Origin of the sequence: Rhizobium sp. NZLR8, assembly GCF_019685025.1 — a bacterium.
Taxonomy (GTDB): Bacteria; Pseudomonadota; Alphaproteobacteria; order Rhizobiales; family Rhizobiaceae; genus Rhizobium.
Genome location: NZ_JABDVY010000001.1, coordinates 114,436 through 170,128, shown reverse-complemented (window position 1 = coordinate 170,128; position 55,693 = coordinate 114,436). Strand labels below are relative to the sequence as shown.

The window sequence follows — 55,693 nt, the reverse complement described above, 5'->3', positions numbered from 1 at the left end:
TCGCCGTGAAATTTCATGTCCACGACCTCGACGAGCAGCGTTTCGGCTCGCCGGACGAGGTGCGGCTGGCCATCCACGATCTGATGACCCGCCGTCATCCGAAGCCGCTTCATGCCTGAGGGCATGAGGCCGGCACTCGCATTCACGGCTTTTCCCGATGTTCGACCGGTCCCGCCATTCGGGGCCGGTCTTGTTTTTTGAGGGTAATTGCAGTCCTATCGGCGGCCTTTCCGCATAAGGATCCGCCGTTGCCCGATCTTCTCAACCTCATCACCGACATCGATGGCGTTTCCATCGGCCATGCGACCGACCTTGCGCTCGGTTCCGGCGTCACGGTTATCGTCTTCGACGCGCCGGCGGTCGCCTCCGGCACGGTGCTCGGCGGCGCGCCGGGCGGACGCGACACCGGCCTGCTCGATCCGTCGATGACCGTCAACGCCGTGGATGCCTTCGTGCTCTCCGGCGGATCGGCTTTCGGGCTGGATGCCGCCGGCGGCGTGCAGGCGGGATTGCGCGAACTCGGCCGCGGCTTTGCAGTCGGGCCGGTGCGTATACCGATCGTGCCGCAGGCGATCCTGATGGACCTCTTGAACGGCGGCGACAAGGATTGGGGGCTGCACTCGCCCTATCGCGATATGGGTTACGCCGCCTTGAAGGCGGCCGCCAAGGGCGCCTTTGCGCTCGGCACTACAGGCGCCGGCACGGGTGCGACGACGGCCACGTTCAAGGGCGGGCTCGGCTCGGCCAGCGCCGTCAGCAGCGCCGGCCACCGCGTCGCGGCTGTTGTCGCCGTCAATGCGCTCGGCTCGGCGACGATCGGCGACGGGCCGCATTTCTGGGCGGCACCCTTCGAAAAAGACGCAGAATTCGGCGGGCTCGGCATGCCAGATGCGGCCGATCACAGGATGCGGCTCAAGGGCATGAACGGGCCGGCGACGACGATCGGCGCGGTGGTGACCGACGCGCAGCTGACCAAGGCGGAGGCGCACCGGCTGTCGCTGGCCGGCCATGACGGGCTTGCTCGGGCGCTGCTGCCGGCACACCTGCCGCTCGACGGCGACACCGTCTTTGCCGCCTCGACCGCAAGGCATCGCAGAGACGACATGGCGAGCCTGATGGAACTTTGCCACCTTGCCACTATCGTCATGGCACGGGCGATCGCACGTGGCGTCTACGCCGCCACCGCGCTGCCGGCCGAGGGCGGGCAAATGGCTTGGCGCGACCGCTATCCTGACGGTCATTGATTGAATAGGGTCGCAACCCGGGCAGAATGGCGGAGAGACGTGAATGCAGATCCGGGCGCTGATGTATTTCGACGAGCTGGTCAGGACCAATTCTATGCGCCAGGCGGCCGAGAACCTCAACGTCGCGCCGACGGCGATCAGCCGGCAGATCGAGAACCTCGAACATCATTTCGGTGCGCCGCTCGTCGAACGCAGCGCCCGCGGCGTCAAGCTGACGGCCGCCGGCGAGCTGCTTGCTGCCCGCGCTGGCCGGACGCTGCGCGAACTCGATCACGTGCAGCAGCTGATCGAAGACCTGAAGGGCCTGCAGCGTGGCCGTGTCAGCATCTATGCCAACGGCGCCACCGTCGCCAATCTGCTGGCGCCGGCGCTGGCCGAATTCAGCCTGAAATATCCGCAGCTGCGTTTTAGCGTGATGATCACCAGCGCGCGGCAGGCGATCGATGCCGTCAACAGCGCCGAGGCGGATATCGCGGTGACGCTTTTTGCGCCGGTCCTGTCCGGCACCAAAGTGCGGCTGCGCTCCGAGATCGCCTATGATCTCATCGCCACGCCGCAGCATCCGGCGGCCGCGCATGCCGAAATCCCGCTGAGGACGCTCGCCGACTACGCGTTGGCACTGCCGGATCAATCCTTCGGCTTCCGCCAGGCCTTCGACACGCTGTTCGAGAAGGAGGGGTTGAGCCTCGATCCGGTCTTCGTCACCAGCTCGCTCGAAATGTTGAAGGAACTGGTGCTCAGCGGGGCCGCAGCCACGCTGTTGCCAGCACTTGCCGTCCGCCGTGAGATCGAAGCGGGCCAGCTTCTGGCCATTCCGCTTTCCGGCAAGACCGGCATCCGCACCCATGTCGATCTCTGCGTCGCGCCCGACCGGCAGCTGTCTTTCGCCGCGACGAAGCTGCTCGACTTCATCGAGAGGTTCATGCGCGAGCAAACGAACCGCCGAGCCGAGGCAAAAGTCTGACGCTTCCGGCTTGCCTTGACGGCCGATTTGCGGTGTAGCTTTTTCGGCTACACTGAGCACACAAAATCGTCATTGTGTGTGCACCGGGATAGTGCCACTCTTTTCGCAAAAGGGGCCTCCGCCAACTGAGCGTGGCCAGACAAGGGAACATGATGATCGAGCTTTCCTTTGCGCCGTCAGCGCGTTTCGTCCGACGGCTTTCCCTCGGTGCCGTCGTTTCGGCCGGCCTCGTGATGACGGCGATGACGCCGGCGGAAGCGGCAAAGACCACCCTCGCTCTCGGCATGAGCGTCGAGCCGACCGGCCTCGATCCGACGATCGCAGCACCGGTGGCGATCGGCCAGGTGACCTGGCAGAACGTGTTCGAGGGCCTGGTGACGATCGACCAGGCCGGCAAGATCCAGCCGCAGCTGGCAAAGAACTGGAAGGTCTCCGCCGATGGCCTCACCTATACGTTCAAGCTGCAGGCCGGCGTCAAATTCCATAACGGCGAGGCCTTCGATGCCGCCAGCGCCAAGTTCTCGCTCGACCGCGCCCGCGGCGCGGATTCGGTCAATCCGCAAAAGCGCTTCTTCGCCTCGATCGCCTCGATCGATACGCCCGATGCCGAAACCCTGGTGCTGCATCTCTCGGCGCCGACCGGCAGCCTGATCTACTGGCTCGGCTGGCCGGCATCGGTGATGGTCGCGCCCAAGACGGCGGCCGACGACAAGACGACGCCGGTGGGCACCGGCCCCTTCAAATTCGCCAGCTGGGCGAAGGGCGACAAGGTCGAACTGGAAAAGAATGCTGATTACTGGGACAAGGATGCGGCCGCCAAGCTCGACAAGGTGACTTTCCGCTTCATTGCCGATCCGCAGGCGCAGGCGGCTGCGCTGAAATCCGGCGATCTCGATGCCTTTCCGGAATTTGCCGCACCCGAACTGATGACTTCCTTCGACGGCGATGCGAGGCTGGTCACCAGCATCGGCAATACCGAGCTCAAGGTCGTCGCCGGTATGAACAATGCCAAGAAGCCGTTCGACGACAAGCGCGTGCGCCAGGCGCTGATGATGGCAATCGACCGCAAGACGGTGATCGACGGCGCGTGGTCCGGCCTCGGCACGCCGATCGGCAGCCACTACACGCCGAACGATCCGGGCTATCAGGACATGACAGGCGTGCTCCCCTATGACGTCGAGAAGGCAAAGGCGCTGCTTGCCGAAGCCGGCTATCCCAACGGCTTCAGCTTCACGATCAAATCGCCGCAGATGGCTTATGCGCCGCGCAGCGCTGAGGTGATGCAGGCGATGTTTGCCGAAATTGGCGTGACGATGACTATCGAGCCGACCGAGTTTCCAGCGAAATGGGTCCAGGACATCATGAAGGACCGCAACTTCGACATGACAATCGTCGCCCATGCCGAGCCGCTCGACATCGACATCTACGGGCGCGATCCCTATTATTTCAATTACAAGAACCCAGCCTTCAACGCGCTGATGCAGAAGGTCCAGGAGACGGCCGATCCCGCCGCGCAGAGTGCGATCTATGGCGAAGCACAGAAGATCCTCGCCGAGGACGTGCCGGCGCTCTACCTCTTCGTCATGCCGAAGCTCGGCGTCTGGGACAAGAAGTTGAAGGGGCTGTGGGAAAACGAACCGATCCCTTCCAACGTGTTGTCTGGGGTTTCCTGGAAAGAGTGAGGCGGTAGGTTTGTTAGGTGGGTGGTTGCGCCGGCTTTGGGGAGATCCGACATGCTTTTGGCCGATATAGCGCGCAGCCCTGCCCCTGCCTCACTAAGTCCATTCAGCCCGGGACGACATTGTTTAATTTCGCTGGCGGATGGCGCGGGGAGCCGCCGTGCCACCCCGGCAGCGTGGCCCACATGATCGCGCTCCTCGCCCGCCGTCTCACCGGTCTCCTCGTTACGCTTCTGATCGTCTCACTGCTGATCTTCGCCGTCATGGACCTGCTTCCCGGCGATCCCGCCTCGATCATGCTCGGCACCTCTGCAAGCCCGGAGACGCTGGCGGCGCTGCACCATGATCTCGGCCTCGACCAGCCGCTCATCCTGCGTTACGGGCAATGGCTTGCCGGTGTAGTGTCAGGCAATCTCGGTCAATCCTACACCTACGGCGTTCCGGTGGCGGGGCTGATCGTCGAGCGACTGGCGGTGACGCTGCCGCTGGCGCTGATGGCGGTCGTGCTTTCGGTGATGATCGCCGTGCCGCTCGGCGTGCTGGCCGCCTCGCGCCGCGGCGGCATCTTCGACATCATCGCAACGCTGTTTTCGCAGATCAGCATCGCGGTGCCCGCCTTCTGGGTGGCGCTGCTGCTGATCATCCTGTTTTCGACGATGCTCGGGCTGATGCCGGCGGGCGGCTTCCCGGGCTGGAGCGCCGGCGTTCTACCGGCGCTCCAGGCTCTGGTGATGCCGGCCGTCGCACTGGCTATGCCGCAGGCCGGCGTGTTGACGCGGGTGGCGCGTTCAGCGGTGCTCGACACGATGCACGAGGATTTTGCCCGCACCGCGGTGGCCAAAGGGCTTTCACGCAGCGCCGTGCTGTGGCGGCATATCGTGCCGAATGCGCTGATCCCGATCCTGACCATGATCGGGCTGCAGTTTACCTTTCTCATCGCCGGCGCGGTGCTGGTGGAAAACGTCTTTAACCTGCCCGGACTCGGGCGGCTCGCGCTTCAGGCGCTCTCCCAGCGCGACATCATCGTGATGCAGGATGTCGTGCTGTTCTTCGCAGCCCTCGTCATCGTGATGAATTTCATCGTCGACCTCTCCTATCTGGCGATCGATCCCAGGATGAGAAAGGCGGCATGAAGCATGGCTCCTGCTGTTCCTGCCGTCGCCAGCCGCGGCCGAGCCTTTATACTTAGCCGGCGAATGAACCTGATCTCGGGAGCGGCGATCATCGGTCTGCTGATGGCCGTTGCGCTGCTGTCGCTCGTCTGGACACCGCTGCCGCCAGCGAGGATGCAAATCATTCACAAACTGCAGCCGCCTCTTGCCTTCGGCGTGCTCGGCACGGATCAGTTCGGCCGCGACGTGCTTTCCATGCTGATGGCGGGCTGCTGGAATTCGCTGTCGATCGCCATCACCGCGGTTGCGATCGGCGGAACGATCGGCTCGATCGCCGGCATTTCGGCGGCGGCCATCCGCGGCCCTTTCGAAGCGCTGCTGATGCGCATCTGCGACGTCATCTTCGCGTTGCCGCCGATCCTGTCCGCCATGGTGCTTGGCGCCTTTCTCGGGCCTGGCCGTTTCACCGCGATTACCGCGATCGCGGTCTTCATGATTCCGGTCTTTGCACGCGTGACGCTTGCCACCTCGCTACAGGCATGGAGCCGGGATTATGTGACGGCGGCGCGCGCGATCGGCAATACGCGCCTGACGATTTCTCTCCGTCATGTGCTGCCGAATATAGCGAGCCAGATCATCGTGCACGGCGCAATCCAGCTCGGGCTGGCGATCCTCACCGAGGCGGGCCTCAGCTTCCTCGGGCTCGGAATGGCGCCGCCGGCGCCGACCTGGGGCCGGATGCTCGCCGATGCACAAACCTATCTGGCGTTGGCGCCCTGGCTGGCGATCCTGCCCGGCCTTGCCATCGCGCTTACCGTCTTCGGCTTCAACATGCTCGGCGACGGGTTGCGCGATCTTCTCGACCCGCGCGAGGCGAGCCGCTGATGTTCTTCCGAGACGAAACGCCCGAAAGACCATGCCATGACCGAAACCGACCTCACCATCCGCGAACTCAGGCAGCACTTCGCCGATAAAAGCCTCTCACCCCTCGAATACTGGCTCGCACTCGAAGATCATATCGCGGCCTGGGAGCCTTCGATTTCAGCACTCTACCTCTACGACCCGGAAGCAGCGCGCGCGCTGGCGAAGGCCTCGACGGAGCGCTGGGCGAAGGGCGAAACGCTGGGAGTCCTCGACGGCATCCCGGTGACGTTGAAGGAACTGATCGCCACGAAAGGCCAGCCGGTGCCGCTCGGCACGAAAGCAGTGGAACTCAAACCGGCTGATGCCGATGCGCCCGCCGCCGCGCGGCTTCGGGAAGACGGCGCGGTGATCTTCGCCAAGACCACCTGCCCCGATTACGGCATGCTTTCCTCCGGCCTTTCGAGCTTTCATCCTCTCAGCCGCAACCCCTGGAATACGACGCAAAATCCCGGCGGATCGAGTGCCGGGGCGGCCGCGGCCGCGGCGGCCGGATACGGACCGCTGCATATCGGCACGGATATTGGTGGCTCAGTGCGCCTTCCCGCCGGCTGGACCGGCATTTTCGGCTTCAAGCCGAGCCATGGGCGCATCCCGGTCGACCCCTATTATGTCGGGCGCTGCGCCGGGCCGATGGCGCGCACGGTCGAGGACGTGGCCTCCTCGATGGCGACGCTGTCGAAGCCGGACTGGCGCGACGGAACCAGCCTGCCGCCGAACGATTTCAACTGGATGGATCTCGACCTTGACGTGTCTGGCATGAGGATCGGGCTGATGCTCGATGCCGGCTGCGGGCTTGCAGTGGACGACGAGATCAAGGCCGCGGTCGAAGCGGCGGCGCGGCACTTCGAGGATGCCGGCGCGACCATCATCGCCGCCCAACCGGTGCTGACACGCGCGATGCTCGATGGGCTCGACGATTTCTGGCGCTCCCGCTTCTGGGGCGATATTGCGGAGCTCGACGAAGAGCGACGCAACGGCATCCTGCCCTATATAAGGGATTGGGCGAAGGGCGGTGCCGATATCGCAGGCGTCGATGCGGTCAAGGGTTTCAACCAGACGATCGAGATGCGCAAGAACTGCGGACGGCTGTTCAGCGAGGTCGACGCCGTGCTTTCGCCGACCAATCCGATCATCTCCTACCCGGCCGAATGGGCATCGCCGACCAACGATCCGGCCCTGCCCTTCGAGCATATCGGTTTTACGGTGCCCTGGAACATGTCGGAGCAGCCGGCCGCCTCGATCAATTGCGGTTTCTCCCGGTCGGGCATGCCGATCGGGCTGCAGATCGTCGGGCCGCGTTTTGACGACATGCGGGTGCTTCGGCTGTCGAAAACCTTCGAGGATTGGGCGGGCGGGGTGAGCGCCTGGCCGCGGCGACCGATCCGCTGATCAGCCGGTCGGGCGGCGGTAGCCGGTTGGCTGCTCGTAAAGCCAACCGATACGCTTTACGGCGGCCTCGAAATTCTCGCGCGCCACCGTCATGCTGTGGCCGTTGGCGTGGAGGATGGTTTCCGGATCCTCGAAGACGGCGACATGGCCCTTCCAGAAGACCAGGTCGCCGCGGCGGATTTCGGCGCGGTCGATCGGCTGGCCGAGGCCGGCCGCCTGCATGTCGGTATCGCGCGGCGCATCTCGGCCGCTCATCAGCATCGCCAGCTGGACGAGGCCGGAGCAATCGATGCCGAGGCCGGAGCGTCCGCCCCAGAGGTAGGGCGTTTCCAGAAAACGGGCCGTGATTTCGACATAGTCGGCGCCAGCGAGGGCGCCGATCGGCTGGAGGTGCTTGGCAAAAATCGCGGTTCCGTCATCGAGCACGACATAGTGATTGCCGCGCGCTTCCGCCTCGCCGGCGACATGGACGCGGCTTCCCATCGACAGGATGGCCTGGTGCGGCTTGCGCAATTCCGGCTCCGAATAAAGGAAGGTGCGCTGGACGGTGACGATGTGGGTGGGGGGCGGCCGGCCTTCCGACAGCGCGTCTGCAGAGAGATAACCGACGTAACCGTCCGAAGCGGCTTTCACCCAGCACCAGCCGCCGGCGCGATCGAACACCGTCACGTCCTCGCCAAGAAGCAGTTCGGTATCGATGCCACGCGCAAGGTCCGGTTCGGGGCGCAGGCCGACGACCGGAACGGCGACACGCGCCAGGGCGCCGTCCACGAAGCGCAAAGCCTCTACCTTGCCTTCGAGCCCCGCTTCGGCGAGATCGGGCCGATAGGCATGCAGCCGGCGGTCGAGCATCGTCATTGGCATTCCTTTCAAGTGGCCTTTCAAGTGGCCATTCAGATGGCCTCTCAGAGCGGCAGCCGGCGGGCCTGATCACGGACGAGGTCGCCAAGCTTTTCCAGGTACAGCGCGCCGCCGACGGTGCGCTTGATGATTACGCTGCGCCGGTCGGCATCGTCGCGCACACGATCGACCAGGCCCATTTCGCCCATCGTATCCAAGGCGCGGGTGATGACCGGCTTGGTGACGTCAAGGGTGGCGGCAAGCCCACGCACCGTATGCGGCGGCGGCACCAGATAAATATGCAGCAGGATCGCCATCTGGCGCAACGTCAAATCGCGGTCATCGTGACGGACCTGATCGAGCGCCACGCCATGCCAGAGCCCCAGCGCCTGCGAGGCGGTCAATTCGATCGGCACGGCCCCTCCGGAAGATCGTTACGCTAACGTTTCATTTTCCGGCAGTTGGCATCGACATGCAAGAGGCGGCAGGAATTGCCGCCCGGCACGGTGAATAAAATTTTAACGATCGGCAGCGACGTGCAGCGCATGAACAGGGTCACGCGATGCGCCTCCACTCCAGCTTGCCATGGCGTCAGCGCAGGCTCTCGCGGATATGATGGAAGAGCGCGCGGATTGCCTGTGCTTCACCACCGCCCGGCGAATGCGGCCGTTCGGACTGCGCCCAGCCGTAAATGTCAAAATGCGCCCAGCTCTTCGCCTTGCCGACGAAACGCTTGAGGAAGAGGGCCGCGGTGATCGCCCCCGCCATGCCGCCGGCCGGCGCATTGGTCAGATCGGCGAACTTGGTGCGGATATCCTTTTCGTAACCGGAATAGAGCGGCAGGCGCCAGATCGGATCGTCTGTTTCCAGGCTCGCTTCGGTCAGATCATGCGCCAGATTGGCGTCATCGGTGAAGAAGGGCGGGAGGTCAGGACCGAGGGCGACACGGGCAGCACCGGTCAGCGTCGCCATGTCGATCAAGAGCTCGGGCTCGTCCTCGTCGGCATAGGCGAGCGCATCGGCTAGGATCAGACGGCCTTCAGCATCGGTATTGTCGATCTGGACGGTCAGACCCTTGCGGCTCTTGTAGATGTCGCCGGGGCGGAAGGCATTGGACGAGATGGCGTTTTCGACGACCGGGACGATGACACGCAGGTCGACCTTCAGCTTGGCGTCCATGATCATTAGGGCAAGCCCCATGACATTCGCCGCGCCGCCCATATCCTTCTTCATCAGCAGCATGGAGGCGGCAGGCTTGATATCGAGACCGCCAGTATCGAAGCAGACGCCCTTGCCGACGAGTGTCACCTTGCGATGGCCCTTTTTGCCCCAGCGCAATTCGAGAAGGCGCGGTGCATCGGCGCTGGCGCGGCCGACGGTATGGACCAGCGGGAAGTTTTGCTCGAGCAGGTCGTCGCCTTTGATAACCGATATCTCTGCCTTGTAATGTGCGGCCAGGCCGCGGAAGGCCGCCTCGAGCTGTTCCGGCCCCATATCATTGGTCGGGGTATTGATGAGGTCGCGGGCGAGAAAGACGCCGGCGAGCTGGCGCTTGATGTCGGCACTGTCGGCATCGCGGGGGATCATCAGCGTCGCCGCCGGCGTTTTTTCGGACTTGTAGCGGTCGAAACGGTAGCTGCCGAGACCAAAGCCGAGAGCCAGGCGATTTGCCGTCAGCGGTGCAGTCTCGATGTGCCAGTCGCCGGCCGGCAGCGTCCGGGCGAGCCTGCCAGTAATATAAGGCTGCTCGGATGGATTGGTGCCGAGGCCAAAAAGCGCGCCGCCGAGATGGCCTTCGGCCGTCGGGATCAGCAGCACCGACCCGCTTTCGGCCTTGTAGCCCGCCCTGCGCGCCCAATCGAGCGCGATCGGATCGATCGTGCCGGTCTCGATATGGGCGGGGGTGACGGCAAAGATCGGCAGCGTCGAACCGCCCTTGGTGTTGAAAGGGGTCGCTCTCTCGATGAACTGATAGGGGGCCATGATTATCCTTCGGCGGTCGTAAGGAATCACTCCTTAACGGTCTGTTAGGGTTAACAGACTATTGCTGGAGCGAAGATTGCGTCAAACCTTTCCCTGTTCCGCTTCGAGGTCAGGCGCCGATTTCGGAATTCAGGAACGCGTCATGCCCGCCTCGCTTACATCCACATTCACGAATCGTATCCTGCAGGGCGCTGCGGCATCGCTCATCGTCCTGGCGGTTGCCGGCTGCTCGACGACCAAGGACCGGATGACGACAGGCTCGGTGCCGAAGCTCACCAAGCCGGTTGAAGAGATGGACGCGACCGAGCTGCGCTCGGCAACCGACCGGCTCGGTCAGGCCTATGAAAAGAACCCGCGCGATCCCGTCACCGGCGTCAGCTATGCCAACCTGCTGCGCATGAACGGCCGTGACACGCAAGCGCTCGCCGTCATGCAGCAGGTGGCGATCAGCAATCCCGCCGACCGCAACGTGCTGGCCGCCTACGGCAAGGCGCAGGCAGCGGCCGGCCAGTTCCAGCAGGCGCTCGATACGATCGGCCGCGCCCAGACACCCGACCGTCCGGACTGGAAGCTGATCTCGGCCGAAGGCGCGATCCTCGACCAGATGGGCCGGGCAAGCGACGCCAGGCAGCGCTACCGCGACGCGCTCGACATTCAGCCGAACGAGCCCTCCATCCTGTCCAACCTCGGCATGTCCTACGTGCTGACAGGCGATCTGCGCACGGCCGAAACCTATCTGCGCTCCGCCGCCAGCCAGCCGACCGCCGACAGTCGCGTCAGGCAGAACCTTGCCCTCGTCGTCGGCCTGCAGGGACATTTCCCCGAGGCCGAGCAGATCGCCCGGCGCGAACTTTCGCCGCAGCAGGCCGATGCCAATGTCGCCTATCTCAGAGGCATGCTCTCGCAGCAGAATTCCTGGCAGAAACTCGCCGCCAAGGACAAGACGCCGGGTGCCGCGGAGGCCAGCAATACCAACTAACAATGGTCTAGCGGACACTCAGGCCCGAAAGAATGAGACGAAGTCCGAGGCCGCCCATCACGGCACCGGCGGCCCGGTCTATCCAGCTCTTCGCAGCGAGATAGAGCCGCCGCGGATGGCGGGCCGAAAAGGCGAAGGCCACGATCGAATACCACCCCGCTTCCACCGCAAAGACGCCAAGCGGCAGCGCAACCATTAGATCGAGCGGCACCGTCCTCGGTAGAAGCGCGGCAAAGAGGCTGGCATAGACGATGATGGTCTTCGGGTTGCTGAGTTGGGTCAGCAGCGCGGTCGTGAAGCTCAGCATCGGCGCGCGTTGGCTATCGCCGGCGTCGGAAACCTCCAGCGGCTGGCCAGCACCTCTCCAGATATTGACGGCGATATAAATGAGATAGGCGCCGCCTGCGACCTTCAGCAAGACATAGAGCCATTCGAACTGAGACAGCAGCGCCGTCAGCCCGGCGAGTGCCAGCACGGCAAAAACGACGCCGCCGGCGCCCATGCCGAGTGCGGCCGCAAGACCATCCAGCCGTGACCGCGAAATGGCAATCCTGGAGACGACGACGAAGCTCGGGCCGGGGCTCATAGCGCCGACTGCCAGGGCTGCCATGATGCTGATGAAAACGCCTGCGGAAGACATCCGAAAACCCTCGTTTGAGATCGGAGGTTACCGCATAATTCCTCAAATCGGAATCGATTTAAGCGGCGGCAATCATCAGAACTTGTCTGAGACCTGAATGCCGGCCGGGCCAAGAATAACAGCGATCAGCACCGGCAGGAAGAACAGGATCATCGGCACCGTCAGTTTCGGCGGCAGGGCGGCCGCCTTCTTTTCGGCTTCGTTCATGCGCTCGTCGCGGCCTTCCTGGGCGAGGACACGCAGCGCCTGCGCGACCGGCGTGCCGTAGCGATCGGCCTGGATCAGCGCTTGAGTGACCGAGCGTACCAGCTCGATCTGGGTGCGCGTGGCAAGATTTTCGAGCGCCATGCGGCGATCCGGCAGGAAGGAGAGTTCAGCCGTGGTCAGCACCATCTCCTCGGCGAGCGCCGGCGACTGCTCGCCGAGTTCTTCCGACACGCGACGCATCGCGGCCTCGATCGAGATGCCGGATTCGACGCAGATCAGCATCAGGTCCAGCGCATCCGGCCAGGCACGTTTGATCGAGTGCTGGCGCTTGCCCATGCGGTTCGAGACATAGATGTTCGGCGCGTAGAAACCGACATAGCCGATGGCGATGACAGCGAACATGCGGATGGGCAGGCCCCTTTCGGCGAGATGGCCGAGACCGAAGACCCAGAAGACGGCAAGCGCCAGGAAGAGGAAGGGCAGCAGGAAACGCGCCACGAGGAAGGTATTCAGCGCATTCTCGGAGCGAAATCCGGCAGCACGCAGCTTGTTGACGGTATTCTCGTCGACGAGCGCCTTGCGCAGGTTGAAGCGTTCGACGATCTGGCGGACCGAACGATTGTTCTGGCTCCTGAGCGAGGCTTTGCCGGCGCCGGTTTCGGCGTTCATGCGGGCGCGTTCGCGAGCGCGGATCTGCTCGCGCTCGGTCGAGACGGCCTTCATACGCTTGTTGAGATCGCCGCGCTCGAAGAAGGGGATGGCGATCGTGTAAAACGTGGCGAAGACGGCGACCGCGACGAAGAGCGCGATCAGCATGCTCGGATTGGTCAGGGTTGCGGCAAGGTCCTGCGACATGGGGTGCGTCCTTCCGTCTAGATGTCAAAATTGACCATGTTGCGCATGACGAAGATGCCGATCGACATCCAGATCGCCGAGACACCCATGATGAAATGGCCGCGCGGATCGGTGAAAAGGATCATCATGTAGTTCGGCGACGTGAGATAGACGAGGGTCGCGACGATGAAGGGCAGAGCACCGATGATGACGGCCGACGCCTTGGCTTCCATCGAAAGCGCCGAGACCTTGGCCTTCATTTTCCTGCGCTCGCGTATCACCTTGGAAAGGTTGCCGATTGCTTCCGACAGATTGCCGCCAGCCTGCGACTGGATGGCGATGACGATGGCGAAGAAGCTGACTTCCTGGAGCGGCATTTGGGTCGTCATGCGGGCGCAGGCGTCGGGGATGCTGAGGCCCACCTGCTGCGCCTCGATCACGCGCCGGAACTCGCTCTTCACCGGCTCGGTACCTTCGGTGGCGATGAGACGGATCGCATCGTTGAGCGGCAGGCCCGATTTGATCGAGCGGGTGATGACGTCAAGCGCATTGGGGAGCTCGTTGAGGAACTTGTTCTGGCGGCGCTTGATCAGGAAACCGACGATCCAGCGCGGCAGGCCGAGACCGGCGACGACGGCAATACCGATTATCACCATCAACGATACACCGATGATGAAAGCCATGAGCAGCAGCACGCAGGCGAAGATGGCGCTGATGAGATAGAATTTCCCGACCGTGATCGTCAGGCCGGCCTGCACCAGCCGGGATTTCATCGTCAGGGTCTTCTTGGTCTTTTCGTGCTGGCGCTTTTCCAGATCCTTCAGATTGTCCTGCACCGATTTCCGGCGCTTCGACATTTCCTGCACCCGGTCGCGGGCGGCCTTGACCTTGACCCGGTCGCTTTCAGCCGATTTGACGCGGTTGATGCGGCTTGCCGATTTCTTGTCGGCCTCGATCCGGGAAAACATCAGGGCATAGGCGACCGCCGCCGCGGAGATGGCGGCGAGGACGACGATTGCCAGCACTATCGGATCGAACCCGAACATCTCGCCTAATCCTTCGTTTTCGCTTCCATCGCGTCAAGGGCAGCGGCAAGACGCTTTTCCTCGTTGAAGTAACGGGCGCGATCCCAGAAATGCGGCTTGCCGACGCCGGTCGACATGTGCCGGCCGATCAGGCGGCCGCCCGCATCCTCGCCTTCGATCTCGTAACGCATCAGGTCCTGGGTGATGATGACGTCGCCTTCCATGCCGATCACCTCGGTGATCTGGGTGATGCGGCGCGAACCGTCGCGAAGGCGCGCCGCCTGGATGATCACGTCCACCGAGCTGGAGATGATCTCACGCACCGTCTTTGCCGGCAGGGTGAAGCCCCCCATGGCGATCATCGATTCGATACGGCTCAGGCATTCGCGCGGCGTATTGGCGTGGATGGTGCCCATCGAGCCGTCGTGACCGGTGTTCATCGCCTGCAGCAAGTCGAAAACCTCAGGTCCGCGCACTTCGCCGACGATGATGCGCTCGGGACGCATACGCAGGCAGTTCTTGACGAGATCGCGCATGGTAATCTCGCCCTCGCCTTCGATATTCGGCGGGCGCGTTTCGAGACGTACGACATGCGGCTGCTGCAGCTGCAGTTCGGCGGTATCCTCGCAGGTGATGACGCGTTCATCCCTGTCGATATAGTTGGTGAGGCAGTTCAGCAGCGTCGTCTTGCCCGAGCCGGTACCGCCCGAAATGACGACGTTGCAGCGCACGCGCCCGATGATCTGCAACACGGTCGCGCCTTCCGCCGTGATCGCACCGAAACGGACGAGCTGATCGAGCGTCAGCTTGTCCTTCTTGAACTTGCGGATGGTGAGCGCCGGCCCGTCGATCGACAGCGGCGGCGCGATAACGTTGACACGCGAGCCATCGGGCAGGCGGGCATCGCAGATCGGGCTCGATTCGTCGACACGGCGGCCGACCTGGCTGACGATGCGCTGGCAGATCGAGAGAAGCTGCGCATTGTCGCGGAAGCGGATCTCCGATTCGATCGTCTTGCCGCCGACTTCGATGAACGTCTGGCCGGCGCCGTTGACCATGATATCGGCGATATCGTCGCGCGCCAGCAATGGCTCCAGCGGACCGTAGCCGAGAACGTCGTTGCAGATATCCTCGAGCAGCTCTTCCTGCTCGGAGATCGACATCGCATAGTTCTTGATGGTGATGATGTCGTTGACGATGTCGCGGATTTCCTCGCGCGCGCTTTCGCCGTCGAGCTTGGAAAGCTGCGAAAGATCGATCGTATCGATCAGCGCGGAAAACACCTGCGCCTTGGTGTCGTAATATTCATCGGTACGAACAGGGCGCTTGCGCTGCGGCGTCTGCATCGGCGGCGGCGTCACCTGCTGGCGTGCGGGCTCGCGAGCGGGTTCGACCAGAATCGAGGGGGAAGAGGCCGCAGGGGCAGCGGCCGGAGCCGGCGGCGGGGGAGCAATCGCCCCTCCAACCTTTCCGGAACCTTCGTTTCCGCGTTTTCCAAACATGCCGCTTAATCCAATCTGCTTGTTCTACTTGCTACTTGCGCTTCAGGAGGCCCAGCAGTCCGCCCTTCTTCGCCTTCTTGATCGCGACACGGCCGGTGACGATGTGCGATATCTGCGAAAAGGTTTCCGCCGTCGGCGACTTCGGGTCGACTTCCGAGATCATCCGGCCGCTATTGGCGGCATTGCCGAAAAGATGGATGTCGAAGGGAATGATGGCGATCGGATCGATCTCCAGCGGCTCACAGAAATCCGATGGTGAAATCTCCGGACGTTTCGGCATGCCGACCTGGTTGAGGATCAGATGCGGCGGCTTGTCGTTCGGCCGCATCTTGCGCAACGCGTCCAGCATGTTCTTGGCATTGCGCAGGTTGGCGAGATCGGGAACCGCTGTGATGACCACTTCGTCGACACTCGACAGCACCGAGCGTGTCCATTCCGACCATGTATGCGGAACGTCGAGCACGGTAACGGGCGCGCTGCGCTGCAGCACATCGAGCACCGGCTGGAACGCCTGGCCATCGAAATCATAGGCACGGTCGAGCAGCGAGGGTGCCGCAAGCAGGGAGAGATGTTCGGAACATTTCGTCAGCAGGCGGTCCAGGAAGACCTCGTCGAGACGGTCGGGCGCGAAGACAGCTTCGGCGATGCCCTGGGCCGGATCCTGGTCGAAGTCGATGTTCGCGGTGCCATAGGGCAGGTCGAGATCGGCGAGGATCGTCTCGGATGAGAAGAGGTTGGAAATGCCGAAGGCACAATTATGCGCGATGGTCGAGGCGCCAGTACCGCCCTTCGAGCCGATGAAGGCGATGCTGCGGCCGAGCGGCTCGGCTTCCGGATCGACGAAGATCGAGGCCATCGACGCCAGGATATCGGGCATGGCAACGGGCTGGACCATGTATTCGGAGATGCCGTTGCGGATGAGGTCGCGATAAAGCCCGATATCGTTGTAGTAGCCGATAATGACGACTTTGGTCGTCGGATCGCAGACGGCGGCGAGCGGCGCGAGTTCGGAGAGAAGGTTTCCGGCATTCGCCTTGGTCTCGAGGATGATGAGGTTCGGCGTCGGGGCGCCGGAGAACATATTGGCGGCAGCGGCGATGCCGCCGCTGGTGATGCGCATGCTGACCTTTGCCACGCGTCGATCATTGGCGCAGCGTTCCATGACCTGCTGCAGAGCCTCGCTCTCACAGAAGGCATGCACGGAGATGCGCGGCAGCGGCCGCATGTTTTCCAGATCGGCCATGCGCACCGCCTCCTCGGCGTGGCGAAGCTCGCTTTGATTCTTGATTTCGTACTCTATCGCGCTCATCGTCCCGTTCCGCCTCAGAAGCTGCTGTCGCTGCCGGCGACCTCTTCGATCGTCGATGTCGTCGTCCGATATTCCTGGATCGCGTTGTTGCGGCGCTGCGCGTCGATCGGGGTCATGCCGCGGGGCGCCACCAGATCCTCAGGATTGGCGATCTGGGCGGCGAGGTTGTTCTGCGAGGCGCAGCCGAAATTATAATAATTCTGGTTGGTCAAATCGCTAGAGATGTCCTTCGGCCACTGGCCGCATTGCGTGGTGATCGCCGTGGTGCCGGTAAAGCTCAGCCGGATCGGTGCCGCATCGCCGGGGCCGACCGCGGCGTAGGAGGTGTTGACGATTTTCGAGCTTGCGATCCCCCTCCTCGCCAGCTCGGCACGGACCTGATTGCGCAGTTGATAGGCTGCCGCCGAATTGGGCGAGCCTTGCGGCGATAGCACGTAAACCGGACCCGAGGCGCGCGCGATGTAGTTTGCGGCAAAACCGCGAATGAGGTCGCGCTGGGCGTTGGTCAGGCGGCGATCGGTGGAGGCGACGGGAATGTCCACCGTCTGCTCCGCTTCGGTCACGATGATCGGGTGACGCGCGCGATAGTCGTCGGGAATACCGCCGGTCGTCAGCTGGTCATGTGGGCCGGCGCATCCGGAAAGGGCGGCCAGCGACATGGCAACCGTGGCAAAAAGCGCCTTCGAGATTCCGAGGCGGGGTGTCGTCGAATTGATATGGGCCATCACCTGATCCCTGTTCTCTTCCATTGCTGCCGACCGTGCGCCGCTCATTTGTAGATGAACCCAATTGAGCCGTGGAACTGCGCGTCGGCAACGGGCGCCTCGCGGCGGCCATAGACTTTGTTGACTCGGTTGAGGAAGAAGGTTGCACCGTCATTCTCGGGGCTGAAATTGTCGTCCGGCCGGTTGAGCTGATTGCGCGCCACCGGACGCACCAGATAGGGCGTTGCGATGATGACGAGTTCGGTTTCCTGACGCTCGAAACCCTTCTGGCGGAAGAGGGTGCCGAGCAGTGGAATCTTCGAGACACCAGGCGTGCCGCCCATCGTCTGGGAAACGTTGTCGCGGATCAGGCCGGCCAGCGCGATCGAGCCGCCCGAGGGCAGCTCCACCGAGGTCTCCGCCGAGCGGCGCTGATAGGTCGCGCCGCCGCTGCCGGCCACCGGTTCGGAGACATTGGTCTTGATCTGCAGGCTGATGCGTCCCGATGAGAGCACGACCGGCTTGAAGGCGAGGTTGATACCGTAGTTGAACGGCACGACGGTGACGTTGCCGTTGCTGTCGGTTGTCGAATAGAGCTGTTGGCCGCCGGAATTGAAGGTCGCGGCCTGGCCCGATATTGCCGTCAGCGTCGGCTCGGCAAGCGTCTTGACGACCTTGGCCTGCTCCAGCGCGTTGAGGTAGGTCGAAATGTCGTATTTTCCGATCGTGCTCTTGAACAGCGCCGCCAGGCCGCCGCCAACGACGGATGTGGCGCTGTCGGCGCTGGGGCTACCGAGCTGTGCGACTGTCATGCCGGAGGAATTGGAAACCAGATTGTCGAAGCCGAGCTGCTTCAGCACCTCGCGGCGGACCTCGGCGATCGTCACCTTGAGGGTGACCTGGTCCTCGCCCTCGATCTGCAGCAGGTTGACAACCTGCGAGCTCTGACGGGCTTCGGCAAAGAGCGCCACCGAGCTGTCGCCGCCGGTGCCCGATGCCGTCTCGCTTCTGGTCGTCGCTTCGCCGCCCTTCAGGAAGACCTGCGCCAGATCGGCCGCCTGTGTGGCATCCTGCGGGGTGCGCACGGTGCCGGTCAGCACGATGTTGTCGGAGACGATTTCGACGTTGATGTTGGAGTCTGGAATGAATCGGCGGAGATTGACTTGGAGGCCGGAAACGTCGCGCTCGATCTCGATGTCGAGATTGACGATTTCCTGTCCACCGGCGCCGAAGACGAAGATATTCGTCTGGCCGACCTTTTTGCCAAACAGGTAGATGCGCCGCGAGGTGCGGGTCACGGCATCGGCCATGGTCGGATCGGATACGAGGATATCATGCGCATCCTCGGGCAGATCGACGACGACAGCCTTGTTCAGCCCGAGCTTCAGCCGGCGGTGGGCATCGCGGCCGGTTTGCGAGATGCGGACCAGGTTTTCGGAATCGGCGCGCGCCTCGCCTGGTACAAGAAGCAGCGCGAAAGAGGCCGACATTATACCGGAGACGGCGACTGCCAGCGACAGGCAGCCTGTCAGGAGAAGTCCGGCGCGCCGCGTAGAATTGCCCATGTGCACGTCCCTTTACTCCGCCTTCGGCGCTGCGCTGGCATCGGTGACGATGGCGCCCGATTTGATGACCTGGATGCTCGCACTGCCGTTATCGCCGCTCAGCAGATAGTCGGCTGCGCTGGTGTCCTGCTCCTGCGCATCGGCGACCGAGCGTAGCGCGAGCGACAGCCGGTCCGCCATCTGCTGGGCGACAGCGAGCACCTTCGTTTGATCGGGGGTGAGTTCGAGCGTCGCCGTCGTGCCGACCACGGCCTTCGAGCCGTCGTCCTTTTCCTGGATCTGCTGGTCAATGGCCAGAACGCGGACATTGCTCAGCACGGTCTCGGTGATGAGCTTGTTGGCTTCGGTGCCCTTGCGGACCATGATGACGTCGACGCGGTCGTTCGGCAGGATGAAGCCGCCGGCACCTGTTGCCACCGATATCTCGGTCGCGACGGCGCGCTTGCCGGCCGGCAACAGCGAGGAAAGGATGCGGCTGCTGGAATCGGCGACCTTTTCCGGCCGGATCGGTTCGCCTTCGAAGATCGGCAGGCGCACGACGGCACCCTGCAGATCCTTGATCGCATCCGGCTTGTCGGCTTCGGTGATCAGGCCCGGGACAACGGCGCCCTGCGGCCAGGCCATCCAATGAACGGACTGGTCGCTCAGCCTTTCGCCGACCGCCAGATTGGCGCCCGAGACCAGGACGTTGACCGTCGGTTCCTTCTCGATGACCGACTGGACCTGGGTAACGACACCGCCACTGCCTGCCATGCGCATCGCCAGGAGGCCGGCGAGGCCGGCTGCCACCACGGCGACAGCAAGGATTATAAGGCGGGCCGGTTTCATCGATCATTCCTCAGGGCACGATATGTTCGCCCTGCAGAATGCTCAGCAATTGGTATAATTATGGTTAATGGAACGCTTACATTTTAAGTTAACGGGCATTTAAAATGCCGTTATTTCAGGCTTTCCAGCGCAGCTAGGAAGAGCGGCGAAGAAGGGAAGGCCATGAAGCCGCCGATCGCGATGGCGATGCCGTAGGGGATCTTCTTGGCCAGCAGGACCGAATTCGGCACCGGCAGGCCGATGGCAAGGATGGTGTTCGATTGCGCTCTCACCAGCAGGATCAGCAAGGTTATCAGACCGCCGATCATGGCGACGTCGACCATCAGGAAAGCGAGCGATTGATTCAGACCAAACCAGAGCGCGGTGGCGCTCAACAGCTTGGCGTCTCCGCCGCCCATCACATTGAACGCAAAAAGAGCGAAGCAGGCACTAAAGACGATTGCCGCGCCGGCAAGATGCAAACCGATCATCTCCCAGCCCAGGCCGGACAGCGGCGCGAGGATGAAGAAAGAGGCAATCAGGATCAGGGAAACGCGGTTCGGAATCGTCATGGTGAACAGATCGGAAAAGGCCGCCATGGCGAGGCAGAGTGGCAATATCACAAACACTGCAGCGGCGATCATGTGTATACCCCGTCATAACGAGATGCGAAAAGGCTCACGGCCATTCAGCCTGTGAGCCCGCTCGATAGATCAGTCGGAGCCGATCCGGCCGTATAATATGGGCGCCAAGTGGCTGCCCCTATCTTAGTTCGACGCCGTAACGCCGGTGTTCATCTTGGTGCTCAGATTGTTGAACGTGGTGCTGATGCTGTTGCCGAGAGCCGTTGCGCCGGTAATCAGCGCTACGGAAATGAGGGCAGCGATCAGGCCGTATTCAATTGCGGTCGCGCCGGATTCGTCCTTCAGAAAACGGCTAAAAAGCTTGGTCATGGTAACTCCTAACTCCAGTTGATGTTCAGCACGTCCGCCAACTGTTTGCCGTTGATCGGATGGCATCAACCTAGCGAATGGGCGTTTCCATCGGCTTAAAGAAAAGAGTTAACGAGGCGTCAACGAGACACCAGCCCCTTGCAGGGTAAGTATTTTCTTATGCGACTACTTCAATATTTAACAATCTTCCCGGAATAACCGCTGGATTCATCCGGTAATAGCACAGGTCTTACTTCCAACCGGAGCGTGTGCGGTCCTGAGGCCGTGCCAAATCGGATCATTGCGCCTCATCCCGGAACAGGGAGGCGGGCTTAAGGCTTCGTTCACCATTTTTTTCCATTCTATGCGGATATTGCGCTGTGATCGTGAAAGAGGACCAAATGTCATCGAGCGGCAAAACCATTTTCTTTGCCGGCATGATCGCCGTTTTCGGTAATTCGGGAGTTTCCTCGGCCGCAGACGATGACATGCTGCGCGTCTATATGGATCACGCGCGCGTATTGAAGCTCGACCGCCCCGTCAGCAAGGTCATCGTCGGCAATGCCAAGGTCGCCGATGCGACCGTCGCCGACGCCAAGACCATCGTTCTCACAGGACGCAGCTTCGGCACCACCAATCTGGTTCTACTCGATGCCGATGGCAATGCGATCCTCGACGAGCGTATTCTGGTGTCGATCGATGAGGGCAACACGGTGCGCGTATACCGGCAGACCGAACGCTCCGTACTGTCCTGCACGCCGAACTGCGAGCAGCATGCACAGCAGGCGACCACCAGCACTACCTCGCCCTGATTGGCTTACCTCTCTTCTTCGGCCATTCGTTAAAATCGTCGCCTCAGACTGAAACGGAAAATCAACGAACGGACCCTAGTGTGGCGGACAGAGAATGTCGCTCGGGTCCAGGCAATGACGGTAATTGATCAGAAGACGGATAAAGCGCGCGTCTGCGCGCCGTTCCGTTTTTCACGGTTTCGCGCTCTCGGCCGATCGCGCGAGGGTTCCGCGGCGATCGAATTCGCGTTGCTTGCCATTCCCTATTTCCTGGTGATTTTCGCAGTCCTCGAAACCTTCGTCGCCTTTGCTGCCGAGGAACTCGTCTCCAACGCCGTCGATACGATGAGCCGCAAGATGCGAACCGGGCAGATCACCTATAATCTTGGCCGCACGACCGATATGAACCAGGCGCAGTTCCGCCAGGCTTTCTGCGATGAGATCTCGATCCTGATCCGCTGCTCGACGAGCGAAGTGGCTACGCCGAGCAAGCTCTACCTGGATGTACAGACATTCAGCACCTTTTCGGCCATTCCGACGACGATTCCCAAGCTTTCGACCGACAAATATGCCGACCTCAACACGGCGGCCTTCAAATATGCGCCGGGCGGCGCAGGCACCATCAACATGGTCCGCGCCTACTATCGCTGGGAAATCACGGCGGATCTGGTCCGGCCCTATATCACGACGATACGTCCCTCCGACGGTTCGATGCCGAGGGAATATCTGATCATCGCGACCGCGGCCTTGCAGAACGAGCAGTATCCATAATGGCGTTACGCAACCCGTTCAGCAGACTGGTATTGACGGCGCGGCGGCTGGCCCGAGACCGCAAGGGCGCCGGAGCGATCGAATTCGCGATCCTCTTTCCCGTGCTCGTCATGCTCTATATCGGCGCTTTCGAGATCACGATCGGCCTCAGCGTCAGCAAGCGGGTGACACGCGCTGCAGGGACGGTGGCCGACCTCGTCACCCAGCAGCAATCCATCACGAAGAGCACGCTTGCACAGATGCCGTCGGTCGCAACCGCGATCTTCGTGCCTTACAACAACACGTCGCTGACGCTGAAGATCACCGGAATTACGATCGACGCCAGCGCCAATGCGAAAGTGCTGTGGTCGTGGGCGCAGGACGGGACCTCGCCCTATGCCAAGAATACGGCCGTGAGCAATGTGCCGTCCGACATGAAGACCGCCAACAGCTTCCTTGTTCGCACCGAGCTCAGCATCCCCTATACGATGTTCCTGTTTGCGCCGAATTTCCTGCCGGACGGCATGCGCACGATCACCATCAGCCGCAGCTATTTCTACCGCCAGCGGCAAGGCGACTCGATCGCCTGCAGCGACTGCTGACAGCCCTCCCCTTCTTCCCGAATTTGCCAAGCCGGCCGCAGCATTATATGCCTGAGGCTCTGCCGCTCCGACGTCCCTGGGGCCGGCGATCGGCTCTCTCGGGTGTAAAATGGCGCGTGCCTTTCTTTTCGTTCTGGATTCTTTCGGCGTCGGCGGAGCGCCGGATGCGGCGGCCTATGGCGACGAGGGCGCCGATACGCTCGGCCATATCGCCGAGTTCTGCGCAGCCGGAGCCGCAGATCGTGCCGGATTGCGCAGCGGGCCGCTTTCCCTGCCCAACCTGTCGGAACTCGGGCTGATGCAGATCGCCCGATCGGCCTCCGGCCGGTTCCCGGCCGGCATGCCCGTTCCCGAGAAGGTCTACGGAATTTATGGCGCCGCCACCGAAATCTCCCGCGGCAAGGACACGCCATCAGGCCATTGGGAGATCGCAGGAACACCTGTCAGTTTCGATTGGGGTTACTTCCCGATGGAGGGCGAGGCCTTTCCTGCCGAATTCATCGAGGCATTGTGCAGGGAGGCCGATGTGCCCGGCATTCTCGGCAACTGCCATGCCTCTGGAACGGAGATCATCGCCCGGCTCGGCGAGGAGCATATCCACACCGGCAAGCCGATCTGCTACACCTCCTCGGATTCGGTCTTCCAGGTCGCTGCGCACGAGGTGCAGTTCGGTCTCGATCGCTTGCTCACTTTCTGCCGTCTAGCCCGCGGGATGCTCGATCGCTACAATATCGGTCGCGTCATCGCCCGGCCCTTCATCGGTCAGTCCCCCTCGACCTTCCAGCGCACCGGAAACCGGCGCGACTTCTCCGTGCTACCGCCGGAGCCGACGCTGCTCGACCGGCTTATCGAACACGGCCGGCACGTGCATGCTGTCGGAAAGATCGGCGACATCTTCGCGCATCAGGGCATTTCCAGGGTCATTAAGGCAAATGGCAACGATGCGCTGATGGATGCATCGCTCTCAACCATCGACGAGGCCGAGGACGGCGATCTCGTCTTCACCAATTTCGTCGATTTCGACATGATTTACGGCCATCGCCGCGATGTGCCGGGTTATGCCGCGGCACTCGAAGCCTTCGATGCCCGATTGGCCGAAGTCCACAAGAAGCTGAAGCCAGGCGATCTCGTCGTGCTCACCGCCGACCACGGCTGCGACCCGACCTGGCGCGGCACGGACCATACGCGCGAGCGCGTGCCCGTCATCGCCTATGGCCCAGGCATCCGGTCGCGTTCGATCGGCGTGCGCCGCAGCTATGCCGATATCGGCGAGAGCTTAGCGCGCCATCTCGGCATTCCGGCGGGACCGCATGGAAGGAGTTTTCTGTGACGTCGCATTTGAAGAAGGTCGAACTGCACTGTCATCTGGAGGGTGCGGCACCTCCTGAATTGACCGAGGCGCAGGCGCACAAATACGGTGTCGATATCAGCGGCGAGCTTCGCGGCGGCGCCTATGTCTGGCATGATTTCGCAAGCTTCCTCGAATGTTACGACAAGGTTTCCGAGGTCTACAGGACCGAGGAGGACTATGCGCTTCTGACCGAAACCTATCTCGACCAACTCGCCGGCATCAATACGATCTACAGCGAACTGATCGTTTCGCCCGACCACGGCAAACGCATCGGGTTGGGTGCCGACGCCTATATATCAGGCATCTGCGAAGGCATCCGGCGGGCCAGGGAAAAGAGCGGTATCGAGGCCCGGCTGATCGTCACTGGCGAGCGGCATTTCGGTCCGGAGAGCGTGATCGGCGCCGCCGAATACGCGGCAAAGGCCGGCAATCCTCTGATTACCGGCTTCAACCTTGCCGGCGAGGAGCGGATGGGGCGCGTCGCCGACTATGCCAGGGCCTTCGATATCGCCCGCGATGCCGGCCTGGGGCTCACCATTCATGCCGGCGAGGTCTGCGGCGCCTTCAGTGTCGCCGACGCGCTCGATGCCGTGCGCCCCTCGCGCATCGGCCATGGCGTGCGCGCCATCGAGGATCTCGATCTGGTGAAGCGGCTTGCCGATCTCGGCACCGTGCTGGAGATCTGCCCGGGCTCCAATATCGCGCTTAAGGTCTTTCCCGATTTCGCTTCGCATCCGCTGCGCCGGCTGAAGGACGCCGGCGTGCGCGTGACGATAAGCTCGGACGATCCGCCGTTCTTTCATACCTCACTGGAGCGGGAATACGAACTTGCCGCCGAGGCTTTCGGCCTCAGCGACGACGAGATCGATGCGATGACACGAACGGCAATCGAAGCTGCCTTCGTCGACGATGAGACACGCAAGGCCCTGCTCGCCCGACTTTGAGAGCCAAAGGTGGAGCGAGGCTGGGGATGATCGGCGCAAATTGGCCGCCACTCTTGCAGTCGGGCCGATTTCCGTGAAAGAAACATTCGATAGAAAATGAAAGGCTTCCCCATGGACGGCGTCACGGTCATCGATCACCCGCTGGTGCAGCACAAACTCACCATCATGCGGCGCAAGGAGACATCGACGGGAAGTTTCCGGCGGTTGCTGCGCGAAATCTCGACGCTGCTCTGTTACGAGGTGACCCGCGATCTCGAACTGACAATGGAAACGATCGAGACGCCGCTGCAGACGATGGAATCGCCAATCCTCGAAGGCAAGAAGCTGGTCTTCGCCTCGATCCTGCGCGCCGGCAACGGCCTGCTCGAAGGCATGCTCGATCTCGTGCCTTCCGCCCGCGTCTCGCATATCGGCGTTTACCGCGACCACGAAACGCTGCAGCCGGTCGAATATTACTTCAAGGCTCCGGAAGACGTGGCCGAGCGGCTGATCATCGTCGTCGACCCGATGCTTGCAACCGGCAATTCGTCGATCGCCGCGATCGACAAGCTCAAGGAACGCGGCGCCCACAATATCCGCTTCCTCTGCCTGCTTGCCGCTCCCGAAGGCATCCGCAACTTTCGCGCCGCGCATCCCGATGTTCCCGTGTTCACTGCGTCGATCGACAGTCATCTCAACGAAAAGGGCTATATCATGCCCGGCCTCGGCGATGCCGGCGACCGCATGTACGGCACCAAGTAATTTCAGATTTCGTTTACCAAATCGAAAGCCTTGAAGGCCCGGTGGTTCATTCCGGGCCTTTTTGTTGGCGATATTAGCAACTTGTCAGCACTTGAGGTTTAGCAATTCCGAAGCATGAGGCCCCGCATGAAGCGGGGTTTATACAGGAAGGATTTCTGTTTCATGCTCGTGCGTACCGTCCTATTCGCCAGCATCGCCGCGGTGCTCGCAACACAGGTGCCTTCCTTCTTCGGAGACACCGGCCAGCGGTCTGCTGACGCGCTTTCCGCCAATTACCTATCGACCGAAAGCGACAAGCCCGCGGCACCCGCACCGGTCTCAGGCAGCAATGCGATCCGTCTGCAAGCGGATGCCCAGGGCCATTATACCGGCGGCTTCAAGATCAACGGCAAGTCGGTGCAAGGCCTGATCGATACTGGCGCCACCTATGTCGCGCTCAACGAGACGCTCGCCCGCCGACTGGGCTTCACCGCAAACCAGCTCGATTTCCGCTACGGGGTGAACACCGCAAACGGCCAGACGAAGGCGGCGCATGTGATGCTCGACCGGGTGGAAATCGGCGGCATCCGCGTGCGGGACGTCGAAGCCTTCGTCCTCAAGGACGAAGCGCTGACGACGACGCTAGTCGGCATGAGCTTCCTACAGAAGCTCGCCTCCTATTCCGTCGCCGACGGTTCGCTCAGCCTGAAGCAATAAACCATCAGATCCGGGTCGAGATCACCGGCGGCAGCTCCGGCTTTTCCTTGGTGATGCGGTAATGCGCGGCGAGTGCCGCCGCTGCCCGTTCCGCCGCCGCTTCGTCGGCGGCGTGAACCAGCGCGATCGGTTCGCCGGCGCTGACACGGGTGCCAAGCGGCAGAAGCTCGGAGAAGCCGACGCGATGATCGATCCGGTCGGCCGGATGGCGTCTTCCGCCGCCGAGATCGATGACGCTGATGCCGATACCGCGCGCGTTGCAGGCGGCAAGCCAGCCGGACCGAGGGGCGAGAACAGGTTTTTCCGCAGGCGCCCTGGCCAGATATTTGCCGGGGTTTTCGATAAGATCGGCCGGACCGCCGAGCATGGAGACCATGCGGGCGAAAACCTCGGCCGCCTGTCCCGATGACAGCGCCTTGCGCGCCATCCCCTCGCCTTCATCAGGGGAAGGTGCAATGCCCGATTTCACCAGCATCTCGGCGGCGAAGGCAAGAATGACGGTTTCGAGCCGCGTGTCCGCCTTCCTACCCGCCAGGAAATCCAGGCAGTTGCGCATCTCGACCGCATTGCCGGCTGCATCGGCGAGCGGCTGGTTCATGTCGGTGATCAGCGCCGAGGTCTTCACGCCTGCGCCATTGGCGACCTCGACCAGCGACTGCGCCAGGATCTCCGCCTGGGCACGGTCGGCCATGAAGGCGCCGTTGCCGACCTTGACGTCCAGCACCAGCGTCTGAAGCCCGGCCGCAAGCTTCTTCGACAGGATGGAGGCGGTGATGAGGGGAATGGAATCGACGGTTGCAGTCACATCGCGCACGGCATAGAGCCGGCCGTCGGCAGGCGCAAGGGCCCCAGTCTGGCCGATGATGGCGCATCCGGCCTCCCTCACGACCTTGTGGAACAGGTTCGCATCCGGGGTAATCATATAGCCGGGAATGGATTCGAGCTTGTCCAGCGTGCCACCGGTATGGCCAAGGCCGCGCCCTGAAATCATCGGAACGGCGAGACCGCAGGCCGCAGCGATCGGCGCCAGCATCAGCGAAACATTGTCGCCGACGCCACCGGTCGAATGTTTGTCGGCGATCGGGCGGTCGATATCGGCCCATTGCAGCCTGTCGCCGGAGTCGGCCATCGCCAGCGTCAGGGCGACGGTCTCGGCCCGCGACATGCCCTTGAACCAGACGGACATGGCGAAGGCGCCGATCTGGCCTTCCGACAGCTGACCGGCAGCGAGTGCTGCGATGAAGGACCGGATATCGTCGGGGTCGAGCTCGTCGCCATCGCGCTTACGCCGGATGATCTCCTGCGGGATCATCTCAATAGCTCGACGCCGCAGCCGGTGCAGACTGTGTTCCGCTCAGAACCGCCAGGATATCGTCAAGCAGACTGGAAGCGCCGAAACGGAAGGTCGACGGCATCGCCCAGTCGGGCGCCATGATGGTTTCGGCAAGACTCAGATAGAGCGCGGCATCAGCCACCGAACCGATGCCGCCGGCTGGCTTGAACCCGACCTTGCGGCCGCTTTCGCGAATGGCGCGGATCATGATGTCGGCGGCCTCGAGTGTCGCATTGACGGCGACCTTGCCGGTAGATGTCTTGATGAAATCGGCGCCGGCGTCGATGGCGAGTTCAGAGGCGCGGCGGATCAATGCCGCATCCTTCAACTCGCCGCTCTCGATGATGACCTTCAGAAGGACAAGGCCGGCGCATTCGGCGCGCACGGCCCTGACCATGTCGGTCACCGCCTTCTCATTGCCGGAAAGCAGCTTGCGATAGGGGATGACCAGATCGATCTCGTCGGCGCCGTCGGCAATCGCCTCGCGTGTCTCGGCGGCGACGTCGGCCACTTCCATATCGCCGGAGGGGAAGTTGACGACGGTAGCGATGCGCACGGCATGGCCGATGCCGAGGATATTGCGGGCCTGAGCGACGAAGCGCGGCCAGATGCAGATTGCAGCGCTGTTGCCGTAGGGCGTCTGCGCGCGGGCGCAGAGCACATCGATCTGCGCCTCGGTGCAATCGTCCTTCAAATTGGTGAGATCGAGAAGGGAAAGGGCGACAGCCGCCGTTTCCCGGATGGAATGGCTATTCATCTTTACTTCCTCCGGCCGCAATCATGTCTTTCAATATGGCGGCGAGACGGGCGCCGCCGATGGGCGCCATGTCCTTGGTTTCTTCATGGCTGAGCTCATTGCCGGTCATGCCAGCCCCATAGTTGGTGATAACCGAGGCGGCGGCAACCCTCAGGCCCAGCATTCTTGCAATGATGACCTCGGGCACCGTCGACATGCCGACGGCATCGGCACCGAGGATGCGGGCCATGCGGATTTCGGCGGGCGTTTCGAAGCTCGGGCCCGAAAACCACATATAGACACCGCGCGCCAGCTCGATTTCGAGTTTGGCCGCTGCCCTTTGCATCGCCCCAGCAAGGCCCGCATCATAGGCATTGGTCATACCGACGAAACGATGGTCGCTTTCCTCGCCGATCAGCGGGTTCATGCCGGAATAGTTGATGTGATCGGTGATTTGCATCACCGAACCGGGCGGCAGGTCGTCGCGTAGCGATCCGGCAGAATTGGTCAGGATCAGCGCTTCGACGCCGAGCGCCTTCAGCACCTCGATCGGCAGGCGCATGGCGCTGGCATCGCCCTTTTCGTAATAATGCACACGGCCGGAGAGCATGACGATAGGCACGCCTCCAAGGCGGCCGGCGACGACTTCGCCCGCGTGACCGGAGACGGCACTGACGGGAAAGTCCGGCAGGTCGCGATAGGGAACACGCACGGCGCCGTCCAGCTGGCCGACCAGGGAGCCGAGACCGGAGCCGAGCACGATGCCGTGGCGCGGCTTGATGCCGCCGAGCAAAGCGGCAAGCAGGTTGACTGTCGCCTTCATCCGAGTTCGGTCTCGAAGCTGAAGGGAAGAAGCTCTTCCATCGTCATCGTCTTCTGCACGCCTGCGTCATCACAGAGATAGATCTTCGTCTCCTTGGAGGCGAATTCGGAGATCTTCTGGCGGCAACCGCCGCAGGGCGGGCAGAGCGGCAGCTTCTCGGCAATGACCGCCATTTCGACGATCTTCTTGGCGCCGCCCATGATCATGGCGCTGATCGCCGTCGGCTCGGCACACCACCCTTGCGGAAAGGACAGGTTTTCGATGTTGGCGCCGGTATAGACCTTGCCGTCCTCGGCGCGGATCGCCGCACCGACCGGGAATTTCGAATAGGGCGCATGGGCAAAAGCCATCGCGCCGCGGGCGGCTTCGAACAGGTCGTGGGACATATCAACGCTCCTTCGTATAGGGCACGCCGCCGGCTTTCGGCGGGGTCGCGACGCCGATGAAGCCGGCAAGCAGGACGCAGGTCAGGATATAGGGCAGCGCCTGAAAGACCTGCACTGGCACTTCGCCGATCAGCGGCACCTGCTTGCCCTGCATGAAATTGGCCAGCGCATCGAGGAAGCCGAAGAGCAGGCAGGCAAACATCACCGGCACCGGCTTCCACTTGGCGAAGACGAGGGCGGCGAGCGCGATGTAGCCCTTGCCGGCCGACATGTCCTTGATGAAGGCGGCGGACTGGGCGATTGCCAGATAGGTGCCGGCAAAGCCGCAGAGGATGCCGGCGCACATGACGGCGCGGTAGCGCAGCCAGGCGACCGAGATGCCGGCCGTATCCACCGCACCGGGGTTTTCGCCGACGGCGCGCAGCCGCAGGCCGAAGCGGGTGCGGTAAAGCACCCACCAGGAAAACGGCACGGCAAGAAAGGCGAGGTAGGTCAGAATATTGTTGCCCGATATGACATTGGCATAAAGCGGGCCGAAGATCGGTATGTCGCGGGCGGCATCGGCACCCGGCAGGATGATCGGTGCGAAACGCGCATCCGGCGACAGCTGCGGCGTGCGCCCGCCTTGGCCGAACCAGGCCTGACCGAGCACGATGGTGATGCCGGCGATGAAGAAGTTGATCGCCACACCCGAGACGATCTGATTGCCGCGGTTGGTGATCGAGGCAAAGCCATGCACCAGGCTGAGCGCCACCGAACAGACGATGCCGGCACCGAGCCCGAGCCAGGCCGAATCGGTGAGATAGGCGATGCAGGCGGCAGCAAAGGCCGAGCCCAGCATCTTGCCCTCAAGGCCGATATCGAAGATGCCGGCGCGTTCCGAAAACAGACCGGCAAGGGCGGTGAAGATCAGCGGGATCGACAGGCGGATGGTCGAGCTCAGAACGCTGATGAAGATGTCATAATAATCCATCGCCCGCTCCTTAACCGCGCTTGAACTGTTGGTAGAGCCGCACCATCGCCGGCCGGAACATGTATTCCAGCGCGCCGGCGAAGAGGATCACCAGACCCTGGATGACAAGGATCATCTCGCGGGTGATGTTCGGCATTTCGAAGGAGACCCAATCGCCACCCTGGTAGAGGATGCCGAACAGGATCGCCGCCATGATGATGCCGAGCGGATGGTTGCGGCCCATCAGCGACACGGCGATGCCGACGAAGCCGGCACCACCGACGAATTCCACCTGCAGGCGGGCCGACGAACCCATGACGGGGTTCAGCGCCATCATGCCGGCAAGGGCGCCGGAGAGCAGCATGGCGACAATGACCGTGCGGGCATAGGGGATGCCGGCATAGTCGGCCGCCGTTCGGCTGACGCCCAGCGTGCGCATCTCGAAGCCGAGCTTGGTGCGCCAGATCAGGACCCAGACAAACCAGGCGGCAAGAAGGGCGATGATAAAGGAGACGTTGAACGGCGCAGCACCCAGCTTGGCTCCGAACGTCGTCATGAGCCAACCAAGCTTTGGAAGCTGCCCTCCCTCAAGGAAGGTGCGGGTTTCAGGCGCCATCTTGCCCGGCACGATCAGCACGTGCACCAGCAGATACACCATGAGGGCGGCGGCGATATAGTTGAACATGATCGTCGTGATGACGATGTGGCTACCGCGCTTTGCCTGGAGGAAAGCGGGGATGAAGGCCCAGGCCGCACCAAAGAGACCTGCGCCGATGACGGCGATCGGCATCGTCACATACCAGGGCACGTAACGATCGAGCGCCAGTGCCACCAGCGCGCAGCCGAGACCGCCGACATAGGCCTGGCCTTCGGAGCCGATGTTGAAGAGGCCGGCATGGATTGCCACCGCGACGGAGAGGCCAGTAAAAATGAAGCTCGTCGCATAGTAGAGCGTGAAGCCGATGCCTTCGCCGTTGCCGAGCGCGCCCTCGAGCAGCAGCGACAGCGCGTCTAGCGGGCTTTCGCCGATCAGCCAGACGACAAAACCGGAGATCAGGAAGGCGACGACGAGGTTTAAAAGCGGAATCAGGCCGTAGTTGATCCAGTGTGGTAGCGGAACGGAAGCAGTGCTCATAAAGGCCTCACGCGGCAATGCCGGCCATCATCAGGCCGAGGGTCTGTTCACCGGCATCGGGCGTCTTCTCGCCGACCACATGGCCGGCAAACATGACAAGGATACGGTCTGAAAGGGAGCGGACTTCATCGAGTTCGACGGAGACGAGCAGGATCGCCTTGCCGGCGTCACGCATTTCGATGATCCGGCGGTGGATGAATTCGATGGCGCCAATATCGACGCCGCGGGTCGGCTGGCCGATGATCAGCATCTTCGGATCGCGCTCGATCTCACGGGCAACGACGATCTTCTGCTGGTTGCCGCCGGAAAAATTCGCCGTCTTCAGCCGCGGGTTCGGCGGACGGATATCGTATTTCTCGATCATCTCCATCGCATCCTTGCGGATCGCTTCGAGATCAAGTAGTGGACCTTTGCTGTAGCCCGGGCGCCGGTGATAGCCGAGCACGGAATTTTCGTATTCCTCAAATTTCAGCACCAAGCCCATGTGGTGGCGGTCTTCGGGAATATGGGCGAGACCGAGTTCGCGCAGGCGGGCGGGATCGGCCTTGTCGATCGTCTGGCCGTCGAGAAGGATTTCGCCGGAGGTCGGCTTGCGGATGCCGGCAATCGCTTCCAGCAATTCGGACTGGCCGTTGCCGGCAACCCCGGCAATGCCGACGATCTCGCCGGCGCGCACGTCGAAGGAGACATTGTCGACCATGGTGACGCCGCGATTGTCCTTGACCGAAAGGTTGCGGACGGAGAGCACGGCGGCGCCGGGGTTCGCCTCGCCTTTCTGTACGCGCAGCAGCACGCGGCGACCAACCATCAGCTCGGCAAGCTCCTCCACCGTCGTTTCCGCCGTCTTGCGGGTCGCGACCATCTCGCCGCGGCGCATGACCGAGACGGTATCGGTGATCGCCATGATCTCGCGCAGCTTATGGGTGATGAGGATGATCGTCTTGCCCTGGTCGCGCAGCACCTTGAGGATGCGGAAGAGGTGATCGGCCTCTGCCGGCGTCAACACGCCGGTGGGTTCGTCGAGGATCAGGATCTCGGCGCCGCGATACATGGCTTTCAGGATTTCGACGCGCTGCTGCAGGCCGACCGGAAGCTCTTCGATCAGCGCATCCGGATCGACCTCGAGACCGTATTCCGTTTCCAGCCGCTTGAGTTCGGCGCGGGCCGATGCAACACCTCTCGCCAGCAGCATGCCGCCTTCGGCGCCGAGCATGATGTTCTCAAGCACCGTGAAATTGTCGACCAGCATGAAATGCTGGTGCACCATGCCGATGCCGGTGGCGATCGCCGCCTGGCTGTCGCGGATGGTGACGGGATTGCCGTTGACGCGGATCTCGCCGCTATCGGCATGGTAGAAACCGTAGATGATCGACATCAGCGTCGATTTGCCGGCGCCGTTTTCGCCGATGATGCCGTGGATCGTCCCCCTGGCGACGGTGAGGTTGATGTCCTTGTTGGCATGGACGGCACCGAATTTCTTATCGATGCCGACAAGCTCGATAGCGGGCTTATCTGTCACTGCAGGCTCCAAATAAGAAAAGGGCGTATGGCGAAAATCCCCTCCGCCATACGCCCGATCTCAATCGTCGATCATTTCCGGGCGCGGATCACTTCGGGCAAGCGTTGTCCGAGGTGTAATCGTGAACCTTGATGGTCCCCGCGATGATATCGGCCTTGGCCTTGTCGACGGCCGCCTGCATTTCCGGCGTGATCAACGACTTGTTGTTGTCGTCGATCGCTGCGCCGACACCCTCTTCCTTGACGCCGAGCGCCTGGACGCCACCGGTGAACTTGTCGTTCTTAGTGTCGGTATAGGCGTTGTAGACGGCGAGATCGACGCGCTTGACCATCGAGGTCAGAACAGAGCCCGGATGCAGATGGTTCTGGTTGGAATCGACGCCGATCGAAAGCTTCTTGTTGTCGGCGGCCGTCTGCAGAACGCCGAGACCGGTAGCACCAGCTGCCGCGTAGATGACATCGGCGCCCTGATCGATCTGGTTCTTGGTGAGTTCGCCGCCGCGAACCGGGTCATTCCAGGCTGCACCCGTGGTGCCGGTCATGTTCTGGAAAACTTCGACATCGGCCTTGGCGGCGCGTGCGCCCTGTTCATAGCCACATTCGAACTTGCGGATCAGCGGAATGTCCATGCCGCCGACGAAGCCGACCTTGCCGGTCTTCGATGCCATGCCGGCGAGAACGCCGACGAGGTAAGAGCCTTCTTCTTCCTTGTAGACCACCGAGCGAACGTTCGGTTTATCGACGACGGAGTCGACGATGATGAACTTGGTGTCGGGGAATTCGGCTGCGACCTTCTCGATGGCCGAGGTCCAGGCGAAGGAAACGGCTACCACCGGATTGAAACCGCGGCTTGCAAAGTTGCGGATGGCCTGTTCGCCCTGGGTGTCGCCCGTCGGCTCGAAGTCGCGATAGGCAATGCCGGTCTCGGCCTTGAACTTCTCGGCGCCGTTGTAGGCCGCCTCGTTGAAGGACTTATCGAACTTCCCGCCGGTGCCGTAAACCAGCGCCGGCTTGACATCGGCAGCGAGCGCCGTCGTCGACATGGCAGCCACGGCAAGGAGAGTGAGAAGGGTTTTTTTCATTGTGCAGCCCTGTTGTTGCTATTCGTTAGGGGTCCTCCCGCAAGTCCTTTTCGGACATGTCTGCGGAACCACCGACCTCCCCCCGGAGGCCTGGCTGCGTGCATCCTTGCATGGCTCACGGAAAAATTCACCAGAAATTTTTCAGCTGGTAAAGATTTGCAGCGATTGCCGAAAATCCGTTCTTCGGGGCTGATTTTTAGACATTTCCGTCGTCGGGATGCGAAATTTCCAGCCAATCCGGCAGCCATGTCGGGGCTACGGAAACAATGGAGGCCGATCGGATTCCCGGCCGGGTCGCGGCGGCAAAAGGGCTTGCCTATGCGGTGAAGCGACCAGCCACCGGCGGCTTCTTATAACCGATCATCCAGAGAAGCAGCGCGATCACCAGGAAAACGGCAAAGGCCGGCTGGAGCATCAGCCATTGGAAGATGAAGGTGTAGAACCGCGGGTGGACATAGTAGGAAAGGGAGGATTGCAGCGACATGAGGGTTGTCGGGCTCACATCCTGCCAGGCATCGGAGATCGGCGTCATCACCACTGAGGACGCTGCAACCGATTGGATCGAATCGATGGTCCCGGCAATAACGGCCGCCGCAAGCGCGACAAGGCTGGCCAGACGCAACAGGAAACGCATCAATTCCTCCGACGCTCGTTATGCCAGACAATTCCGGCCGGCCGCGCCATTCTCCACCTTGAGAATTACATAGTCATCGATGATGTGAAGCACAATGGACGGGTCGAGGCGAGTTTTATCTGAAGAAGTCAAAAAACTGTTAGATTTCGGTTGATCGACAAAAATTCATCGGTATATATCGCGCCGTTCCGACGATTTGCTCCTATCCAGGCGCGAACGCCAAAGAAGGACAGGTGGCCGAGTGGTTTAAGGCGCACGCCTGGAACGCGTGTGTACGTGAAAGCGTACCGTGGGTTCGAATCCCACCCTGTCCGCCATACCGCAAGGGGACCCCTTGCATCTTCAGCGACACCGCAAGATTCGAGAAAATCGATTGCGTGCCCGAAGGCGCGTACCCGGAGAACAGTCTGCGCTTGCAGACATCTGCGCTTCTCACCTGACCATGACGAAACCGACTCGAAGAAGCTTGAGGCTCCGACTTGTGGGACAGAACTCAAAAGCCTTTTCGCTCAGCCGCCCGGCGATCGAATTGCCTGCCAAGAACGATCCAACGTGATCACGGTTACGGATACCTATTGGAAAATTTCCGAGATCTCGCTTGTCGCTGAGATTGTATGAAGCCCTCCCTCGGACATCTGAAATTTGCGAGCCAGAACGATGGAGGCATAGCATATTCCAAATGTCCCTAGGCTTTGCGAAACAATAAGCAGTGCCAAAGCCGCGAGGCTTATTTTTCCACCCTGAAAAACAGCAGCCGCTTGGTATGACATAGACGCCGCTATGGCCATCAATAGAAACGGAACGATAGAGGGAAGAATAATCCCGGCAAACAGGCGCAAAAAGGTTGGAACGAAGCCATGTCGGCCCCTGGCAAAGGCATCTGCAAGTCCGCTGGTTGAACCTGCAATTCCGGCAGTCGGCCAGGTTCCGACAAGGGCGAGGAGCGACGGATAGCTAATTGCGAACAGCCCGCCGCATACCAGTACAAGTCCACCCGTCGACAAGGAAGCGGCGCCGAAGGCGAGAGGGAGGCCGATTACGATAGCCATTACGACAAGCACAATGAGGAAATTTTTCCAGATGTAGCTGCCAAACCCAACCATCCCTCGGTTGATCTGCACTCGTTCCGTTCCGCTCAATATGGTATTTTGGGCACAATATCCTAAATATAGCGCAACAAAAAACTGAGTTGAACCGCCACGACTGCTCTCATTGTACTCAGAAAATACTATGACCGCGCAACTTATTGCAACAACAAAACAAATAAGAAACAGATTATGCCTTAGGAAGGAAATCGTGTCACTCAGCATTGTCACCCCTGCTAGCCTGCCGCTCGCTGCCGAGTCGAGATATCGTCATCAAAATACAGCGCTGTCAAATGCAGGGCGCGTCATCAACGTGCTGGGAACCAAGAATATGTCGACGGCCCACAGCGCGTCGAACGATTCCTGATTTTTTACCATGCCGCTTCACCGCGTCTTTGCACGTTTGGGTTTATCTTCTGCCAAACTAAAACACGGAGATTAAACAGGTGGAAGAACTGTCGGTAAAGTCGAAGATCATCAAGTCCGTCTATTTCAGCCAGGAAGACGCGCGGCTCAGGATTTGCTTCAAGAATGGGGAGGAGCGGCTGTTCGAAGGCGTTCCGTCCTCGGAAGCCCATGCGATGACAGTGGCGCCGTCTCCCGGCCATTATTACCTCGACCGGATCAGAACCCGGTTTCGGAGACTGGCTGCCTGACAAGCGGAGGCGCCAGCTTACGTCCCGGAATGCTCCCGATCGGGACAGGTCCGGTGGATATTAACGGCCCTTTAACCCTCCCTGTTATCCTGGTTGGATCGCGTCGGCCGGAAGGCGGCAACGTGTCGGCGCTGCCGGCTTGTTCAGGGTCGGCTAGCCGGGAGGCTCGGTGGCGGACCCCAGCCAGAAAGCCGGGCCTCCCCGTCACGCTATTTTCGTTGATCGTGATCGCATGATCCCGGGTCGTTGCGGTCTCCGTTACCCCTGAACTAGCGATTTGGGGCTAATCCTGTGAAAAACTCCAATCATCGAATCCGGACTCGACAATGTTTTATTAGCATGATTGCATAAATCTATCGGATAGGACCAAGGGGGTGACGATGTTCGAGACTCTGCTTGAGATGCAGGAGCGTGGCGTACGGGACCGTGCGCGTGGCCGCAGCTTGGCCGACAATCCGATGTCGAAGCCGGATATTCTGCCGATCACCGATTTCCAGGAATGGTACTCGATGTTTGACGCCTGGCGCTTCGGCTGGTCGATCGAGGATGCGATGGCGGGGCAAAGCAATGCGCCACGGGATGGCGGCGCATTGTCGCTCGCCTACACCAGAACGGTCTGATCGATCCTGTCCTCGGCGCCGAAGAATTTCAGGTAGCGCTCGACCTCTGCGGGGTCACCCGTCGCCTTCTGCGGATTGTCGGAGAGCTTGACCGCCGGACGGCCGTTGGCGTCGCTGACCTTGCAGACGACCGAGATCGGGTTGAGGCCGGATATTTCGATCGGCGCACAGCCGGAAAAATCGTTCGTCAGGTTCGTGCCCCAGCCGAAGCTCATGCGCACGCGGCCTTCGAAATGCCGGTAGGTATCGATGATGGCGTCGACATCGAGACCGTCGGAGAAGATCAGCAGCTTCTGGCGCGGATCGCGACCCATTTTCTTCCACCAGTCGACAATCTTTTCACCGCCTTCGATCGGCGGGGCACTGTCCGGGCGAAAGCCGGTCCAGTCGGCGACCCATTCCGGCGCGTCGCGCAGGAAAGCGGCAGTGCCGAAAGCATCCGGCAGGACGATCAGAAGGTTGCCGCCATAGAGCTTGTTCCAGTCGCGCAGGATCTTGTAGGGCGCGTTGCGCAGCTGCTCATCGGTTTGCGCAAGGGCGGCAGCCACCATCGGCAGTTCGTGGGCATTGGTGCCGACGGCCTCGAGATCGGAATCCATCGCCAGCAACACGTTGCTGGTGCCGGTAAAGGCCGGGCCGATGCCTTCCTTCAGCGCTTCGACGCACCAGCGCTGCCAGAGGAAACTGTGACGGCGGCGGGTGCCGAAATCGGAAATGCGCAAGCCCGGCAGTTCCTTCAGCCGTTCGACCTTCGACCACATCCTCGCCTTGGCGCGGGCATAGAGCACATCGAGGGTGAAGGGACCGAGCGCCTTCATCGCCGAGCGCGACCGCAATTCGTTGACGATGGCGAGCGCCGGGATCTCCCACATGGTGGTTTCCTTCCAGGCCCCATGGAAATCCAGTACATATTGACCGTCCTTCTTCGACAGCTCGTATTCGGGCAGCTGAAAGTTGGAAAGCCAGGCGAGGAATTCCGGCTCGAAGATCTGGGCGCGGCCATAGAAACTGTTACCCGCCAGCCAGATCATCTCCTTCTTGGCGAGTTTCAGCGTGCGGGCGTGATCGAGCTGTTCGCGCAATTCACCTTCGTCGATCTCATCGGCAAGGCGCACGCGCTTAGTCCGATTGATGAGGGTAAAAGACGCGTTCACGTCAGGATAAAGCTTCCAGATCATCTGCAGCATCAGAAGCTTATAGAAGTCGGTATCGATCAGGCTGCGAACGATCGGATCGAGTTTCCAGGCGTGATTGTAGACGCGTCTTGCAATATCGGTCCTGGCCATAAAATTCCTGCCCCTGTCCACTCCGGTCAGGTGCTGCCAAATTCCCGGCGATTGCCAAGTCCGGGCCGGCGCACGAACCGGCTCGTGCGCCTTCTTATCGAAAAATCGACAGACAAAGTCCAGATAAAACAACAAGCATCCCGCGGCGCGAATGGCGGCGGGATGCGAGAGCTCATTTACCGAATGCTTATTGGGCCGGCGCTACGGGTTGGGCCGGCGCTGCAGGCGTGACACCAGGGGCGGCCGGCTTAGTGTTTGGCGTCTCGGTCGGAACCGCAGTGCCGTTTTGCAGCGTTGGCGCAGGTGCCGTGGCAGGCTGCTGCGACTGCAGCTGCTGGCCGGGCTGCTGCGGCGCCACCTCGTTTGCTTCGCGCTTGCCCCAGATCTCCACCGGGATCCAAACCACGAAAGCCAACACCAGCGCGGCGAGCAGCACCAGCAGGATGCGATAACCCGTGCGCCCCTGCCTCGCCTTCACCGGCGGGATCTGCTCTTCCCTGTGAAGCTTGCCGTCAGACTTTTCCCAGCGTGTTTCCGTCTGATGTGCCATCATCGTTTCCTTCCGCTGTCTTGACGGGCCGGATCCGGCCCGAGAATTCCACAGGGAAACGGGTGGCTGTCTGGAAGGTTCCGGGGGCTTAGATCCGGATGATTTTAGGCGCTGACAGGTTTCTGCATGACGCTCTAATAGCCGACGGCGCGGTCGACCACGAATTGCAGCGGCTCGCCGCGCTCGAAACGGGCGATCTGCGTCTCGACATGGCGGAACAGCGCGTTTTCTTCGGAGACGGCCGCGTCGTGCGGCGTGATGAAGACGTTCTCCAGTTCCCACAACGGGTTGTCGAGCCCAAGCGGCTCCACCTCGAAGACATCCAACGAAGCGCCGCCGAGGGTGCCGTCGCGGATCGCGGAAACGATATCGGCTTCGACCTGGCTCTTGCCGCGGCCGGCATTGATGAGGATCGGGCGCCCGAGCGCGCCGTCGCAGCGCAGCTTTTTGAATAGCCCGCTATCATAAAACCCCGTCGTCTCAGCGGTGAGCGGCAGCAAGCCGACAAGGATGTCGGTCCTTGCGAGGAACCCGTCCAATGCGCCGGCATCGAAGGTTTCGACGCCGTTGATCTCCTTGCGGGTGCGCGACCAGCCGATGACGTTAAAACCCATCACCTTCAGCTTGGCGACCGCATCCAACCCGAGAATGCCGAGGCCCATGACGCCGACCGTCACCTCCGCCGCTTCCGGCGCGATCAGCTTGGCCCATTGGCGCTGCCGTTGGTGGCTGTCATGGGCATATTGCCCCCGCAGATGCATCAGGCACTGCATGACCACCCATTCGCTCATGCGGGTCGTCAGGCTGCGATCGACGAAACGGACGATCGGGATCTCCGGCAGACCGTCCATGCCGATAATATGGTCGACGCCGGCGCCGCCGGAGAAGATCACCTTGAGGTTTGGCGCCCGTGCGAAAAGGTCGGCATCCGGCTTCCAGAGCAGCGCATATTCGGCCTCGCGGAGATCGCGCATCCGATCGGCCGCATCGGCGAGATTGATGCTGCCGCGATCGGAAAAGGCCGTCTTCAACACGCGGGCGACGCCTTCGGGATTGAACTTGATATCGACGAGAACGGGAGGTGTCGGCATGATCATCTTTACTGCTGCACGGTGGGGGTCGGCACCGCCTCAATGTTGAAAGCGGCCGCCATCAGCGCCCTGGTGTATTCGTCCTTCGGCGCGCGGAAGATTTCCGATGACGGGCCCTGCTCCACCACCTTGCCAAATCGCATGACGATGACGTCGTTGGCGAGCGCCTTCACCACCTTCAGGTCATGACTAATGAAGAGATAGGCGAGATCGTGCTTCTTCTGCAGATCGCGCAAGAGATCGACCACCTGGGCCTGCACGCTCATGTCGAGCGCGGAGGTTGGCTCGTCGAGCATGACGAAGCGCGGTTTCAGCACCATCGCGCGGGCAATGGCGATGCGCTGGCGCTGACCGCCGGAGAATTCGTGCGGATAACGCCAGCGGGTCAGGGGATCGAGACCGACTTCCTCCAGCGCCCAGCAGACGCGCTGGTCGCGCTCTTCCGATGTCAAAGAGCGCTCATGGACCTTCAACCCTTCGGCGACGATATCGCCGACCGACATTCGCGGGCTGAGCGACCCGTAGGGATCCTGGAAAACCACCTGCAGCTGGTTGCGCAACGGCCGCATCTCGCTGAACGAATAGCCGGCTATATCCTTGCCGACGAAGGCAATTCGCCCTTGCGAGGAAATCAGCCGGGTGAGCGCCAGGCCAAGCGTGGTCTTGCCGGAACCGGATTCGCCGACGACACCGAGCGTCTGCCCGGCACGCAGCGAAAGATCGATGCCGTCGACCGCCTTCACGTGATCGACGACGCGGCGCATCAGCCCTGCTTTGATCGGGAACCAGACGCGAATGTCGGAACCTTCCATCACCATCGGCTTTGCGGGATCGGCAAGCGGCGGCTCGCCGCGCGGTTCGGAGGCGAGGAGGTGGCGGGTATACTCGTGCTTCGGATTGGCGAAGACGTCCTCGATCGTTCCGGTTTCGACGATCCTGCCCTTGGTCATGACGCAGACGCGATCGGCAAATTTACGCACGATGCCGAGGTCATGGGTGATGAACAGCATCGACATGCCGTGCACGGCCTTCAACTGCCGGAGCAATTCGAGGATTTGCGCCTGGACGGTGACATCGAGGGCGGTGGTCGGCTCGTCGGCGATCAGCAATTCCGGCCGGTTGGCGAGCGCCATTGCGATCATGACGCGCTGGCGCTGGCCGCCGGAGAGCTCGTGCGGATAGGCCTTCAAGCGCTTCTCAGGCTCGCGGATGCCGACCTGGTTCAACAGTTCCAGTATGCGCTGGCGCGCCGGCTGGCCGGTGAGGCCCTGGTGCAGCGCCAGGATCTCGGCGATCTGCTTCTCGATCGAATGAAGCGGATTGAGCGAGGTCATCGGCTCCTGGAAGATCATGGTGATGTCGTTGCCGCGCACTTCGCGCAACGCCCGTTCCGACGCTTTCAGAAGGTTCTTGCCCTTGAACAGGATCTCGCCGGAGGGATGGCTTGCCGAGGGATAGGGCAAAAGCCGCAGGATCGAGTTGGCCGAGACCGACTTGCCGGAACCGGATTCGCCGACCAGCGCCACGACCTCACCCTTGGCGATATCGAAGGAGATGTGATCGACAGCAAGCGAGGTCTCGCCGCCCTGATGAAAGGCAACAGAGAGATCGCGGACGGAAAGGAGCGGTTCTGTCATGTCACTCATTGAAACGTCTTCCTCGGGTCGAAGGCATCGCGCACGGCTTCGCCGATGAAGATCAGCAGGGACAGCATGATCGACATGGCGAAGAAGGCCGTCAGCCCGAGCCACGGCGCCTGCAGGTTGCTCTTGCCCTGAGCGATCATTTCACCGAGCGAAGGGGAGCCCGGCGGCATGCCGAAGCCGAGGAAGTCGAGCGAGGTCAGCGTGGTGATCGAGCCTGAGAGGATGAAGGGCAGGAAGGTCAGCGTCGCGACCATGGCGTTCGGCAGCAGGTGGCGCCACATGATGGTGCGATTGTTGACGCCGAGCGCGCGGGCGGCGCGGACATATTCGAAATTGCGGGCACGCAGGAATTCGGCTCGCACGATGCCGACGAAGCCGACCCAGGAAAAGAGCAGCATGATGCCGAGCAGCACGAAGAAGCCGGGCGGCAGCAGGGCCGCGATGATGAGCAAGATGTAAAGCACCGGCATCGACGACCAGATTTCAATGAAACGCTGCAAAAGCAGATCGGTCCAGCCGCCGAAATAGCCCTGCACCGCACCCGCGGTCACGCCGATGATCGCCGAGCAGATGGTCAGCACCAGGCCGAAGAGCACCGAAATCCGGAAACCGTAGATGACGCGCGCCAGCACGTCGCGGGCCTGGTCGTCGGTGCCGAGCCAGTTGAGATTGCCCAGCGTGCAATCCGGATCGTTCACGGCCTGCGGATAGCCGGCGCAGCGCTCCTCCCTGGTCATCAGCCAGAAGGGGGCAGTCGGTGCCGAATGCGGAATGTTTGAGTTGACCGAGCGGTAGGAATAACGGATCGGCGGCCAGATCATCCAGCCATTGGCATTGATCTCATCCGATATCACCGAGGAACGGTAGTCGGTCTCGGCGAGGAAGCCGCCGAACTTCTCCTCGGGATAGTCAATGAGAACCGGCAAGAGGATCTCGCCCTTGTAGGAGGCGATGATCGGCCGGTCGTTGGCGAGGAACTCGGCAAACAGGCTGAGGACGAACAGCAGCAGAAACAGCCACAGCGCCCAGTAACCGCGGCCATTCGCCCGGAAATTCTGCCAGCGACGGATGTTGGTCGGCGACAGCAGGCCCTTGCGCGGCGGCTTGACGGGCGCTGCAACAGCAGGATTTGCGGCGGCGTCCATCAGACATCCCTCCGCTCGAAATCGATGCGCGGATCGATCCAGGTGTAGATCAAGTCGGAAACCAGGCTGACCGCGAGGCCGAGCAGCGAGAAGATGTAGAGCGTGGCAAAGACGATCGGGTAGTCCCGATTGATGACCGAGAGATAGCCGAGACGGCCGAGGCCATCCAGCGAGAAGATGTTCTCGATCAGCAGCGAGCCGGTGAAGAAAGCCGAGATGAAGGCGCCGGGAAAACCAGCGATGATGATCAGCATGGCGTTGCGGAAGACATGACCGTAGAGCACCTGCCGCTGGTTCAGGCCCTTGGCGCGGGCAGTGACGACATATTGCTTCTTGATCTCCTCGATGAACGAGTTCTTGGTCAACAGCGTCGTCGTGGCGAAGGCCGACAGCGAAAGCGAGATCAGCGGCAAGGTGAGATGCCAGAAATAGTCGAGCGGCTTCTGCCACCAGGCCAGCTGGTCGAAATTATCGGAGACCAGGCCGCGCAGCGGAAACCAGTCGTAGAAGGAGCCGCCGGCAAAAAGCACGATCAGCAGAATGCCGAAGAGGAAGCTTGGTACGGCATAACCGACGACGATGACGCCGGACGTCCAGACATCGAAGGTCGATCCATCCTTGATCGCCTTGCGGATGCCGAGCGGGATGGAAATCGCATAGGAGAAGATCAGGATCCAGATGCCGAGCGAGATCGACACAGGCAGCTTCTCCTTGACGAGTTCGAGCACGGAGGTATTGCGGAAGAAGCTCTCGCCGAAATCGAAGCGGATGTAATTCCACATCATTTCGCCAAACCGCGTCAACGGCGGCTTGTCGAAGCCGAACTGCTTTTCGAGCTTGGCGATCAGTTCCGGATCGAGGCCCTGGGCGCCTCGATATTTAGAGCCTTCGTCGTTACCGCCGCCGCCGAGAAGATCGCCACCGCCGGACAGACGCTGGTCGGCACTGTCGGCCTGACCGGTCAATTGGGCGATCACCTGCTCGACGGGGCCGCCGGGGGCGAACTGAATGACGGTGAAGGAAATCGCCATGATCCCGATGATGGTCGGGATCATCAATAGCAGGCGGCGAAAGATATAGGCGCCCATCAGCCTTCAGCCTCCGGGAATGATTTTTCTGCCTGCCCGCCGTCCAGTCCAATGCCGCTCAATCCGTCAGCCTTCCGTTGCCGGCCCTGCCGACGTGTCGTGATTCGCTCGTGCCATTTGGAGCCCAGGACCCCTGTATTGCAAGCCCGCTCATTTTGCCGAGGTCGACCACCAGGCATCGGGGAAGCCAAGGCTGTAGGCCGGAAACTCGGCCGGATGCGTGACGGTGTTCCAATAGGCGATGTTGTAGGTATCACGGTAGAACAGCGGGATGACGTAGTGATTTGCAAGCAAGACCCGGTCCATGGCCTTGATCGCAGCGACCTGTTCGTCGCGGTTCGGCGCGAAGATAATCATGCGAATGAGCTCATCCACGGCCGGGTTGGCAATGCCGGCGTAGTTGCGAGAACCCTGCTGGTTGACCGAGCCGGATCCCCAATAGTCGGCTTGCTCATTGCCCGGATTCATCGTCTCCGCCCAGACATTCCAGATCATATCGTAATCAAAGCTGCGTTCGCGGTTGACAGCTTGCGAAGCGTCGACTGTCCGAACCCGCGCATCTATGCCGATTTTCTTGAGATTGCTGGCATAAGGCACCGCCCAGCGCTCCAACATGGCGCTCGACAACAGTATCTCGAAACTCATCGGCTGGCCGGTCTTGGTATTGACCATGCGATTGCCCTTTAGCTCCCAACCGGCTTCTTTCAGAAGAGCAATCGCCTTGCGGAGGTTGTCGCGGCTCTTCTGCGGATCGCCGCCGACGGGATTGGTGTACGGCGTTGTGAAGACCTCCGGGGGAATCTTGTCTTTCAGGCCTTGCAGTAATTCGAGCTCACGCCCCTGCGGCAGACCGGAGGAGGCGAGGTCGGTGTTCCAGAAATAGCTGTCGATGCGCTTGTAACTGTTAAAGGCAACGGTGCGGTTCAGCTCCTCGAAATCGAGGCCGTAGTTCAGCGCCTCGCGGACCCGCTCGTCCTTGAAGAGGTCACGCCGCATGTTGGGTACGAGCGCTTGCAGGATGCCGGTGGAGCGTAGCGGATTTGCAACCTCCTCTTTTTTGACGCGTCCTTCCTTGACTGCAGGAAAATCATATCCCGTCGCCCAGCGGGCAGCCGTAGTCTCCTGCCAATAGTCGCTATTGCCGGCGCGAAAGGCTTCGAACTCGACATCCCGATCACCGAAATAGGTGTAGATGACATTGCGGAAATTGTTCTGGCCGACATTCACATTGAGATCCTTGCCCCAATAGTCGTCACGCAGTTCATAACGGATCGTGGCGCCGGGCGAGAAGGAAGCAATCTTGTAAGGCCCGGAACCCATCACCGGCTCCAGAGTCGTCTTGGTAATGTCGCGCGGCTTGCCATCCGGTCCGGCCGCCTCCCACCAATGTTTCGGCACGATCATCAACTGGCCAAGAATGTTTGGCAGTTCGCGGTTGTTCTTCTCGTCGAAGATGAAGGTGACGTCCCGATCGCCGGTCTTTTCCGCCTTGACGACGTGATGGTAATAGTTACCGGCGAGGGGGTTCAATTCCTTGGTCTTGTCCAGGCTGAAGATGACGTCTTCGGGCGTTACCGGCTGACCATCTGCCCATTTCGCCTCCTTGCGCAGGCGAAATGTCGCGCTGGAGACGTCAACGGGATAGGATAGCCCCTCGGCAAGCAGACCGTAGGAAACCAGGAGTTCGTCATCTGCCGGCTTCATCAACGTGTCGTAGGCAAGCGACAGACCTATCGCTGTTTGGCCTTTTGCCAGCAGAGGGTTGAAGGTGTCGAAGGCGCCGCTTGCTGAAAGGCGCAGATCTCCGCCTTTCAGTGCATCAGGATTGACATAGTCGAAATGCGCAAAGCCCGGCTTGTACTTCATCTCGCTGATGACGGAGCTGCCGATCTTAAAGGGCTGGTCCTGACCCGTTGCCGTCATGGGCGCCAAGGCCCCCGCAAGCGATAGAAATACACCGATCTTCGACCACAGAGCCATTCACGCTTTCCCCTGATTATTGATGGGTTCGACAATACGAAAAATACCGGCGAAAAACAGGAGAGAGTTTGGTTTTTGCCGGGCACGCGAAAATTTGACCTGGCTCGGCCGCGTCAAGGTTGAAAGCGTCAGCGGGATCGGGCGAGCGCTGCGGCGATCCGTCACCGCCTGCGGCGATCCCCGCCAGCCAAATCATCGATTCACCAAAATCGCTTTTCACGATAGATTCGACGCAAATCACTTCGGCAGCGGTTCAAGGAAATAGTATGGCTTTCGGCTTCGCGCAGGCTTTCAGGAGATTCGGCAAACTGACGCTTGCCGGCGCAATCGGCGCAGGCCTTGCCGCCGGCGATGTCGGCGCTGAGCAGAAGACGCCAAGCCCAGGCAGCGCCAAAGGCCAGTTCGGCGCCGTCAGCATGCCGACCCAGGGGTCGGCGCAGCCGATCGGCTTTTACGCCAAGGGCTGCATGACCGGGGCGGTGGCGCTGCCGACCGACGGGCCGACCTGGGAGGCGATGCGGCTTTCGCGCAATCGCCGCTGGGGCAATCCGGCGATGATTTCGCTGCTCGAACGTCTTTCTGAGGACGGGGCCAAATATGCCGGCTGGCCGGGTATCCTCGTCGGCGATATTGCGCAGCCGCGCGGCGGGCCGATGTTCAACGGTCATGCCTCGCACCAGATCGGCCTCGATGCCGATGTCTGGTTTACGCCGATGCCGGCGCGCCGCATGACGGCCAAGGAGCGCGAGGACCTGCCCTTCACCACGATGCTGCAGAAGGACAAGTTCCTGACCGTCGACCCGAACGTGTGGACGCAATCGCGGGCGCGGCTGCTGATGCTGGCGGCAAGCTATCCCGAGGTGCAACGCATATTCGTCAACCCGGCGATCAAGAAGAAGATGTGCGACACCTGGACGGGCGACCGCACCAATCTCGGCAAGCTTCGGCCGGAATACGGCCATGACTCGCATTTCCACATCCGCATCAAATGCCCGGCCGGTGCGGCCGGATGCACGCCGCAAGCCCCTGTTGCCGCCGGCGATGGCTGCGACAAGTCGCTCGCCTGGTGGTTCACGCCGGCCCCCTGGGCGCCGCCGAAACCGCCGAAGCCCGGCGCCAAACCGCCGAAGCCGCCGCGCGAGATGATGGTTTCGGACCTGCCGAAGGGCTGCGCCGCGGTGCTCGATGCCGCTGCCGTCGCCTCGATGCAGGCCGCCACCTATAGCGGAGCTTCCGCCGCAAGCGCGCTCACCGCCGCTCCGGCAGCAGAGCCGGCCGCCGATCCCGATGGGGCACTGCCGGATGTCGGGCCGGTTCCAAACGACAAGCCGGCGATACAATGAAGGGCGGCCCGAGACCGAGGCGCCGAGGGAGGGCGCGCTGTCTTTCAAATCGCAAATTCTTGGTATAGAAGCGGTCAAATCGATTGAATTGCTTGGGCGGAGATTGGGTTCATGGCCGGCGGCAAATGCCTTGCATTGATTGCGCATGACCAGAAGAAAGACGACATGGCGGATTTCGCCCGCGCTCACCGGGACATCCTCTCCCGCTGGAAGATCGTCGCCACCGGCACGACCGGCGGGCGGGTGCTCGACGCCGCCCCGGATCTCGACGTCACCAGGCTGAAAAGCGGACCGCTCGGCGGCGACCAGCAGATCGGCGCGCTGATTTCGACCGGCGAGGTCGACGCCCTGATCTTCTTCGTCGACCCCTTGACGCCGATGCCGCACGATGTCGACGTCAAGGCGCTGATGCGGCTGGCGATCTTTTACGATATTCCGATGGCGCTCAACCACGCGACCGCTATAAAACTTCTTCCCACACTCGAAGCCTGATCAGCACGGAACCGGCCATGCCAAAACCGAACAACAGCACCGCTCCGCTGCCTTTCCCGATCCTGATCGGCGATATCGGCGGCACGAATGCCCGCTTCTCCATCCTGACCGATGCCTATGCCGAGCCGAAGCAGTTTCCGAACGTGCGCACGGCGGATTTCGCGACGATCGAGGAAGCGATCCAGCAAGGCGTGCTCGACAAAACAGCCGTGCAGCCGCGTTCGGCGATCCTTGCTGTCGCCGGCCCGATCAACGACGACGAGATCCCGCTGACCAATTGCGACTGGGTGGTGCGGCCAAAGACGATGATCGAGGGCCTCGGCATGGAGGACGTGCTCGTCGTCAACGATTTCGAGGCGCAGGCGCTGGCAGTCGCCGCCCTTTCGGATGAGAACCGCGAACGCATCGGCGACGCCACCGGCGACCTGATCGCCTCCCGCGTCGTGCTCGGACCGGGCACCGGTCTCGGCGTCGGCGGGCTGGTGCATGCCCAACACAGCTGGATCCCGGTTCCCGGCGAAGGCGGCCATGTCGATCTCGGACCGCGCAGCAAACGCGACTATCAAATCTTCCCCCATATCGAGACGATCGAAGGCCGCGTCTCCGCCGAGCAGATCCTCTGCGGGCGCGGCCTCGTCAACCTCTACCACGCCATCTGCGTGGTCGACGGCATCCAGCCGACGATGAAGGATCCGGCCGACATCACCTCGCACGCACTTGCCGGCAGCGACAAGGCGGCCGTTGAGACCGTCTCGCTGTTTGCCACCTATCTCGGCCGGGTGGCGGGCGACATGGCGATGGTTTTCATGGCGCGCGGCGGCGTCTATCTGTCCGGCGGCATCTCACAGAAGATCCTCCCGGCGTTGAAGAGGCCGGAATTCCGCATCGCCTTCGAGGACAAGGCGCCGCATACGGCGCTGCTTCGCACCATCCCGACCTATGTGGTGACGCATCCGCTGGCAGCGCTTGCCGGGCTTTCCTCCTATGCCCGCATGCCGGCGAATTTCGGCGTCTCGACGGAAGGCCGCCGCTGGCGGCGCTGACCCCGGCGCGCAGAGCAATAGAGCGCCCCTTTCGCGTCCTATCCGGACGCGCGGCGCTCTAGCCAAACCAGTCCCAACTCTTTATAGAGCCGGCAAAAGTACGCGTCGCCCCCGCGCCGCGTTTGGTCCGAGACAGGAAACCTCATTTTTGGAAGCGGCGGAAAGCAGAACGCAGAGCGTCAGCAGCGATACCGTAACCGGCATCCTGAAGCGCATCATCGCTGAAAACGGCCGCGATCATCTCTGGGGCTATGTCTTTGCGATTGCCTGCTTGATCGTGGTGGCGCTTTCGACGGCGTTTACCGCGTGGATCATGCGGGCGATCATCGACGAGGCCTTCGCCAACCGGCGCGCCGACGTCGTCTGGATCATCTGTCTTTCGATTTTCATCGCTTTCGTGCTGCGCGGTTTTGCCAGTTACGGCCAGGCGGTGACGCTTTCCAAAGTCGGCAACGATATCGTCGCGCGTTACCAGCGCCGGCTCTATTCGCATCTGATGACGCTTTCGGTCGGCTTCTTCAGCGAGGCCCGCTCTGCCCATATCGCCGCGCAGGTGAGCCAGAACGTCAGCGGCATCCGCGATGTGCTCAACTTGACGATCACCTCGACGGTGCGCGACCTGCTGACCTTCATTTCGCTGCTGGCCGTGATGATCCTCCAGGATCCGTTGCTCAGCCTTGCGGTGTTCATCATGGCCCCGCCGCTGCTTTATGCGCTGCGTTATGTTTCCAAGCGGCTGCGCTCGGCGACGCGCGAAGCCGTGCATTTGAACAGCCACGTTCTCGGCGCCATGCAGGAGACGATCCAGGGCATCGCCATCGTGAAAGCCTTCACGATGGAAGACGAACTGGAACGCAAGGTCACCAAGCTCATCAAGGGTGCCGAAAACAGGGCGAACCGGATTGCCCGGCTTTCCGAACGCACGTCTCCGCTGACAGAAAGTTTCGCGGGCTTTGCCGTCGCCAGCGTGCTGGCCTATGCCGCCTACCGCTCAATCTACTACAATGTGCCGCCCGGCGCCTTTTTCTCTTTCGTCACGGCGCTGCTGCTTGCCTATGACCCGGCCCGCCGGCTTGCCCGCCTGCAGGTGCAGATGGAGCGTGCCGTCGTCAATGCGCGGATGATCTATGAATTGCTCGACATGGAGCCGCGCCAGCGCGACCTGCCGGATGCCCAGCCGCTGACGGTGACGCAAGCCAGAATCGAATTCCGCAACGTTTCCTTCGGCTATGGCAGTGAGAGCGTGTTGAGCGGTGTGAGCTTCATCGCCGAGGGCGGCGCGACCACGGCGCTGGTCGGCCCTTCGGGGGCCGGCAAATCCACCGTCATCAACCTCATTCCGCGCTTCTACGATCCGCGCGAGGGCGAAATCCTGATCGACGGACAGGACATCGCCCACATCACCAAGAAGTCGCTGCGCCAGCAGCTCGCCTATGTCTCGCAGCAGCCCTACCTGTTCGAGGGCACGATCCGCGACAATATCCGCTATGGCCGGCCGGAAGCGACCGATGCCGAGGTGGAAGAAGCGGCCCGGCTTGCCTATGCGCATGATTTCATCTCAGCCCAGCCGCAGGGTTACGAGACGCCGGTCGGCGAAAACGGCGTGACGCTTTCCGGCGGCCAGCGCCAACGGCTGTCGATTGCGCGTGCCCTGGTGCGCAATGCGCCGATCCTGCTTCTCGACGAGGCGACCTCAGCCCTCGACACCGAATCCGAAGCGGCCGTGCAGAAGGCGCTCGACGAGGCGATGACCGGCCGTACCGTCGTCGTCATCGCCCACCGGCTTTCGACCGTGGTGCGCGCCGACAAGATCGTCGTCATGCAGCAGGGCCGCGTCGTCGAGGAAGGCAATCACGAGACGCTTGCGAAGGTCCGCGACGGTCTTTACGCTCGCCTCAACAATCTGCAGAGGCCTTCGGCCTCAGATTCAAACTGACCTGGTGAGCCTGACATGAGCGATGCTGCGATGAAACTGGTGGTGGTTGGCGCAGCCGGGCGCATGGGGCAGACGCTGATCCGGCTCATCCATTCCATTGAGGGCGCCACACTCCATGCCGCAGTCGAGCGCAGCGGTTCGCCCTTTATCGGCAAGGATGCCGGCGAGATCGCCGGTCTCGGCCCGACCGGTGTCATTATCGGCGACGATCCGCTCAATGCCTTTCTGGATGCCGAAGGCGTGCTCGACTTCACCTCGCCTGCCGCAACAACGGAATTCTGCGGCCTCGCCGCTCAGGCCCGCATCGTCCATGTCGTCGGCACGACCGGCTGTTCGGCTGAAGACAATGTCAAGATCGCCGCCGCCGCCCGCCATGCCCGTATCGTCAAATCAGGCAATATGAGCCTCGGGGTCAATCTGCTCAGCGTGCTCGCCGAGCAGGCCGCGCGTGCGCTCGAGCCTGATGACTGGGATATCGAGATCCTGGAAATGCACCACAAGCACAAGGTGGATGCGCCTTCCGGCACCGCCCTTCTGTTCGGCGAGGCCGCAGCAAAGGGGCGCGGCATCGATCTTGCCGCAAAATCCGTGCGTGTGCGCGACGGCCATACCGGCGCCCGGCAAGCCGGCACGATCGGCTTTGCGACGCTGCGCGGCGGCTCCGTCATCGGCGAGCATTCGGTGCTGTTCGCCGGTGAAGGCGAAATCGTCACCCTGTCGCACAGCGCAGCCGACCGCTCGATCTTTGCGCGCGGCGCCATCAAGGCCGCACTCTGGGCGCGCGACAAGAAGCCGGGTCTCTATTCCATGCTCGACGTGCTCGGGCTTTCTTCTTCATAACGATATTGCGGAGGCAAATTCATGAGCGGTACCCTCGTCCTCGTTCGCCACGGCCAGAGCGACTGGAACCTGAAGAATCTCTTCACCGGCTGGAAGGATCCCGATCTGACGGCGCTCGGCATCGAGGAGGCCAATGCCGGCGGCAAGGCGCTTGCCGAATACGGGATCAAATTCGACGTCGCCTACACCTCGGTGTTGGTGCGCGCGCAGCACACGCTGAAGCTCATCCTCGACAAGGTCGGCCAGCCCGATCTGCCAACGATCCGCGACCAGGCGCTGAACGAGCGCGACTATGGCGATCTCTCCGGTCTCAACAAAGACGATGCTCGCGCCAAATGGGGCGAGGAACAGGTGCATATCTGGCGCCGCTCTTATGACGTGCCGCCGCCCGGGGGCGAGAGCCTGCGCGATACCGGCGCCCGCGTCTGGCCCTACTACCTCACAGAAATCCTGCCGCGCGTGCTCAACGGCGAGAAGGTGCTGGTTGCCGCACACGGCAATTCGCTGCGCTCGCTTGTCATGGTGCTCGACAAGCTGAGCAAAGAAGGCGTGCTTGCCCTCAATCTCGCGACCGGCGTTCCCATGGTCTACAAGCTGAAGGCGGATTCCACCGTCGCGTCGAAGGAAGTGCTCGGCGATATGTCCGGCGCACACTGAATTCTGACGTCCGTGCCAGCCGGAGTCGGCTGGCACCTCATGTCTCAATTCTCGATGGTGAACTGCACCCGGTCGGCTGCGAACCGGCTGATCGAATATTGCACCGGCACGCCATCGAGATCAGTGTTCATCGCCTTTGCGATCAGCAGGATCGCGCCGGGGGTGAGTTCGAGGTCGGCCATATCGGCTGCATTCGCATGGGCGGCCGTCACCTCGGTCGTTGCACGGACATAGTCCGACAGGCCGAGCTCGGCGAAAGCCTTGGTGATCGATTCGTGCTTGCGGTAGGCCTCGCCGATCCCGGCAAAACGCCCGGCAGGAAACCAGCTCGTCGCCTTTGAAACCGGCCGCCTGTCGGCATGGCGCAATGTTTCCAGCCGGATCACCTGCCCCCCTGGCTTGATATTCAGCCAGCGGGCGACCTCGGCGCTGGCCTCCTCCTTCACCTCGTCGAGCAGAAGGCCGCGCATCTCGCGCGCCTGATCGCCGATGCCGGCGGTAAATCGCGTGCGCCGGGTAATCGGGAAATTCAGCCGCTCCTTGCGCTCGATCAGCGTGCCGCGACCTTGTACCGCACGGACGATCCCTTCCTGCGCCAAGGCCGCCAAAGCGCTCCGCACCGTATGCCGGTTGACGCCGAATTGCAGCGCCAGGACCGTCTCCGGCGGCACCATTCCGGTCTCGTCATAGGTACCCGTGCTGATTGTCTCACGGATCCGGTCGGCGATCTGGCGCCAGAGCGCCACACCAGTCTGCCTTTGCACCTGCTTTAATCCTGGCATTCCGCCCCCGTTCCCACGTCCGATGTCACACGCTTGTCACCACATCGATTTAAGCGTAGGTATATCTTGTATGGTTGTCTATATCAATAGACATTTGAGGAAGCGACAATGATATCAGCGGATAGGACAGGCGCAACGCCACAGACGGCATCCGGGCGCAAACGCGCCGCCGATCTGCTGGCGCGCGCGGAACTGAGCGAACTCTCGGCGGTCTGGAACGCGTTGCCGGAAAAGCCCGCGGCACATCCGGTGCGCGGACCGGAGACCGGGTTGGTGATGGTCCGCGGCCGCATCGGCGGCGGCGGCGCTCCCTTCAATCTTGGCGAGGTCACAGTGACCCGGGCCACGGTCCGGCTCGTCTCCGGGGCGATCGGCCATGCCCAGGCGCTGGGCACCGACCGTGAGAAGGCCCGGCTGGCGGCGATCTTCGACGCGCTCTGGCAGGAGGAGGCGACGAAGGATTTTGTCGAACAGGCACTGCTTTTGCCCGTCGCCGAACGGATCGCCGATGCCGAACGCCGCAAGGCGGACGAGACGGCAGCGACCCGCGTCGATTTCTTCACCATGGTGCGGGGAGACAACTGATGGGGCTGAAGACAGAAGCCCTCACAGGTGGCTTTGCCGACCCGGTCTTCCACGCCCAGAGCGTCTTCAAGATGCTGATGGACGGCATGGCTCGCCCCGGCACGATCCAGACCGTCCGGCCCGATGTCGCGCCGCCTGTGCCGTTCGGTATTGGCGCCGGCACGATCGCGCTGACGCTTTGCGACCACGACACGCCTGTCTGGCTGTCCCAGGGACTGGCGAAATCGGCCGTGCCGGAGTGGCTCGGCTTCCACACCGGCGCGCCGCTGACCGGTGAAAAGGCTGAGGCCCGCTTCGCCTTCACGGAGGCCGGCACCGCGCTTTGCTCCTTCGGCCTGTTTGCATCGGGCACGCAGGAATATCCCGACCGCTCGACGACTGTTGTCATCGAGCTCGCCGATCTCGAGGGTGGACGCAGGCTGGCGCTGATGGGGCCCGGTATCCAGAGTGTGACGGAAATCGCGCCTGTCGGGCTGCCGGAGACCTTCCTGCGGCTCTGGACCGAGAACCGCGCGCTCTTCCCGCGCGGCATCGACATCGTGCTGACGTCGGCCGAGCGTTTCCTCTGCCTGCCGCGCACCACCAAGATCACAGCAACGGAGATCTGAGCTCATGTATGTTGCCGTCAAGGGTGGCGAGGCCGCCATCGCCAATGCCCACCGCCTACTGGCCGACCGCCGCCGCGGCGACCGTTCGTTGCCCGCGATCGGCATCGAACAGATCGTGGCGCAGCTGGCGCTCGCCGTCGACCGGGTGATGGCCGAGGCCTCGCTTTTCGACCGCACACTCGCAGCGCTTGCCGTCCGCCAGTCGCGCGGCGACATGATCGAGGCGATCTTCCTGCTGCGCGCCTACCGCACGACGCTGCCGCGTTTCGGCTATTCCAAGCCGCTTGACACGGCTGATATGACGATCGAACGCCGCATCTCGGCGACCTACAAGGATCTGCCGGGCGGCCAGCTTCTTGGGCCCACCTTCGATTATACCCACCGGCTGCTCGATCCGTCGCTGCTTTCCGACGAGGCGGTCGAGACGCCTGCCCAGCGCACAGCCGAGACCGGCCGCGTCATGCGCGTCTCCGAGATCCTCGGCGAGGAGGGGCTGATCGAGGCCGACGGCGACATGCCTGAGGATCACGAGATCGGCGACCTGACCCGCGAGCCGATGGAATTTCCGATGACCCGCGATCTGCGCCTGCAGGCGCTCGCCCGCGGCGACGAAGGTTTTCTGCTGGCGCTCGGTTATTCCACCCAGCGCGGCTACGGCCGCAACCACCCCTTCACCGGCGAGATCCGTATCGGCGAGGTCGAGGTGGAATTCGACGTGCCGGAACTCGGTTTTGCCGTCTCGCTGGGCACGATCCAGATCACCGAGTGCCAGATGGTCAACCAGTTCAAGGGTTCGGCGAAGGCACCCCCGCAATTTACCCGCGGCTACGGCCTGGTCTTCGGCCAGAGCGAGCGCAAGGCGATGGCGATGTCGCTGGTCGACAGGGCGCTTCGTGCCGAAGAGCTCGGCGAGGATATCACCGCCCCGGCACAGGACGAGGAATTCGTCATCTCGCACTCCGACAACGTCCAGGCGACCGGCTTCGTCGAGCACCTGAAGCTTCCGCATTATGTGGACTTCCAGGCCGAACTCGATCTCGTCCGCCGCATGCGTCGCGAATTCGAAGCCGCCCGCAACGCTGGCGAAGACATGAAGGAGGCCGCCGAATGAGCGATCTGGCCAGCTACAACTTCGCCTATCTCGACG

The 55,693-nt window shown here is 62.0% G+C and carries 59 protein-coding genes and 1 tRNA gene (2 of these 60 running past the window's edge); 28 read left to right on the top strand and 32 right to left on the bottom strand.

What is annotated here, in order from left to right; translation table 11 throughout:
- The 7 genes from HJB89_RS00820 to HJB89_RS00790 all read left to right on the top strand — a co-directional run.
- On the top strand, positions 1-119 hold the 3' portion of the coding sequence (locus HJB89_RS00820) for a hypothetical protein (RefSeq protein WP_003544544.1). The gene continues 76 nt to the left of window position 1, outside the view; 119 of the gene's 195 nt are visible here — the last part of the coding sequence; its start codon lies beyond the left edge, outside the window; the stop codon is at positions 117-119.
- A gap of 129 nt (positions 120-248) precedes the next feature.
- Positions 249-1,244, top strand: a complete 996-nt coding sequence (locus tag HJB89_RS00815; protein ID WP_221132987.1) for a P1 family peptidase — start codon at positions 249-251, stop codon at positions 1,242-1,244.
- Positions 1,245-1,287: 43 nt separating this feature from the next.
- Positions 1,288-2,208, top strand: a complete 921-nt coding sequence (locus HJB89_RS00810) for a LysR family transcriptional regulator (protein WP_221116508.1) — start codon at positions 1,288-1,290, stop codon at positions 2,206-2,208.
- 152 nt (positions 2,209-2,360) lie between these two features.
- Positions 2,361-3,890: an ABC transporter substrate-binding protein gene (locus tag HJB89_RS00805; RefSeq protein WP_221148687.1), complete on the top strand. Its 1,530-nt coding sequence runs from the start codon at positions 2,361-2,363 to the stop codon at positions 3,888-3,890.
- A gap of 182 nt (positions 3,891-4,072) precedes the next feature.
- On the top strand, positions 4,073-5,020 hold the full coding sequence (locus tag HJB89_RS00800; RefSeq protein ID WP_221141775.1) for an ABC transporter permease: 948 nt from the start codon (positions 4,073-4,075) through the stop codon (positions 5,018-5,020).
- A 3-nt stretch (positions 5,021-5,023) separates the two neighbouring features.
- Positions 5,024-5,884 (top strand): ABC transporter permease, encoded by an 861-nt coding sequence (locus tag HJB89_RS00795; protein ID WP_207582498.1) that lies wholly within the window; start codon positions 5,024-5,026, stop codon positions 5,882-5,884.
- Between the two features lie 36 nt (positions 5,885-5,920).
- Positions 5,921-7,312 (top strand): amidase, encoded by a 1,392-nt coding sequence (locus HJB89_RS00790; RefSeq protein ID WP_207582497.1) that lies wholly within the window; start codon positions 5,921-5,923, stop codon positions 7,310-7,312.
- On the opposite strand, the gene HJB89_RS00785 is transcribed toward HJB89_RS00790, so the two are convergent.
- The 3 genes from HJB89_RS00785 to HJB89_RS00775 all read right to left on the bottom strand — a co-directional run bounded on the left by HJB89_RS00785 (position 7,313) and on the right by HJB89_RS00775 (position 10,135).
- A complete protein-coding gene (locus tag HJB89_RS00785; RefSeq protein WP_207582496.1) occupies positions 7,313-8,170 on the bottom strand; it encodes an NlpC/P60 family protein in 858 nt (285 codons plus the stop codon).
- 47 nt (positions 8,171-8,217) lie between these two features.
- Positions 8,218-8,568 carry a MarR family transcriptional regulator gene (locus HJB89_RS00780; RefSeq protein WP_003589207.1) on the bottom strand — a complete coding sequence of 117 codons (351 nt, stop codon included), beginning with the start codon at positions 8,566-8,568 and terminating at the stop codon, positions 8,218-8,220.
- Between the two features lie 175 nt (positions 8,569-8,743).
- The gene (locus HJB89_RS00775; RefSeq protein WP_221148686.1) at positions 8,744-10,135 is read right to left on the bottom strand and encodes a M17 family metallopeptidase; all 1,392 of its coding nucleotides are present in this window, start codon (positions 10,133-10,135) and stop codon (positions 8,744-8,746) included.
- Between the two features lie 142 nt (positions 10,136-10,277).
- Here HJB89_RS00775 and HJB89_RS00770 point away from each other — a divergent pair, with 142 nt between their 5' ends.
- On the top strand, positions 10,278-11,114 hold the full coding sequence (locus HJB89_RS00770) for a tetratricopeptide repeat protein (protein ID WP_207582494.1): 837 nt from the start codon (positions 10,278-10,280) through the stop codon (positions 11,112-11,114).
- 7 nt (positions 11,115-11,121) lie between these two features.
- Here HJB89_RS00770 and HJB89_RS00765 read toward each other — a convergent pair whose 3' ends face one another.
- The 10 genes from HJB89_RS00765 to HJB89_RS00720 all read right to left on the bottom strand — a co-directional run bounded on the left by HJB89_RS00765 (position 11,122) and on the right by HJB89_RS00720 (position 20,660).
- Entirely contained in the window at positions 11,122-11,754 is a 633-nt protein-coding gene (locus HJB89_RS00765; RefSeq protein WP_207582493.1) for a LysE family translocator, read from the bottom strand.
- 75 nt (positions 11,755-11,829) lie between these two features.
- Positions 11,830-12,816: a type II secretion system F family protein gene (locus HJB89_RS00760; protein WP_207582492.1), complete on the bottom strand. Its 987-nt coding sequence runs from the start codon at positions 12,814-12,816 to the stop codon at positions 11,830-11,832.
- Between the two features lie 17 nt (positions 12,817-12,833).
- Positions 12,834-13,841 (bottom strand): type II secretion system F family protein, encoded by a 1,008-nt coding sequence (locus tag HJB89_RS00755; protein ID WP_207582491.1) that lies wholly within the window; start codon positions 13,839-13,841, stop codon positions 12,834-12,836.
- Positions 13,842-13,846: 5 nt separating this feature from the next.
- Complete coding sequence (locus HJB89_RS00750) at positions 13,847-15,322, bottom strand: CpaF family protein (RefSeq protein ID WP_207582490.1); 1,476 nt, start codon at positions 15,320-15,322, stop codon at positions 13,847-13,849.
- A gap of 31 nt (positions 15,323-15,353) precedes the next feature.
- Positions 15,354-16,631: a CpaE family protein gene (locus HJB89_RS00745; RefSeq protein ID WP_207582489.1), complete on the bottom strand. Its 1,278-nt coding sequence runs from the start codon at positions 16,629-16,631 to the stop codon at positions 15,354-15,356.
- A 14-nt stretch (positions 16,632-16,645) separates the two neighbouring features.
- Positions 16,646-17,404: a CpaD family pilus assembly protein gene (locus tag HJB89_RS00740; protein ID WP_207582488.1), complete on the bottom strand. Its 759-nt coding sequence runs from the start codon at positions 17,402-17,404 to the stop codon at positions 16,646-16,648.
- Entirely contained in the window at positions 17,401-18,900 is a 1,500-nt protein-coding gene (locus tag HJB89_RS00735; RefSeq protein ID WP_221148684.1) for a type II and III secretion system protein family protein, read from the bottom strand. Before HJB89_RS00735 ends, HJB89_RS00740 begins: the two co-directional genes overlap by 4 nt.
- A 12-nt stretch (positions 18,901-18,912) precedes the next feature.
- Positions 18,913-19,728, bottom strand: coding sequence for a Flp pilus assembly protein CpaB (gene cpaB / locus HJB89_RS00730; protein ID WP_207582486.1), 816 nt, complete (start codon positions 19,726-19,728; stop codon positions 18,913-18,915).
- A gap of 110 nt (positions 19,729-19,838) precedes the next feature.
- A complete protein-coding gene (locus tag HJB89_RS00725) occupies positions 19,839-20,351 on the bottom strand; it encodes a prepilin peptidase (RefSeq protein WP_207582485.1) in 513 nt (170 codons plus the stop codon).
- Between the two features lie 123 nt (positions 20,352-20,474).
- Positions 20,475-20,660: a Flp family type IVb pilin gene (locus HJB89_RS00720; RefSeq protein WP_007634070.1), complete on the bottom strand. Its 186-nt coding sequence runs from the start codon at positions 20,658-20,660 to the stop codon at positions 20,475-20,477.
- A 380-nt stretch (positions 20,661-21,040) separates the two neighbouring features.
- Here HJB89_RS00720 and HJB89_RS00715 point away from each other — a divergent pair, with 380 nt between their 5' ends.
- From HJB89_RS00715 to HJB89_RS00685, 7 genes are all read left to right on the top strand, one after another.
- The gene (locus HJB89_RS00715) at positions 21,041-21,451 is read left to right on the top strand and encodes a pilus assembly protein N-terminal domain-containing protein (RefSeq protein WP_207582484.1); all 411 of its coding nucleotides are present in this window, start codon (positions 21,041-21,043) and stop codon (positions 21,449-21,451) included.
- A 114-nt stretch (positions 21,452-21,565) separates the two neighbouring features.
- The gene (locus HJB89_RS00710; RefSeq protein ID WP_207582483.1) at positions 21,566-22,201 is read left to right on the top strand and encodes a TadE/TadG family type IV pilus assembly protein; all 636 of its coding nucleotides are present in this window, start codon (positions 21,566-21,568) and stop codon (positions 22,199-22,201) included.
- Entirely contained in the window at positions 22,201-22,782 is a 582-nt protein-coding gene (locus HJB89_RS00705; protein ID WP_207582482.1) for a TadE/TadG family type IV pilus assembly protein, read from the top strand. Before HJB89_RS00710 ends, HJB89_RS00705 begins: the two co-directional genes overlap by 1 nt.
- A 109-nt stretch (positions 22,783-22,891) precedes the next feature.
- The gene (locus HJB89_RS00700) at positions 22,892-24,112 is read left to right on the top strand and encodes a phosphopentomutase (RefSeq protein WP_207582481.1); all 1,221 of its coding nucleotides are present in this window, start codon (positions 22,892-22,894) and stop codon (positions 24,110-24,112) included.
- Positions 24,109-25,077 carry an adenosine deaminase gene (locus HJB89_RS00695; RefSeq protein ID WP_207582480.1) on the top strand — a complete coding sequence of 323 codons (969 nt, stop codon included), beginning with the start codon at positions 24,109-24,111 and terminating at the stop codon, positions 25,075-25,077. The genes HJB89_RS00700 and HJB89_RS00695 overlap by 4 nt, the downstream gene beginning before the upstream one ends.
- Before the next feature lie 111 nt (positions 25,078-25,188).
- The gene (gene upp / locus HJB89_RS00690; RefSeq protein ID WP_003544477.1) at positions 25,189-25,818 is read left to right on the top strand and encodes a uracil phosphoribosyltransferase; all 630 of its coding nucleotides are present in this window, start codon (positions 25,189-25,191) and stop codon (positions 25,816-25,818) included.
- 126 nt (positions 25,819-25,944) lie between these two features.
- The gene (locus tag HJB89_RS00685) at positions 25,945-26,514 is read left to right on the top strand and encodes a TIGR02281 family clan AA aspartic protease (protein ID WP_207582479.1); all 570 of its coding nucleotides are present in this window, start codon (positions 25,945-25,947) and stop codon (positions 26,512-26,514) included.
- Positions 26,515-26,518: 4 nt separating this feature from the next.
- Here HJB89_RS00685 and deoA read toward each other — a convergent pair whose 3' ends face one another.
- From deoA to HJB89_RS00640, 9 genes are all read right to left on the bottom strand, one after another.
- Positions 26,519-27,826, bottom strand: a complete 1,308-nt coding sequence (gene deoA, locus HJB89_RS00680) for a thymidine phosphorylase (protein WP_221148682.1) — start codon at positions 27,824-27,826, stop codon at positions 26,519-26,521.
- Position 27,827: 1 nt separating this feature from the next.
- Positions 27,828-28,604, bottom strand: a complete 777-nt coding sequence (gene deoC / locus HJB89_RS00675; RefSeq protein WP_207582477.1) for a deoxyribose-phosphate aldolase — start codon at positions 28,602-28,604, stop codon at positions 27,828-27,830.
- On the bottom strand, positions 28,597-29,406 hold the full coding sequence (locus HJB89_RS00670; protein ID WP_221148680.1) for a purine-nucleoside phosphorylase: 810 nt from the start codon (positions 29,404-29,406) through the stop codon (positions 28,597-28,599). Before HJB89_RS00670 ends, deoC begins: the two co-directional genes overlap by 8 nt.
- Positions 29,403-29,792 (bottom strand): cytidine deaminase, encoded by a 390-nt coding sequence (locus HJB89_RS00665; protein ID WP_207582475.1) that lies wholly within the window; start codon positions 29,790-29,792, stop codon positions 29,403-29,405. Before HJB89_RS00665 ends, HJB89_RS00670 begins: the two co-directional genes overlap by 4 nt.
- 1 nt (position 29,793) lies before the next feature.
- Positions 29,794-30,765, bottom strand: coding sequence for an ABC transporter permease (locus HJB89_RS00660; RefSeq protein WP_207582474.1), 972 nt, complete (start codon positions 30,763-30,765; stop codon positions 29,794-29,796).
- A gap of 10 nt (positions 30,766-30,775) precedes the next feature.
- Positions 30,776-31,879, bottom strand: a complete 1,104-nt coding sequence (locus HJB89_RS00655; protein WP_207582473.1) for an ABC transporter permease — start codon at positions 31,877-31,879, stop codon at positions 30,776-30,778.
- Between the two features lie 7 nt (positions 31,880-31,886).
- The gene (locus HJB89_RS00650) at positions 31,887-33,398 is read right to left on the bottom strand and encodes an ABC transporter ATP-binding protein (RefSeq protein ID WP_207582472.1); all 1,512 of its coding nucleotides are present in this window, start codon (positions 33,396-33,398) and stop codon (positions 31,887-31,889) included.
- Positions 33,399-33,486: 88 nt separating this feature from the next.
- Entirely contained in the window at positions 33,487-34,479 is a 993-nt protein-coding gene (locus HJB89_RS00645) for a BMP family protein (RefSeq protein ID WP_207582471.1), read from the bottom strand.
- Positions 34,480-34,795: 316 nt separating this feature from the next.
- Positions 34,796-35,113: a hypothetical protein gene (locus tag HJB89_RS00640; RefSeq protein WP_207582470.1), complete on the bottom strand. Its 318-nt coding sequence runs from the start codon at positions 35,111-35,113 to the stop codon at positions 34,796-34,798.
- A gap of 227 nt (positions 35,114-35,340) precedes the next feature.
- On the opposite strand from HJB89_RS00640, the gene HJB89_RS00635 reads away from it, so the two are divergent.
- Positions 35,341-35,430, top strand: a tRNA-Ser gene (locus HJB89_RS00635).
- Positions 35,431-35,685: 255 nt separating this feature from the next.
- Here HJB89_RS00635 and HJB89_RS00630 read toward each other — a convergent pair.
- The gene (locus tag HJB89_RS00630) at positions 35,686-36,423 is read right to left on the bottom strand and encodes a hypothetical protein (RefSeq protein ID WP_207582469.1); all 738 of its coding nucleotides are present in this window, start codon (positions 36,421-36,423) and stop codon (positions 35,686-35,688) included.
- Positions 36,424-36,644: 221 nt separating this feature from the next.
- Here HJB89_RS00630 and HJB89_RS00625 point away from each other — a divergent pair, with 221 nt between their 5' ends.
- Both HJB89_RS00625 and HJB89_RS00620 read left to right on the top strand, forming a co-directional pair.
- On the top strand, positions 36,645-36,854 hold the full coding sequence (locus tag HJB89_RS00625; protein WP_207582468.1) for a KTSC domain-containing protein: 210 nt from the start codon (positions 36,645-36,647) through the stop codon (positions 36,852-36,854).
- A 380-nt stretch (positions 36,855-37,234) separates the two neighbouring features.
- Entirely contained in the window at positions 37,235-37,474 is a 240-nt protein-coding gene (locus HJB89_RS00620; protein WP_207582467.1) for a CrpP-related protein, read from the top strand.
- Here the strand turns inward: HJB89_RS00620 and pncB are convergent.
- The 8 genes from pncB to HJB89_RS00580 form a co-directional block, all read right to left on the bottom strand.
- Positions 37,456-38,760 (bottom strand): nicotinate phosphoribosyltransferase, encoded by a 1,305-nt coding sequence (gene pncB / locus HJB89_RS00615; protein WP_207582466.1) that lies wholly within the window; start codon positions 38,758-38,760, stop codon positions 37,456-37,458. The genes HJB89_RS00620 and pncB overlap by 19 nt on opposite strands.
- Positions 38,761-38,947: 187 nt before the next feature.
- Positions 38,948-39,313 carry a hypothetical protein gene (locus HJB89_RS00610; RefSeq protein WP_221148679.1) on the bottom strand — a complete coding sequence of 122 codons (366 nt, stop codon included), beginning with the start codon at positions 39,311-39,313 and terminating at the stop codon, positions 38,948-38,950.
- A 131-nt stretch (positions 39,314-39,444) separates the two neighbouring features.
- Positions 39,445-40,401 carry a glyoxylate/hydroxypyruvate reductase A gene (locus tag HJB89_RS00605; RefSeq protein ID WP_221148677.1) on the bottom strand — a complete coding sequence of 319 codons (957 nt, stop codon included), beginning with the start codon at positions 40,399-40,401 and terminating at the stop codon, positions 39,445-39,447.
- 8 nt (positions 40,402-40,409) lie between these two features.
- Entirely contained in the window at positions 40,410-42,047 is a 1,638-nt protein-coding gene (locus HJB89_RS00600) for an ABC transporter ATP-binding protein (RefSeq protein ID WP_221148675.1), read from the bottom strand.
- Positions 42,044-43,192 carry an ABC transporter permease gene (locus HJB89_RS00595; RefSeq protein WP_207582462.1) on the bottom strand — a complete coding sequence of 383 codons (1,149 nt, stop codon included), beginning with the start codon at positions 43,190-43,192 and terminating at the stop codon, positions 42,044-42,046. Before HJB89_RS00595 ends, HJB89_RS00600 begins: the two co-directional genes overlap by 4 nt.
- Entirely contained in the window at positions 43,192-44,280 is a 1,089-nt protein-coding gene (locus tag HJB89_RS00590; RefSeq protein ID WP_207582461.1) for a microcin C ABC transporter permease YejB, read from the bottom strand. Before HJB89_RS00590 ends, HJB89_RS00595 begins: the two co-directional genes overlap by 1 nt.
- 150 nt (positions 44,281-44,430) lie before the next feature.
- Entirely contained in the window at positions 44,431-46,260 is a 1,830-nt protein-coding gene (locus HJB89_RS00585) for an extracellular solute-binding protein (RefSeq protein ID WP_207582460.1), read from the bottom strand.
- A 16-nt stretch (positions 46,261-46,276) separates the two neighbouring features.
- Complete coding sequence (locus HJB89_RS00580) at positions 46,277-46,480, bottom strand: hypothetical protein (protein WP_207582459.1); 204 nt, start codon at positions 46,478-46,480, stop codon at positions 46,277-46,279.
- Between the two features lie 46 nt (positions 46,481-46,526).
- On the opposite strand from HJB89_RS00580, the gene mepA reads away from it, so the two are divergent.
- The 6 genes from mepA (at position 46,527) to HJB89_RS00550 (ending at position 52,571) form a co-directional block, all read left to right on the top strand.
- A complete protein-coding gene (gene mepA / locus HJB89_RS00575) occupies positions 46,527-47,603 on the top strand; it encodes a penicillin-insensitive murein endopeptidase (protein WP_207582458.1) in 1,077 nt (358 codons plus the stop codon).
- 111 nt (positions 47,604-47,714) lie between these two features.
- On the top strand, positions 47,715-48,095 hold the full coding sequence (locus HJB89_RS00570) for a methylglyoxal synthase (protein WP_164006080.1): 381 nt from the start codon (positions 47,715-47,717) through the stop codon (positions 48,093-48,095).
- A gap of 17 nt (positions 48,096-48,112) precedes the next feature.
- Positions 48,113-49,138 carry a glucokinase gene (locus tag HJB89_RS00565; protein WP_207582456.1) on the top strand — a complete coding sequence of 342 codons (1,026 nt, stop codon included), beginning with the start codon at positions 48,113-48,115 and terminating at the stop codon, positions 49,136-49,138.
- Positions 49,139-49,286: 148 nt separating this feature from the next.
- Complete coding sequence (locus tag HJB89_RS00560; RefSeq protein ID WP_207582455.1) at positions 49,287-51,074, top strand: ABC transporter ATP-binding protein; 1,788 nt, start codon at positions 49,287-49,289, stop codon at positions 51,072-51,074.
- 15 nt (positions 51,075-51,089) lie between these two features.
- Positions 51,090-51,914, top strand: coding sequence for a 4-hydroxy-tetrahydrodipicolinate reductase (gene dapB, locus HJB89_RS00555; RefSeq protein WP_221148673.1), 825 nt, complete (start codon positions 51,090-51,092; stop codon positions 51,912-51,914).
- 21 nt (positions 51,915-51,935) lie between these two features.
- On the top strand, positions 51,936-52,571 hold the full coding sequence (locus HJB89_RS00550; protein WP_164006076.1) for a 2,3-bisphosphoglycerate-dependent phosphoglycerate mutase: 636 nt from the start codon (positions 51,936-51,938) through the stop codon (positions 52,569-52,571).
- 44 nt (positions 52,572-52,615) lie between these two features.
- Here the strand turns inward: HJB89_RS00550 and phnF are convergent, their stop codons facing one another.
- Positions 52,616-53,353 carry a phosphonate metabolism transcriptional regulator PhnF gene (gene phnF / locus HJB89_RS00545; RefSeq protein WP_221116492.1) on the bottom strand — a complete coding sequence of 246 codons (738 nt, stop codon included), beginning with the start codon at positions 53,351-53,353 and terminating at the stop codon, positions 52,616-52,618.
- 108 nt (positions 53,354-53,461) lie between these two features.
- Here phnF and phnG point away from each other — a divergent pair, with 108 nt between their 5' ends.
- The 4 genes in view from phnG to HJB89_RS00525 are tightly spaced (at most 4 nt apart) and all read left to right on the top strand, a layout consistent with a single transcriptional unit that may run on beyond the window.
- Positions 53,462-53,938, top strand: coding sequence for a phosphonate C-P lyase system protein PhnG (gene phnG / locus HJB89_RS00540; RefSeq protein WP_207582452.1), 477 nt, complete (start codon positions 53,462-53,464; stop codon positions 53,936-53,938).
- Positions 53,938-54,546, top strand: a complete 609-nt coding sequence (gene phnH / locus HJB89_RS00535) for a phosphonate C-P lyase system protein PhnH (RefSeq protein WP_221141768.1) — start codon at positions 53,938-53,940, stop codon at positions 54,544-54,546. Before phnG ends, phnH begins: the two co-directional genes overlap by 1 nt.
- Before the next feature lie 4 nt (positions 54,547-54,550).
- On the top strand, positions 54,551-55,657 hold the full coding sequence (locus tag HJB89_RS00530) for a carbon-phosphorus lyase complex subunit PhnI (protein WP_221116490.1): 1,107 nt from the start codon (positions 54,551-54,553) through the stop codon (positions 55,655-55,657).
- Positions 55,654-55,693, top strand: partial view of an alpha-D-ribose 1-methylphosphonate 5-phosphate C-P-lyase PhnJ gene (locus tag HJB89_RS00525; RefSeq protein ID WP_207582449.1) — the beginning only. It continues 836 nt past the right edge of the window; only the first 40 of its 876 coding nucleotides appear in the window; it begins with the start codon at positions 55,654-55,656; the stop codon falls past the right edge of the window. The genes HJB89_RS00530 and HJB89_RS00525 overlap by 4 nt, the downstream gene beginning before the upstream one ends.

What these genes read in the sequence shown, in the direction of transcription:
- phnF (WP_221116492.1), bottom strand. Translation starts at nt 53,353, where the DNA reads ATGCCAGGATTAAAGCAGGTGCAAAGGCAGACTGGTGTGGCGCTCTGG.
- HJB89_RS00685 (WP_207582479.1), top strand. Translation starts at nt 25,945, where the DNA reads ATGAAGCGGGGTTTATACAGGAAGGATTTCTGTTTCATGCTCGTGCGT.
- HJB89_RS00640 (WP_207582470.1), bottom strand. Translation starts at nt 35,113, where the DNA reads ATGCGTTTCCTGTTGCGTCTGGCCAGCCTTGTCGCGCTTGCGGCGGCC.
- HJB89_RS00750 (WP_207582490.1), bottom strand. Translation starts at nt 15,322, where the DNA reads ATGTTTGGAAAACGCGGAAACGAAGGTTCCGGAAAGGTTGGAGGGGCG.
- HJB89_RS00715 (WP_207582484.1), top strand. Translation starts at nt 21,041, where the DNA reads ATGTCATCGAGCGGCAAAACCATTTTCTTTGCCGGCATGATCGCCGTT.
- HJB89_RS00655 (WP_207582473.1), bottom strand. Translation starts at nt 31,879, where the DNA reads ATGAGCACTGCTTCCGTTCCGCTACCACACTGGATCAACTACGGCCTG.
- dapB (WP_221148673.1), top strand. Translation starts at nt 51,090, where the DNA reads ATGAGCGATGCTGCGATGAAACTGGTGGTGGTTGGCGCAGCCGGGCGC.
- HJB89_RS00600 (WP_221148675.1), bottom strand. Translation starts at nt 42,047, where the DNA reads ATGAGTGACATGACAGAACCGCTCCTTTCCGTCCGCGATCTCTCTGTT.
- HJB89_RS00770 (WP_207582494.1), top strand. Translation starts at nt 10,278, where the DNA reads ATGCCCGCCTCGCTTACATCCACATTCACGAATCGTATCCTGCAGGGC.
- HJB89_RS00530 (WP_221116490.1), top strand. Translation starts at nt 54,551, where the DNA reads ATGTATGTTGCCGTCAAGGGTGGCGAGGCCGCCATCGCCAATGCCCAC.
- HJB89_RS00755 (WP_207582491.1), bottom strand. Translation starts at nt 13,841, where the DNA reads ATGTTCGGGTTCGATCCGATAGTGCTGGCAATCGTCGTCCTCGCCGCC.
- phnH (WP_221141768.1), top strand. Translation starts at nt 53,938, where the DNA reads ATGGGGCTGAAGACAGAAGCCCTCACAGGTGGCTTTGCCGACCCGGTC.
- deoC (WP_207582477.1), bottom strand. Translation starts at nt 28,604, where the DNA reads ATGAATAGCCATTCCATCCGGGAAACGGCGGCTGTCGCCCTTTCCCTT.
- cpaB (WP_207582486.1), bottom strand. Translation starts at nt 19,728, where the DNA reads ATGAAACCGGCCCGCCTTATAATCCTTGCTGTCGCCGTGGTGGCAGCC.
- HJB89_RS00785 (WP_207582496.1), bottom strand. Translation starts at nt 8,170, where the DNA reads ATGACGATGCTCGACCGCCGGCTGCATGCCTATCGGCCCGATCTCGCC.
- HJB89_RS00570 (WP_164006080.1), top strand. Translation starts at nt 47,715, where the DNA reads ATGGCCGGCGGCAAATGCCTTGCATTGATTGCGCATGACCAGAAGAAA.
- HJB89_RS00775 (WP_221148686.1), bottom strand. Translation starts at nt 10,135, where the DNA reads ATGGCCCCCTATCAGTTCATCGAGAGAGCGACCCCTTTCAACACCAAG.
- mepA (WP_207582458.1), top strand. Translation starts at nt 46,527, where the DNA reads ATGGCTTTCGGCTTCGCGCAGGCTTTCAGGAGATTCGGCAAACTGACG.
- HJB89_RS00720 (WP_007634070.1), bottom strand. Translation starts at nt 20,660, where the DNA reads ATGACCAAGCTTTTTAGCCGTTTTCTGAAGGACGAATCCGGCGCGACC.
- HJB89_RS00805 (WP_221148687.1), top strand. Translation starts at nt 2,361, where the DNA reads ATGATCGAGCTTTCCTTTGCGCCGTCAGCGCGTTTCGTCCGACGGCTT.
- HJB89_RS00725 (WP_207582485.1), bottom strand. Translation starts at nt 20,351, where the DNA reads ATGATCGCCGCTGCAGTGTTTGTGATATTGCCACTCTGCCTCGCCATG.
- HJB89_RS00670 (WP_221148680.1), bottom strand. Translation starts at nt 29,406, where the DNA reads ATGAAGGCGACAGTCAACCTGCTTGCCGCTTTGCTCGGCGGCATCAAG.
- upp (WP_003544477.1), top strand. Translation starts at nt 25,189, where the DNA reads ATGGACGGCGTCACGGTCATCGATCACCCGCTGGTGCAGCACAAACTC.
- HJB89_RS00710 (WP_207582483.1), top strand. Translation starts at nt 21,566, where the DNA reads ATGACGGTAATTGATCAGAAGACGGATAAAGCGCGCGTCTGCGCGCCG.
- HJB89_RS00800 (WP_221141775.1), top strand. Translation starts at nt 4,073, where the DNA reads ATGATCGCGCTCCTCGCCCGCCGTCTCACCGGTCTCCTCGTTACGCTT.
- deoA (WP_221148682.1), bottom strand. Translation starts at nt 27,826, where the DNA reads ATGATCCCGCAGGAGATCATCCGGCGTAAGCGCGATGGCGACGAGCTC.
- pncB (WP_207582466.1), bottom strand. Translation starts at nt 38,760, where the DNA reads ATGGCCAGGACCGATATTGCAAGACGCGTCTACAATCACGCCTGGAAA.
- HJB89_RS00765 (WP_207582493.1), bottom strand. Translation starts at nt 11,754, where the DNA reads ATGTCTTCCGCAGGCGTTTTCATCAGCATCATGGCAGCCCTGGCAGTC.
- HJB89_RS00760 (WP_207582492.1), bottom strand. Translation starts at nt 12,816, where the DNA reads ATGTCGCAGGACCTTGCCGCAACCCTGACCAATCCGAGCATGCTGATC.
- HJB89_RS00660 (WP_207582474.1), bottom strand. Translation starts at nt 30,765, where the DNA reads ATGGATTATTATGACATCTTCATCAGCGTTCTGAGCTCGACCATCCGC.
- HJB89_RS00705 (WP_207582482.1), top strand. Translation starts at nt 22,201, where the DNA reads ATGGCGTTACGCAACCCGTTCAGCAGACTGGTATTGACGGCGCGGCGG.
- HJB89_RS00810 (WP_221116508.1), top strand. Translation starts at nt 1,288, where the DNA reads ATGCAGATCCGGGCGCTGATGTATTTCGACGAGCTGGTCAGGACCAAT.
- HJB89_RS00665 (WP_207582475.1), bottom strand. Translation starts at nt 29,792, where the DNA reads ATGTCCCACGACCTGTTCGAAGCCGCCCGCGGCGCGATGGCTTTTGCC.
- HJB89_RS00550 (WP_164006076.1), top strand. Translation starts at nt 51,936, where the DNA reads ATGAGCGGTACCCTCGTCCTCGTTCGCCACGGCCAGAGCGACTGGAAC.
- HJB89_RS00585 (WP_207582460.1), bottom strand. Translation starts at nt 46,260, where the DNA reads ATGGCTCTGTGGTCGAAGATCGGTGTATTTCTATCGCTTGCGGGGGCC.
- HJB89_RS00700 (WP_207582481.1), top strand. Translation starts at nt 22,892, where the DNA reads ATGGCGCGTGCCTTTCTTTTCGTTCTGGATTCTTTCGGCGTCGGCGGA.
- HJB89_RS00620 (WP_207582467.1), top strand. Translation starts at nt 37,235, where the DNA reads ATGTTCGAGACTCTGCTTGAGATGCAGGAGCGTGGCGTACGGGACCGT.
- HJB89_RS00595 (WP_207582462.1), bottom strand. Translation starts at nt 43,192, where the DNA reads ATGGACGCCGCCGCAAATCCTGCTGTTGCAGCGCCCGTCAAGCCGCCG.
- HJB89_RS00645 (WP_207582471.1), bottom strand. Translation starts at nt 34,479, where the DNA reads ATGAAAAAAACCCTTCTCACTCTCCTTGCCGTGGCTGCCATGTCGACG.
- HJB89_RS00745 (WP_207582489.1), bottom strand. Translation starts at nt 16,631, where the DNA reads ATGAGCGCGATAGAGTACGAAATCAAGAATCAAAGCGAGCTTCGCCAC.
- HJB89_RS00590 (WP_207582461.1), bottom strand. Translation starts at nt 44,280, where the DNA reads ATGGGCGCCTATATCTTTCGCCGCCTGCTATTGATGATCCCGACCATC.
- HJB89_RS00790 (WP_207582497.1), top strand. Translation starts at nt 5,921, where the DNA reads ATGACCGAAACCGACCTCACCATCCGCGAACTCAGGCAGCACTTCGCC.
- HJB89_RS00795 (WP_207582498.1), top strand. Translation starts at nt 5,024, where the DNA reads ATGGCTCCTGCTGTTCCTGCCGTCGCCAGCCGCGGCCGAGCCTTTATA.
- HJB89_RS00605 (WP_221148677.1), bottom strand. Translation starts at nt 40,401, where the DNA reads ATGCCGACACCTCCCGTTCTCGTCGATATCAAGTTCAATCCCGAAGGC.
- HJB89_RS00740 (WP_207582488.1), bottom strand. Translation starts at nt 17,404, where the DNA reads ATGAGCGGCGCACGGTCGGCAGCAATGGAAGAGAACAGGGATCAGGTG.
- HJB89_RS00565 (WP_207582456.1), top strand. Translation starts at nt 48,113, where the DNA reads ATGCCAAAACCGAACAACAGCACCGCTCCGCTGCCTTTCCCGATCCTG.
- HJB89_RS00630 (WP_207582469.1), bottom strand. Translation starts at nt 36,423, where the DNA reads ATGCTGAGTGACACGATTTCCTTCCTAAGGCATAATCTGTTTCTTATT.
- HJB89_RS00610 (WP_221148679.1), bottom strand. Translation starts at nt 39,313, where the DNA reads ATGATGGCACATCAGACGGAAACACGCTGGGAAAAGTCTGACGGCAAG.
- phnG (WP_207582452.1), top strand. Translation starts at nt 53,462, where the DNA reads ATGATATCAGCGGATAGGACAGGCGCAACGCCACAGACGGCATCCGGG.
- HJB89_RS00735 (WP_221148684.1), bottom strand. Translation starts at nt 18,900, where the DNA reads ATGGGCAATTCTACGCGGCGCGCCGGACTTCTCCTGACAGGCTGCCTG.